The 57,671-nt window shown below is 70.4% G+C and carries 36 protein-coding genes and 2 pseudogenes (1 of these 38 cut by a window edge); 27 read left to right on the top strand and 11 right to left on the bottom strand.

What is annotated here, in order from left to right:
* Positions 1 to 2,900, bottom strand: partial view of a S8 family peptidase gene (locus tag ACLZN2_RS21350; protein WP_416980391.1) — the 5' portion only. The gene continues 772 nt to the left of window position 1, outside the view; 2,900 of the gene's 3,672 nt are visible here — the first part of the coding sequence; the start codon lies at positions 2,898 to 2,900; its stop codon lies off the left edge, out of view.
* Between the two features lie 255 nt (positions 2,901 to 3,155).
* On the opposite strand from ACLZN2_RS21350, the gene ACLZN2_RS21345 reads away from it, so the two are divergent.
* The 5 genes from ACLZN2_RS21345 to ACLZN2_RS21325 all read left to right on the top strand — a co-directional run bounded on the left by ACLZN2_RS21345 (position 3,156) and on the right by ACLZN2_RS21325 (position 11,392).
* Positions 3,156 to 3,881: a response regulator transcription factor gene (locus ACLZN2_RS21345; protein WP_416980389.1), complete on the top strand. Its 726-nt coding sequence runs from the start codon at positions 3,156 to 3,158 to the stop codon at positions 3,879 to 3,881.
* Positions 3,878 to 5,392 carry an ATP-binding protein gene (locus ACLZN2_RS21340; RefSeq protein WP_416980387.1) on the top strand — a complete coding sequence of 505 codons (1,515 nt, stop codon included), beginning with the start codon at positions 3,878 to 3,880 and terminating at the stop codon, positions 5,390 to 5,392. Before ACLZN2_RS21345 ends, ACLZN2_RS21340 begins: the two co-directional genes overlap by 4 nt.
* Before the next feature lie 82 nt (positions 5,393 to 5,474).
* Positions 5,475 to 6,455 (top strand): phosphotransferase enzyme family protein, encoded by a 981-nt coding sequence (locus ACLZN2_RS21335; protein WP_416980385.1) that lies wholly within the window; start codon positions 5,475 to 5,477, stop codon positions 6,453 to 6,455.
* 261 nt (positions 6,456 to 6,716) lie between these two features.
* Positions 6,717 to 7,799 (top strand): lytic polysaccharide monooxygenase auxiliary activity family 9 protein, encoded by a 1,083-nt coding sequence (locus ACLZN2_RS21330; RefSeq protein WP_416980383.1) that lies wholly within the window; start codon positions 6,717 to 6,719, stop codon positions 7,797 to 7,799.
* Positions 7,800 to 8,119: 320 nt separating this feature from the next.
* Positions 8,120 to 11,392 (top strand): GH92 family glycosyl hydrolase, encoded by a 3,273-nt coding sequence (locus ACLZN2_RS21325; RefSeq protein ID WP_416980381.1) that lies wholly within the window; start codon positions 8,120 to 8,122, stop codon positions 11,390 to 11,392.
* On the opposite strand, the gene ACLZN2_RS21320 is transcribed toward ACLZN2_RS21325, so the two are convergent.
* A complete protein-coding gene (locus ACLZN2_RS21320; RefSeq protein ID WP_416980379.1) occupies positions 11,373 to 12,377 on the bottom strand; it encodes an acetylxylan esterase in 1,005 nt (334 codons plus the stop codon). The genes ACLZN2_RS21325 and ACLZN2_RS21320 overlap by 20 nt on opposite strands.
* Positions 12,378 to 12,617: 240 nt before the next feature.
* Between ACLZN2_RS21320 and ACLZN2_RS21315 the strand changes: the two genes are divergently transcribed.
* Genes ACLZN2_RS21315 through ACLZN2_RS21290 form a run of 6 tightly spaced genes read left to right on the top strand, consistent with a single transcriptional unit; the run spans position 12,618 to position 20,356 of the window.
* A complete protein-coding gene (locus ACLZN2_RS21315; protein ID WP_416980377.1) occupies positions 12,618 to 13,604 on the top strand; it encodes an ABC transporter permease in 987 nt (328 codons plus the stop codon).
* Complete coding sequence (locus tag ACLZN2_RS21310) at positions 13,601 to 14,482, top strand: carbohydrate ABC transporter permease (protein WP_416980375.1); 882 nt, start codon at positions 13,601 to 13,603, stop codon at positions 14,480 to 14,482. The genes ACLZN2_RS21315 and ACLZN2_RS21310 overlap by 4 nt, the downstream gene beginning before the upstream one ends.
* A 21-nt stretch (positions 14,483 to 14,503) precedes the next feature.
* The gene (locus ACLZN2_RS21305) at positions 14,504 to 16,159 is read left to right on the top strand and encodes an extracellular solute-binding protein (RefSeq protein ID WP_416980373.1); all 1,656 of its coding nucleotides are present in this window, start codon (positions 14,504 to 14,506) and stop codon (positions 16,157 to 16,159) included.
* Entirely contained in the window at positions 16,156 to 17,676 is a 1,521-nt protein-coding gene (locus tag ACLZN2_RS21300) for a GH39 family glycosyl hydrolase (RefSeq protein WP_416980371.1), read from the top strand. Before ACLZN2_RS21305 ends, ACLZN2_RS21300 begins: the two co-directional genes overlap by 4 nt.
* The gene (locus tag ACLZN2_RS21295) at positions 17,673 to 18,353 is read left to right on the top strand and encodes a hypothetical protein (RefSeq protein ID WP_416980369.1); all 681 of its coding nucleotides are present in this window, start codon (positions 17,673 to 17,675) and stop codon (positions 18,351 to 18,353) included. The genes ACLZN2_RS21300 and ACLZN2_RS21295 overlap by 4 nt, the downstream gene beginning before the upstream one ends.
* Entirely contained in the window at positions 18,350 to 20,356 is a 2,007-nt protein-coding gene (locus ACLZN2_RS21290) for a beta-galactosidase (RefSeq protein ID WP_416980367.1), read from the top strand. Before ACLZN2_RS21295 ends, ACLZN2_RS21290 begins: the two co-directional genes overlap by 4 nt.
* Here the strand turns inward: ACLZN2_RS21290 and ACLZN2_RS21285 are convergent.
* Together ACLZN2_RS21285 and ACLZN2_RS21280 are read right to left on the bottom strand one after the other, a co-directional pair.
* Positions 20,350 to 22,305 (bottom strand): alpha-glucuronidase, encoded by a 1,956-nt coding sequence (locus ACLZN2_RS21285; protein ID WP_416980365.1) that lies wholly within the window; start codon positions 22,303 to 22,305, stop codon positions 20,350 to 20,352. The genes ACLZN2_RS21290 and ACLZN2_RS21285 overlap by 7 nt on opposite strands.
* The gene (locus ACLZN2_RS21280) at positions 22,302 to 26,081 is read right to left on the bottom strand and encodes a GH92 family glycosyl hydrolase (protein ID WP_416980363.1); all 3,780 of its coding nucleotides are present in this window, start codon (positions 26,079 to 26,081) and stop codon (positions 22,302 to 22,304) included. Before ACLZN2_RS21280 ends, ACLZN2_RS21285 begins: the two co-directional genes overlap by 4 nt.
* 353 nt (positions 26,082 to 26,434) lie before the next feature.
* Here ACLZN2_RS21280 and ngcE point away from each other — a divergent pair, with 353 nt between their 5' ends.
* From ngcE to ACLZN2_RS21235, 9 genes are all read left to right on the top strand, one after another.
* Positions 26,435 to 27,898 carry an N-acetylglucosamine/diacetylchitobiose ABC transporter substrate-binding protein gene (gene ngcE, locus ACLZN2_RS21275; RefSeq protein WP_416980361.1) on the top strand — a complete coding sequence of 488 codons (1,464 nt, stop codon included), beginning with the start codon at positions 26,435 to 26,437 and terminating at the stop codon, positions 27,896 to 27,898.
* 27 nt (positions 27,899 to 27,925) lie between these two features.
* Positions 27,926 to 28,852 carry a carbohydrate ABC transporter permease gene (locus ACLZN2_RS21270; RefSeq protein WP_416980359.1) on the top strand — a complete coding sequence of 309 codons (927 nt, stop codon included), beginning with the start codon at positions 27,926 to 27,928 and terminating at the stop codon, positions 28,850 to 28,852.
* 2 nt (positions 28,853 to 28,854) lie between these two features.
* The gene (locus ACLZN2_RS21265) at positions 28,855 to 29,769 is read left to right on the top strand and encodes a carbohydrate ABC transporter permease (RefSeq protein ID WP_416980357.1); all 915 of its coding nucleotides are present in this window, start codon (positions 28,855 to 28,857) and stop codon (positions 29,767 to 29,769) included.
* A gap of 317 nt (positions 29,770 to 30,086) precedes the next feature.
* Entirely contained in the window at positions 30,087 to 31,286 is a 1,200-nt protein-coding gene (locus ACLZN2_RS21260) for an ROK family transcriptional regulator (protein WP_416980355.1), read from the top strand.
* 125 nt (positions 31,287 to 31,411) lie between these two features.
* Complete coding sequence (locus ACLZN2_RS21255; RefSeq protein ID WP_416980353.1) at positions 31,412 to 32,506, top strand: sugar ABC transporter substrate-binding protein; 1,095 nt, start codon at positions 31,412 to 31,414, stop codon at positions 32,504 to 32,506.
* 270 nt (positions 32,507 to 32,776) lie between these two features.
* The gene (locus ACLZN2_RS21250; protein ID WP_416980351.1) at positions 32,777 to 33,568 is read left to right on the top strand and encodes an ATP-binding cassette domain-containing protein; all 792 of its coding nucleotides are present in this window, start codon (positions 32,777 to 32,779) and stop codon (positions 33,566 to 33,568) included.
* Positions 33,565 to 34,938, top strand: coding sequence for a sugar ABC transporter permease (locus tag ACLZN2_RS21245; protein ID WP_416980349.1), 1,374 nt, complete (start codon positions 33,565 to 33,567; stop codon positions 34,936 to 34,938). Before ACLZN2_RS21250 ends, ACLZN2_RS21245 begins: the two co-directional genes overlap by 4 nt.
* A gap of 146 nt (positions 34,939 to 35,084) precedes the next feature.
* Positions 35,085 to 37,013, top strand: a complete 1,929-nt coding sequence (gene dxs / locus ACLZN2_RS21240; RefSeq protein WP_416980347.1) for a 1-deoxy-D-xylulose-5-phosphate synthase — start codon at positions 35,085 to 35,087, stop codon at positions 37,011 to 37,013.
* A 245-nt stretch (positions 37,014 to 37,258) separates the two neighbouring features.
* A complete protein-coding gene (locus tag ACLZN2_RS21235; protein ID WP_416980345.1) occupies positions 37,259 to 38,737 on the top strand; it encodes an amino acid permease in 1,479 nt (492 codons plus the stop codon).
* 194 nt (positions 38,738 to 38,931) lie between these two features.
* On the opposite strand, the gene ACLZN2_RS21230 is transcribed toward ACLZN2_RS21235, so the two are convergent.
* On the bottom strand, positions 38,932 to 39,318 hold the full coding sequence (locus ACLZN2_RS21230) for an NTP pyrophosphohydrolase (RefSeq protein ID WP_416980343.1): 387 nt from the start codon (positions 39,316 to 39,318) through the stop codon (positions 38,932 to 38,934).
* 77 nt (positions 39,319 to 39,395) lie between these two features.
* On the opposite strand from ACLZN2_RS21230, the gene ACLZN2_RS21225 reads away from it, so the two are divergent.
* The gene (locus ACLZN2_RS21225) at positions 39,396 to 40,412 is read left to right on the top strand and encodes a hypothetical protein (RefSeq protein WP_416980341.1); all 1,017 of its coding nucleotides are present in this window, start codon (positions 39,396 to 39,398) and stop codon (positions 40,410 to 40,412) included.
* Between the two features lie 59 nt (positions 40,413 to 40,471).
* Here the strand turns inward: ACLZN2_RS21225 and ACLZN2_RS21220 are convergent, their stop codons facing one another.
* The gene (locus ACLZN2_RS21220; RefSeq protein WP_416980339.1) at positions 40,472 to 41,557 is read right to left on the bottom strand and encodes an LCP family protein; all 1,086 of its coding nucleotides are present in this window, start codon (positions 41,555 to 41,557) and stop codon (positions 40,472 to 40,474) included.
* 273 nt (positions 41,558 to 41,830) lie between these two features.
* Between ACLZN2_RS21220 and ACLZN2_RS21215 the strand changes: the two genes are divergently transcribed.
* The 5 genes from ACLZN2_RS21215 to ACLZN2_RS21195 all read left to right on the top strand — a co-directional run bounded on the left by ACLZN2_RS21215 (position 41,831) and on the right by ACLZN2_RS21195 (position 50,914).
* Positions 41,831 to 42,955, top strand: coding sequence for a hypothetical protein (locus ACLZN2_RS21215; protein WP_416980582.1), 1,125 nt, complete (start codon positions 41,831 to 41,833; stop codon positions 42,953 to 42,955).
* Between the two features lie 268 nt (positions 42,956 to 43,223).
* Positions 43,224 to 45,053: a stealth family protein gene (locus ACLZN2_RS21210; protein WP_416980337.1), complete on the top strand. Its 1,830-nt coding sequence runs from the start codon at positions 43,224 to 43,226 to the stop codon at positions 45,051 to 45,053.
* Positions 45,050 to 46,015 (top strand): hypothetical protein, encoded by a 966-nt coding sequence (locus ACLZN2_RS21205; protein ID WP_416980335.1) that lies wholly within the window; start codon positions 45,050 to 45,052, stop codon positions 46,013 to 46,015. Before ACLZN2_RS21210 ends, ACLZN2_RS21205 begins: the two co-directional genes overlap by 4 nt.
* 8 nt (positions 46,016 to 46,023) lie before the next feature.
* Positions 46,024 to 48,894 carry a stealth conserved region 3 domain-containing protein gene (locus tag ACLZN2_RS21200; RefSeq protein WP_416980333.1) on the top strand — a complete coding sequence of 957 codons (2,871 nt, stop codon included), beginning with the start codon at positions 46,024 to 46,026 and terminating at the stop codon, positions 48,892 to 48,894.
* A gap of 49 nt (positions 48,895 to 48,943) precedes the next feature.
* Positions 48,944 to 50,914 carry a PIG-L family deacetylase gene (locus ACLZN2_RS21195; RefSeq protein ID WP_416980331.1) on the top strand — a complete coding sequence of 657 codons (1,971 nt, stop codon included), beginning with the start codon at positions 48,944 to 48,946 and terminating at the stop codon, positions 50,912 to 50,914.
* A gap of 69 nt (positions 50,915 to 50,983) precedes the next feature.
* Here ACLZN2_RS21195 and ACLZN2_RS21190 read toward each other — a convergent pair whose 3' ends face one another.
* The 3 genes and pseudogenes from ACLZN2_RS21190 to ACLZN2_RS21180 all read right to left on the bottom strand — a co-directional run.
* Positions 50,984 to 53,113: a 3-hydroxyacyl-CoA dehydrogenase NAD-binding domain-containing protein gene (locus tag ACLZN2_RS21190; RefSeq protein ID WP_416980329.1), complete on the bottom strand. Its 2,130-nt coding sequence runs from the start codon at positions 53,111 to 53,113 to the stop codon at positions 50,984 to 50,986.
* The gene (locus ACLZN2_RS21185; RefSeq protein ID WP_416980327.1) at positions 53,110 to 54,327 is read right to left on the bottom strand and encodes a thiolase family protein; all 1,218 of its coding nucleotides are present in this window, start codon (positions 54,325 to 54,327) and stop codon (positions 53,110 to 53,112) included. Before ACLZN2_RS21185 ends, ACLZN2_RS21190 begins: the two co-directional genes overlap by 4 nt.
* 136 nt (positions 54,328 to 54,463) lie before the next feature.
* Positions 54,464 to 54,724, bottom strand: a pseudogene (locus ACLZN2_RS21180) (substrate-binding domain-containing protein); the annotation flags it as partial.
* A 104-nt stretch (positions 54,725 to 54,828) separates the two neighbouring features.
* Here ACLZN2_RS21180 and ACLZN2_RS21175 point away from each other — a divergent pair.
* A pseudogene (locus ACLZN2_RS21175) lies at positions 54,829 to 55,008 on the top strand (carbohydrate ABC transporter permease); the annotation flags it as partial.
* 144 nt (positions 55,009 to 55,152) lie between these two features.
* Here the strand turns inward: ACLZN2_RS21175 and ACLZN2_RS21170 are convergent.
* On the bottom strand, positions 55,153 to 56,502 hold the full coding sequence (locus ACLZN2_RS21170; RefSeq protein WP_416980325.1) for an HRDC domain-containing protein: 1,350 nt from the start codon (positions 56,500 to 56,502) through the stop codon (positions 55,153 to 55,155).
* A 228-nt stretch (positions 56,503 to 56,730) separates the two neighbouring features.
* The gene (locus ACLZN2_RS21165) at positions 56,731 to 57,393 is read right to left on the bottom strand and encodes a response regulator transcription factor (RefSeq protein WP_059202319.1); all 663 of its coding nucleotides are present in this window, start codon (positions 57,391 to 57,393) and stop codon (positions 56,731 to 56,733) included.
* Positions 57,394 to 57,671: the final 278 nt, after the last annotated feature.

The following is a 57,671-nucleotide window of genomic DNA, read 5'->3' as shown; positions in this document are numbered from 1 at the left end:
TACTCGTCGCGCTCCGTGCCGAGCTCGGTCTCCACGCTGGTCTCGATGCCGAAGCGCTGCCAGGGGCGGAACGTGTACACGGTGTCCGCGCCGATCTCGCCGGCCGTGGCCCCGTAGTAACGGGCCCTCTTCTTCACCGTGTTGGACTTGTTCAGGTCGTAGGTCTGCTCGGCGGAGATGGCGCCGCTCTGCGCCGCGAGCAGGTTGTAGACATACGGACTGGTCGGCGTGCCCTTCAGCTTCAGCGTGACCTTCTTGCCGGTCCTCAGCAGCTCGCCGAGCTTGGCGCCCTCCTCGCCGGTGGCGATCATCAGCGGAACCGTGGTCGCGCGGTCGACGGCCTCGATCCAGAAACCGGCCTTCTTGCGGTAGGCGATCAGGTAACCCGCACCGGCCTTGGTCGCGTTGTCCAGGGCGCTCTGGGCCCGCTCCGTGGCGTCGAGCGCGACCACCGCCACCTTGCCCTTGACGTCGAGCCCTGCGAAGTCGGCCTCGGTACCGGCGCCCGCGTCCACCGCCTGCACCTTGTGCTCACCGCTGAACTTCAGCGGGAAGTCCTCGTACGTCTGGGAGTAGTAGAGCGAGGACAGCTCGGTCTTCTCCGGGCTGGTGACACTCGCCGTCAACTCCTTCGCGTACAGCCGGAACTTGGCGTAGAACTCCAGGGATCCCACGGAGACCTGCTTCGTCGGAGCCACATAGATGTGGTCGGTCCAGAAGCCCTGGCTGTAGGTGAGACCCCAGGAGCTGCCCGGCCCCTCGCGGTGCCAGCTGGTGCTGAAGCCCTTGAACTCGGAGTCCTCCTTGGTCTTCGGCTTGATCTCCACCGCCTCACGGGCGTCGAGGACGACCTCGGTGTTCCCGTTCACCTTGATCTCGGGATTGCCGACGACCGAGGTGCCGACGGCGATTCCGCCCCCGTCCCGGTCCGGGATCCAGGTGGAGATCGAGTACGTCCCGGCCGGCACCTGCCACGTCCAGCCGCTGCCGATGTAGCCGTACTCGGTGGGGTAGGCGCCGTTCAGCTCCTGGAGCGAGTAGATCGACGCCCCGGTGGACGGCTTGCCGTCGCGGCCCAGGAGCGAGACCTTCAGGTCGTAGGTCTTCGGCGCCTTCTCGAAGCCGACGGCCGTGGTGATCTGGACGCCGTCGGCGATCGCCGTGATGTGGCCCGAGTACCGGCCCTCGGCCTCCGCCGCCGGGTCGACACCGACCGGGACCGTGGCGGTGCCCCGCGCGGGCACGGTCACCGTGGCGGCCCCCACCGTGACGTCGGCGAGCGACGACGAGATCTTCAACTCCACCGCCTGGTCAGTGGTGTTGGTGTAGGTGATCTCCTTGTCGACGGTCCCGGTGTCACCGTCCTCGAACGTGCCGAAGCTGAGTGTCGGCGTCGCGAAGACGTTCTGCGTGACGGCCCGCACGGCGTCGACCCGCCCGTCGCCCTGCTCGAACACCGAGTTGGTGGCATTGGTCTTCGCCGTGCTGGCCAGGGCTTCCTTGATCTGCTGCCCGGTCCAGTCCGGATGCGCCTGCGCGACCAGCGCCGCCGTGCCCGCGACATGCGGGGTGGCCATCGAAGTACCGCTGGCCGTCGTGTAGTAGTCGTCGACCGGCGTACTGCCGGGCATGGAGGTGCCGACGGCACGCGCCGCGGTGATGTTCACGCCCGGCGCGGTGACCTCCGGCTTGACCGCGGAGTCACCGAGGCGCGGGCCACGGCTGGAGAACGGCGCCAGCTGGTCGGACTTGTCGACCGCGCCCACCGTCAGCGCCGAGTCGGCGATGCCCGGGGTGCCCACGGTCTGCGCGCGCGGGCCCGAGTTGCCCGACGCGATGACGAACAGGCTCCCGGTGGACGCGGACAGCTCGTCGACGGTCTCACTGAGCACGTCCGAGGGGCCGGACGCCGTACCGCCCAGCGACATCGAGACGATCTTCGCACCGGAGTGCGCCGCCCACTCCATGCCCGCGATGATCCACGAGGCCTGGCCGTCACCCGCGTTGTTCAGCACCTTGCCGACCAGCAGCTCCGCGCCCGGCGCCACACCCTTGAGCTTCCCGTCCGAGGCGGCGCCCGAGCCGACGATCGTGGACGCCACATGGGTGCCGTGGCCGAAGCCGTCCTGCACGGTTTCGTCGGGTACGAAGCTCTGCGTCTCACCGATCTTCCCGGCGAGATCCGGATGCCCGTTGTCCACTCCCGTGTCCAGGACCGCGACCTTGACACCCGTGCCGTCGTAGCCCGCCCGCCACACCTCGGGTGCGCCGATCTGCGGCACGCTCGCCTCAAGGGACGCCTTCACCTTGGCGTCCAGCCAGATCTTGTCGATGCCCTCGCCGAGCTGCTTCGCGGCCCTGGAGGTGGCCTCGGTACCGAGGGCCGGGGCGATGTCCGCCCAGAACGCGGTGGACTTCTTCGCGCTCAGTGCCGCGCCGTCGATCCCGGGCAGCGCCAGCGTCCGGCGCGCGCCCTCGGGGATCGTGCTGCCCTTGCTGTAGGTCGCGATCACCGGAGTGGCACCGGTCTTCGCGTCGGCGTACCCCTGCTCGACCAGCTGGGTGACGTTGAACAGGGCCGGGTCGAGACGCCCCGCCTGGATCAGCGGGATGGCGTCCGCGGGCAGGACGCTGATCTCGCCGTCCTTCTCGCTGGACAGGAAGGTGGCGGCCTCGCGGCCCTCGCCACGGCGGACGTCGACGGCCGACCTGCCGTCCGGTCCGGTGGTGAGCGACACGGTGTCGCCGGTGATGAGGGTGACGATCTGCGGTGCGGCGGTGCGCGTGCCCGTGGGCGGTGTGGTGACCGAGGCTCCGAATGCGGCGGCCGCGGGCGGGATCGCCCCCGCGAGCAGTCCGGCGGCCGCGGCCCCGGCCCACAGGGCATGGAGTCTTCGCATGGGTGGACGTCCTCCCCTGAACGTGTCAGACCTCCGCCGGTGGGCGGAAGCCGGAGTTCAGACTGGGCGCCGAGTCACAGCGGGCTCAAGGGAAACCGGTGGCCGAAGCGTGCCAACGCCCCCTTCGGCCACGGCAGTCGGCACACTCCCGCCCGCCCCCGCAGACACCGTCGTACCTGGTGGACGGTCATTTCACACGGCTGCGGCTCAGGCTGAACACAGCGTTCCCCCAGCGAACCGGCACAGGATCAGGACATGGCTGGCATCTCCGGTACCCGCAGCGGACGGGTCCGCGTCCTGATCGTCGACGACGAACCCGCGCTCACCGAAGTGCTGTCCGTGGCCGTCACCGAGGCGGGCTGGCGCCCGTACCCGGTGCCCGACGGGCACAGCGCGCTGCGCGAGGCCCGCCGCTGCGCCCCGCACGCCGTCGTCCTCGACGGCATGCTGCCCGACCTGGACGGCATCCAGGTCCTGCGCCGCCTGCGCTACGAGAACCCCGGGCTGCCCGTCCTCATGCTCACCGCCCGCGACGCCGTCGAACACCGCCTCGACGGACTCGAGAACGGCGCCGACGACTACGTCACCAAGCCCTTCTCCCTCCAGGAGGTCGTGCTGCGGCTGCGCGGACTGCTGCGCCGCTCCGGCGCCGAACGCGTCCGCACCGACGACCCCGTCCGCGTCCTCGGCGATCTGACGGTCGCCGCCGAGTCCAGAGAGGTGCACCGCGGCGGCGCCGCCGTCGCCCTCACCGCCAAGGAGTTCGACCTGCTCAGCCTGCTCATGGAGCACCCCCGCCAGGTGCTGAGCAAGGCCCAGATCCTCGACCGCGTCTGGAGCAGCTCCTTCGACGGCGGCGGCAACCTCGTCGAGGTGTACATCTCCAGCCTCCGCCGCAAGATCGACCGGGGTCGCGCGCCCATGATCCACACCGTGCGCGGGCTGGGGTACGCCATCAGGCCGGTGGAGGACGGGAGATGAACACGCCCCGGTTCGGCGGCCGTTCCCTGCGCACCCGTCTCCTCCTCTTCATCACCGCCGTCCTGGTCGTCGTCTGCGCCGCGATGGCCCTCACCACCGTCCTCGCCCAGCGCGCCTATCTGCTGGGCAACCTCGACGACCGGGTCACCAACGCGGCCGAGCGGAGCCTGGGCGGGGCCTCCCTCCACCCGGACCTCCCGAGCGATCTGACCTTCCTCCACGAGAGCGGTCACCCGGCCGGCATGCTCGCCGCCCGCCTGGCCGCCGACGGCACCGTCCTCGCGGCGGCGACGGTGAGCCAGGACGCCCCGCCGCAGCGCCTCAGCGACGCCCAGACGGCGGCGCTTTCGGGCGTCGGCACCGACGGCTCGCTCCACACCCGGACCGTCCCCGGCCTCGGCACCTACCGCGTCACCGCCCTCGACAACCACGGAGTCCGGGTCCTCACCGGCCTCCCCATGGACGACGTCCAGGACATGATCAGCGGACTGGTCGTCATCGAGGCCGTCGTCGCCGCGGCGGGCCTGACCGCCGCCGGTGTCGTGTGCGCGGCCGTCATACGGCGCCAGCTGCGCCCCCTCGGCCGGGTCGCCGCCACCGCCGTCGAGGTCTCCCACGTGCCCCTGTGCCGGGGCGAGGTCACCGGCCTCACCCGGGTCCCCGACCGCGACACCGACCCCGGCAGCGAGGCCGGCCAGGTCGGCGCCGCCCTCAACCGCATGATCGACCACGTCGAGTCCTCGCTCGCCGAACGCCAGCGCAGCGAGGAACGGGTGCGCCGCAGCGAGGAACGCATGCGCCGCTTCCTCGCCGACGCCAGCCACGAACTGCGCACCCCGCTCGCCTCCATCGCCGGCTACGCGGAACTGATGAACCGCGGCACCGACCGCATCGAACCCGGCCTCGCCTGGCGCCGCGTCACCGCCGAGTCGGCCCGGATGACCGGCCTCGTCGAGGACCTCCTCCTGCTCGCCCGCCTCGACGAGGGCCGCCCGCTGCAGTCCGCCGAGGTCGACCTCGCCGCACTGGTCGCCGAGGCGGTGTGGGACGCGCGGGCCGCGGGCGGCGGCCACGACTGGCAGCTGGAACTCCGCCTGGACGCCTCGCCCCTGGTCCTCGGCGACGAGGCCCGCCTCCACCAGGTCGTGGCCAACCTGCTGGCCAACGCCCGGGTGCACACCCCGGTGGGCACCAGCGTGCTGGCGACCGTGGAGGCCGGGGCCGGCCTCGTCACCGTCCGCGTCCGCGACGACGGCCCCGGTATCCCGCCCGACCTGCTCCCCACCGTCTTCGAACGCTTCACCCGCGCCGACGCCTCCCGCGCCCGTGCCACCGCGGGCTCCGGCTCCGGCCTCGGCCTCGCCATCGTCGCCGCGATCACCGCCGCCCACGGCGGCCGCATCGGCGTCCACAGCGAACCCGGCCGCACCGAGTTCACCGTCGAACTCCCCCTGACCGGCGACCTGGGCGCCGACACTCTGACCTGGAGCTCCCGGGCGTCGCTGCTGTGAGCCACGGCCCGGCGGCCCGCCGAGTCGATCAGTATCCTGGTGCGTCGATCTCGGATACGGCGGCCGGAGAGGTGTCCTACGCATGCGGAACACGGGCGACTTGATCGCGGACCTCTACGGCCTCGGCCCCGGACCCTGGACGACGACCCCCGTCACCCGTGGCGCGCTGGGCCAGATCTGGAAGCTGACCGGGAACGACTCGGCCTGGGCGGTGAAGGAGCTCATCTTCGAGCGTGAGAAACCCGACGTCGAGAGGGAGGCCACCCTGCGGGACACCGCGGCGGGCCTCGGCGTAGCCGCGCCCCGCCTGATGCCCGACGGCACCGGGTCCCACGTCTCGCGGCTCCCCGCCGACCTGGGCGGCTCCTTCGTGAAGCTGTACGACTGGGTCGACGGCACCCCGGCCGACCCCTCCGACCCGGGCCTGCTCGACTGGTGCGGCCGGACCCTCGCCCTGCTGCACCGGGCGGGGAAGGGCACGAGCGAGACCCCCGTCGACTGGTACGAGGAGTGCTACCCGGAGGCCGACTGGGCGGACCTGCACGACAGGGTCCGCCGGGCCGGCCCGCCCTGGGCCGAGGCGCTCAGCCGGTGTGTCGCCGGCGCCCTGCCGGAGCTGACCCGCTACGTCAGCCCGTCCGACCCCGGCGACCTGGTCCTCTCCCACCGCGACCTGCAACCCCAGAACGTCCTGCTCACCGAGGCCGGCCCGGTCCTCCTCGACTGGGACAACGCCGGCCCCGTCGCGGCCCGCCGCGAACTCGCCCACGTCGTGTACGTCTGGTCCGGCGGCAACCACTTCCGCCCCGAGGCGGCCCGCCGACTGGTCCGCTCCTACCGTGCGGCCGAGGGCCCCGCCGTCCTCGAGGACCTGAACTCCTTCTCGATGCTCTTCGCGACAGCCCTGAACTACGTCCACGTCCAGGCGGCGTGCGCGATCGACCCGCACGCGACCCCCGACCAACGCGAGTTCGCGAGCGGCCAGACCGCCACCGCCCTCCACACCCTCCCGTCCCCGTCCGCGGTGACGCGCCTCCTGACGGAACTGAAGCCCGAGTGGTGACCGGCCCCGGGCGTCCCTGAACAGGGCTTGGGCCATGAGCGCCGTACGAGACCGTTTACAAGTCGGCCGTACGGCGCTACCTTCCGCCACAGGTGAGGTGGGAGCGCTCCCATCTCGGGCCCCCGACGGACCGGAACCCGCCGGAGGCACCCGAGGGGCGCTCCCGCCTCGCGTACCCGCATCCGCACCCGCACCCGCACCCGCACCAGGGTTCATTCACCCCCACATGCACGGTCCGTACACGGAAGGACGGACTCCGCCATGTCTGTCATGATCACGACAAGCACCTCCAAGAAACCGGCCGCGTTACGCTCCCGAGCCCTCCTCCTCGTCCTCCTGGCCCTGCTGGCCACCGTCCCCGCCATCGGCCTGATCGTCACGACCGGCGGCCGGGCCGAGGCCCACGGCACCCCCATGAAACCCGGCAGCCGCACCTTCCTGTGCTGGCAGGACGGCCTCACCGACACCGGTGAGATCAAGCCGGTCAACCCGGCCTGCAAGAACGCCCAACTGGTGAGCGGCACCACGCCGTTCTACAACTGGTTCTCCGTGCTGCGCTCCGACGGCGCCGGCCGCACCCGCGGCTTCGTCCCGGACGGCGAGCTGTGCAGCGGCGGCAACACCAACTTCACCGGCTTCAACGCTCCGCGCAGCGACTGGCCGTTGACCCATCTCACCTCGGGCGCGACCGTCGACTTCTCCTACAACGCCTGGGCCGCGCACCCGGGCTGGTTCTACGTGTACGTCACCAAGGACGGCTTCGATCCCACGCAGACCCTCACCTGGGACGACATGGAGGACCAGCCGTTCCTGAGCGTCGACCACCCGCCGCTCAACGGCTCCCCGGGCACGGTCGAGGCCAACTACTCCTGGACCGGCCAGCTCCCGGCGGGCAAGTCGGGCCGGCACATCATCTACATGGTCTGGCAGCGCTCGGACAGCGCGGAGACCTTCTACTCCTGCTCCGACGTCGTCTTCGACGGCGGCAACGGCGAGGTGACCGGCATCCACGAGCCGGGCAACCCGGACGAGCCCGTCCCGGGCACCTGCACCGCCACCCGCCGGACGACGGGCAGCTGGAACGGCGGCTACCAGTCCGAGGTCACCGTCACCAACTCCGGCGACGTCCCCATGCTCGGCTGGATGGTCGACTGGACCCTGCCCACCGGCCAGACGGTGGCCAGCCTCTGGAACGGCAACGCCACCTACAACGGTCAGGCGGTGATGGTGCACAACGCCGACTGGAACGGCTCGCTGAGTCCGGGCCAGAGCACGACCTTCGGCTACGTCGTCACGGGCAACGGAGGTGACACCACGACGACACTTCCCTGCCGGGTCGGCTGACCGCTGACCGCTGACCGGGGGACCTGGGCGGACCCGGTGGACGGTGTTCCACCGGGTCCGTTCGGGGGTTCGTGCCTTCCGGGCTCGTGCCTTCGGGGTTCGTATCTTCCGGGTGGTGCGTGGCTTGGGGCGACGCTCGGTGCGCGACAACGTTATCGAACTTGGTCTGTGCATGACTCTACCGGCAGTGTCGACAACGATGTCAAGCGCGTCGCGAAACCCGCACGCGGTCTTCCGTGGTACCAGTGGCGCACGCTACTGTCCCTGCGGCTTGTGCGACCCGTGGTGCGCGACCCGTCCGAAGGAGGAGGGGCCGCGTCATGCGTTTCCGTCCTACGTCCCTGCTGCTGGCCGCCGTACTCACGGTCGCCGGAGGCACCCCCGCCCTGGCGGCGACCGCCGCCCCACCGGAACTGGTCAAGGACCCGACCGCCTACGTCGACCCGCTCATCGGCACCAGGAACGGCGGCAACGTCTTCCCGGGCGCCGTCACCCCCTTCGGCATGCTCTCCTGGAGCCCGGAGAACACCAGAGGCGACGCCACCCGCACCGCCGCACCCGGCGGCTACCACTACGACGCCACCCGCATCCGCGGCTTCAGCCTCACCCACATGTCCGGCACGGGCTGTGCGGGCGGCAGCGGCGACATCCCGTTCTTCCCGTACGCCGGTGAGGTCACCTCCTCGCCCGCGAGCGACACCAAGGACGCCGTCTACGCCTCCGACTTCGGCCACGCCGACGAGACCGCGGAGCCCGGCCACTACAAGGTCGGCCTGGCCTCCGGAGTCACCGCCGACCTCACGGCGACGGCCCGCACCGGCTCGGCCCGCTTCACCTACCCGGAGGACAAACCGGCCTCCCTCCTCATCCGCACCGCCAACTCCGAGGTGGGCTCCACCGATTCGACGGTCACCATCGACCCGGCGACCCGCACGGTCTCCGGCTCGGTCACCTCCGGCAACTTCTGCGGCTACCTCGACCCGGAAGGCCGGCGCGCCTACTACACCCTCCACTTCACCGCCCGCTTCGACCGCGCCTTCAAGGCCACCGGCACCTGGCAGGACGGCACGCTGAACCCCGGGTCGACCTCGGCGAGCGGCGGCACCGGCGGCTTCTCGGCCGGCGGTCGGCCCGTCGCGGGCAAGGGGGCCGGCGGCTACGTCGAGTTCGAGCCGGGCAGCGGCCCCGTGAACGTCAAAGTCGGTATCTCGTACGTGAGTCAGGCGGGCGCCGCCGCCAATCTCGCCGCGGAGAACCCCGCCCGCCGCTCCTTCGACGCGGTCAAGGACGCCGCCCGCCGGGCCTGGCGCGACCGCCTGGACGCCATCCGGGTCGGCGGCGGCACCGAGGACGAGCGCACCACCTTCTACACCGCGCTGTACCACGCGCTCCTGCACCCGAACATGATCAGCGACGCCGACCGCCGATACTGGGGCGCCGACGGCAAGGTGCACACCGTCGCGCGCGGCCACCGGGCCCAGTACGGCACCTTCTCCGGCTGGGACGTCTACCGCGACCAGGTGCAGCTGCTGACCCTGCTCGACCCCCGGACGGGCTCCGACCTCGCGCAGTCCCTCTACGAACTCGCCCGGCAGAACGGCGGCGTCTGGGATCGCTGGCTGCATGGCGCAAGCGGCACGCACGTCATGAACGGCGACCCCGCACCGGCGGCGCTGGCCGGCATCCGCGCCTTCGGCGGCACGGACTTCGACCTGAAGGGCGCCCTCGCCTCCCTCGTGAAGGCCGCGACCGTGCCCACCGACCTGGACCTGTCGTCCGCCGGAAAGCCGGTGCTCTCCGTCGGCCAACGCCCCTCCCTGGACAAGTACCTGAAGTCGCACTACATGCCGTCCGTCTCCAACGCCTGGGGTGGCGCGGCCGAGACGCTGGAGATGTCCGGCGCCGACTTCGCCCTGTCCCAACTCGCCGCCGCGGCAGGGGAGAAGGAGACCGCGGCCACCTTCGCCGAGCGCTCCCAGTGGTGGCAGAACAACTTCAACATCGCCGCCGACCCCTCCGGCGGGTACATCGCCAACCGCAAGGCCGACGGCAGTTGGGTCACCGGCTTCACCCCGGCCACCGGCAACGGCTTCGTCGAGGGCACGGCCGCCCAGTACACCTGGATGGTGCAGCACAACCCCGCCGGTCTGTTCGCCGCGATGGGCGGCCGGGACCAGGCGCTCGCCCGCCTCGACGCCTTCTTCCACGACGCGGACGGCGGCTGGGCCTTCACCGGCAGCGGCGGCGACAAGTCCGAGCTGGACAACGAGCCGTCGATCAACGTCCCCTACCTGTACGACTACGCGGGCGCCCCGTACAAGACCCAGGAAACCGTCCGCGCGGCGATGAAGCAGCTCTGGTCCACGCAGCCCGGCGGCATCCCCGGCAACGACGACCTCGGCGCGATGTCCGCCTGGTACGTCTTCTCCGCGCTCGGCATGTACCCGCAGGTCCCCTCCCGCGCCGAACTCGCCCTCGCCTCCCCGCTGTTCCCGCGCATCGACATCGACCGGCCGCAGGGCAACGACATCTCCGTCCGCGCGCCGGGGGCCGGCGCCGACACCCCGTACATCCACGCCCTGAAGGTCAACGGCCGTACCAGCGACCGCCCTTGGCTCCCGGCGTCCTTCGTGCGGGACGGCGGCAGGCTCGACTACACGCTCTCCGGCACGCCCGACAAGGCCTGGGGGAGCGACCCGTCCGACGCCCCGCCCTCCTTCCGCGCGGGCGAGCAGCCGTACCAGATCGGCGTCGGCCCCACCGCGGCCACGCTCGCGCCTGGTGGCAGCACCGAGGTCGGCATCCGTGCCCTGTCGCTCGGCGGCGGTACGGGACCCGAGGTGCGGTTCCGGGTGGAGACGCCCGCCGGGATCACGGCCACCCCCGCCGAGGGCACGGTCGTCGACGGCGAGCGGGAGATCACCCTCGGTTCCTCGCAGGACACGGCACAGGGCTTCTACGACGTGAAGGTCACGGTGACCTCGGGCGACACCTCGTACGAGCAGCCCGTCGCCCTGACCGTGGCCGCCCCCGGCACCCTGCTCGCGGCCCGCAACAACACCGGGGTCTCCGACGACGAGGGCGACCACGACGAGGCCGACTACGACGGCGGCGGCTGGAGCTACTCCCGCCAGGCCCTTACGGCCGCCGGTCTCCCGCCGGGCGGGCAGGGGACCGTGGACGGGCTCACCTTCACCTGGCCCAACTCCCCGAGCGCCCGCCCCGACAACGTCTCGACCGCCGGCCAGACCATCGAACTGCCGTCAGCCGCAAGCAAGTTGTCCTTCATCGGCAGCGCGGTCAACGGCAACCAGCGCGCCACGGCCACCGTCACCTACACCGACGGCAGCACCGGCACGATCGATCTCTCCTTCACCGACTGGACCGTCGGCGGGGGCGGCGGCACCGTCCAGTACGGCAATCTGGTCGTCGCCCGGAGCGCGTACCGGAACGTGGCCGGGGCGGACAAGGACCCGGTCGCGACCTATGTGTTCGCCACCCAGCCGTTCACGGCACCGGACGGCAAGGCGATCACCCGCGTGGAACTGCCGGCCAACGCCGATCTCCACGTGTTCACCCTCGCGACCGGCTGACCTCCAACACCGGAGGCAGCCATGCGAGTTGGCGTCGCACCTGCACGGCGTCGCCACCCTCGTGCCCGTTGAACGGGTAGGCGTGGATCTCCTTGCGGGGGTCCACGCCGGCCAGTTCTCCGTACCGGTTGAAGGCGGCGTACGCCCCGCTCGGCGGGCACACCGTGTCGCGCAGCCCAATGCCGAAGTGGGCCGGGGCCTGGGCGCGGCGGGCGAAGGACACGCCCTCCACGTAGGAGAGGGTGCGGTAGGCGGTTTCTTCGGCGCCGCGGTGGACCGCGAGGTAGGCGGCGATCTCGCCGTAGGGGCCCGTGTCGGTGAGGTCCAGGGCGCGGCGGATGCCGCACAGCAGCGGGGCCGTGACCAGGACGGCCGCGAGGTCGGGGACCAGGCCCGCCACCGCGAGCGCGAGGCCGCCGCCCTGGCTGTTGCCGGCGGCCACGATCCGACCGGGGTCCACACCGGGCAGCGCGCGCAGGGCCGTCACCGCCCGGACGGCGTCCGTGATCAGCCGCCGGTAGTGGTAGTCCCGCGGGGCCCGAAGGCCGCGGACGGCCGGGCCGGGGCCGCCGGGCGCCTGGGCATGCGGGTCGGGCGTGTCGCCGCCGTTGCCGTACTGGTCGCCCTGGCCGCGGTTGTCCATCAGTAGATGCGCGTACCCGGCGTTCACCCAGGTCAGCCGCTCGTGGGGGAGACCCCGACCGCGTCCGTAGCCGGCGTACTCGACGACGGCGGGCAGCGGTTCGCGGATCCCGGCCGGGCGGGAGTACCAGGCGCGGACCGGGTCCCCGGCGAAGCCCCGGAAGGTCACGTCCCAGGTCTCGGTCAGCCGTAGGCCGGTCCCGACCGGGTCGGCCGACACCAGCGCGTCGTACTGCGCGGCCTCCTTCAGGGTGTGCTGCCAGAACTCGTCGAAGTCGGCGGGCTCCTCGGGCAGGAACCGGTAGGTCTCCAACTCGCTCGGAGGCAGGTCGAACGCGGGCACGGCGGCACCTCGCAGGAATCGGTCCGGACGGGGAAAGTTGCGGAGTCGTTCGGGGTGCGCTTCGGGGTTCTACCCCGTGTGCGGGCCTTCCAATGCTTGTTCCCATGCCGTTCACCCGCCTCGGGCGTCTCGTGCCGCACCCATTGACAGCGCTTTCTGAGTGCCCCTAAGTTGCCGCGAAGTTACCGGTAAGAGCTCGAAAGTTTCGGTACCGCGTTCCCGTCACGGGAGGCCCGATCCATGAGCACCTCCACCACACCGGCCCCACCGCCCGGCACCCAGGACCCGCCCCGGGCGACCGCCCGCCCCGACCCCCCGCCCAGGCGCAGTGGCTGGCGCAGAGCGCTGCGCAGGCACTGGCGGCTGTATTCGCTGGCCGTGCTGCCGCTGCTGTTCTTCCTGGTCTTCCGCTATCTGCCGATGATCGGCAACGTCATCGCGTTCCGCCGGTTCCAGCCGGGCGGTTCGATCCTGGGCGAGCAGTGGGTGGGGCTGCGCTATGTGCGGATGTTCCTGACCGACCCCACTTTCTGGCAGGTCTTCCGCAACACCCTGTGGCTGGGCGCGCTGACGCTGGTCTTCTGCTTTCCGATCCCGATCGTGCTGGCGCTGCTGCTCAACGAGGTCCGCCGGCGCTCGCTGAAACGGTTCGTGCAGTCGGTGTCGTATCTGCCGCACTTCCTGTCGATCGTGATCGTCGCCGGCATCACCCTGCAGATGCTCGCCGTGGAGGGGCCGGTCAACCATGTCCTCGGCTGGTTCGGCCACGACCCGATCCGGTTCGTCCAGGAGCCCGGCTGGTTTCGCACCATCTACGTCGGCTCGGAGATCTGGCAGACCGCGGGCTGGGGCACGATCCTCTACCTCGCCGCGCTCACCACGATCGACGAGGACCTCTACGAGGCCGCCCGCATCGACGGCGCGAACCGCTGGCAGCAGATCTGGCACGTCACCCTGCCCGGCATCCGCCCCACCATGATCACCCTGCTGATCCTCAACATCGGCACGTTCATGGCGGTCGGCTTCGAGAAGATCCTGCTGCTGTACAACGCGCTGACCTATCCGACGGCCGACGTGGTCTCCACCTACCTCTACCGCGCGGGCGTCGAGTCCAACAGCTTCAGCTACGCCGCCGCGATCGGCCTGTTCGAGGCGGTCATCGGGCTGGTGCTGATCACCTCCGCGAACCAGCTGTCGCGCCGCACGGTGGGGACGAGCCTGTGGTGACGCCGACCCGGCGGGAGAGCCGCTCCTACCGGGTGTTCCGGGGCGTCAACGGCGTGATCCTCACCCTGGTCGTGGTGGTCACCCTGTACCCGTTCGTCAACATCGTCGCCCGGTCCTTCAGCGGGGAGCGCCAGATCCGCGCCGGTGAAGTGACCCTGTGGCCCAAGGGGTTCAACCTCACCACGTACGACATCGTCTTCCACGACTCGACTTTCTGGCGCAACTACGGCAACACCGTGCTCTACACGGTCGTGTCGACCGTCGTCGCCATGGTTCTGACGACCTGTTACGCCTACGTCCTGTCGAAGAAGCACCTCAAGGGGCGGGGCGTCCTGGTCGGCGTGGCCGTCTTCACCATGTTCTTCAGCGGCGGTCTGATCCCGAACTACGTCCTGGTCACCAGTCTGGGCCTGAAGAACTCCGTGTGGGCGATCGCCCTGCCCAACGCGATCAGCGTCTTCAACCTGCTGGTGATGAAAGCCTTCTTCGAGGGACTGCCCACCGAACTGGAGGAGGCCGCCGAGATCGACGGGCTCACCACGTACGGCATCCTGCTGCGGATCGTGCTGCCGCTGTCCAAGGCGGTCATCGCGACGATGGTGCTCTTCTACTCGGTGTCCTTCTGGAACTCCTGGTTCTCGGCCTATCTCTACATGGACCGGACCGAGTTGATGCCGGTCACCGTCTATCTGCGCAACATGATCGCGGGCGCCACCGGCGGCGGCAACGCGGGCGCGGCCACCGATCAGCTCAGCCAGGTCGGGGCGAACATCCAGGCGGTCACGATCGTCCTCACCTCGCTGCCCATCCTGTGCGTGTACCCGTTCGTCCAGCGCTACTTCGTCTCCGGCGTGATGCTCGGCGCCGTCAAGGGCTGAGCGCCCAACCAGGGAGTATCCGTGAAGAACGCAGATCAGCTGTCACGCCGTCAGATCCTGGCGGCCGCCGGGTTCATCGGCCTCGCCACGCTCACCGGCTGCGGCAGCGGCGACGACGGAGGGGACTCCAAGGACCTCTCCAAGAAGCGGGACGGCGCGATGAAGCAGTACCGCGTCGGTGAGCAGTTCAAGGCGGCGAAACCGCTGTCGTTCGAGGTGCTGCACAACAACAACCCGGGCTACCCGCTGAAGAACGACTGGCTGTTCTGGAAGGAACTCACCCGGCGCACCGGCGTCACCCTGAAGCCGCTCGCGGTCCCGCTGGCCGACTACGAGAAGAAGCGCAGCGTCCTCATCGGCGCGGGCGACGCCCCGTTCCTGATCCCCAAGACGTACCACCCCTCCGAGGTCGCCTTCGTGTCGTCGGGCGCGATCCTCCCCGTCAGCGAGTACACGCACCTCATGCCCAACTACCAGGACAAGGTCAAGCGGTGGAAGCTGGAGCCGGAACTCGACTCCATCCGCCAGTCCGACGGCAAGTACTACCTCCTGCCCGGACTCCACGAGAAGGCCAAGTCGGGCTACTCGCTGTCGCTGCGCACCGACGTCCTGGACAAGCTCGGCCTGGCGCTGCCCACCACCCTGGACGAGGTGTACGAGGTCCTCGGGGCGATCCGGGCCGAGTACCCCGACCGCTATCCGCTCTCCGACCGCTGGAGCATCAACACCCCTTATCCGGCAGCCGCGTTGATGAGCTACCTGGGCCAGGCGCACGGGGTCAGGGCGGGCTGGACGTACGACAACATCAGCTGGGACGCGAAGAAGGACGCGTTCGTCTTCACCGGCGCCTCGGACGGCTACCGCCAGCTGGTCGAGTACCTGGGAAAGCTGGTCTCCGAGAAGCTCATCGACCCCGAGAGCTTCACCCAGACCGACGACGAGGCGGTGCAGAAGCTGCTCGGTGAGAAGTCCTTCGCGATCAGCGCCAATCCGCAGGAGCTGGTCCAGAACTACCGCTACAACCTGGAGAAGCAGGTCAAGGGCGCGAAGATCGAGATGGTGCCGGTGCCGCTCGGCCCGGCCGGCCCGGTGGTGATCAGCGGGGCCCGGCTGGAGAACGGTGTCATGATCTCCAGCAAGGCGCTGAAGAGCGACACGTTCGTCGCGATGATGCAGTTCGTGGACTGGCTCTGGTACTCCGACGAGGGCCAGCGCTTCGCCAAGTGGGGCGTCCAGGGCGCGACCTACACCTACTCCGGCGACTCGTACCGACTGGAGCCGGGCATCAGCCTGATGGGCTCCGACCCGGACGCCCCGAAGGACCTCCAGAAGGACTACGGCTTCTTCAACGGCGTCTTCACCTACGGCGGCAACTGGGCACTGGTCTCCTCCTCCTTCGGCCCCGACGAGAAGAAGTTCCAGGACGCCATGGCGCAGCGCGAAGAACTCCCCATCGGCCCCGCCCATCCACTGCAGTCCGTGGAACAGGAACAGGCCACCCTCTGGGACACCCCGCTGCGTGACCACGTCGTCCAGAACACCCTCAAGTTCGCCCTCGGCAAGCGCCCGCTGTCCGAATGGGACGCCTATGTCGCCGAGTTGAAGGCCAAGAACATGGACCGGCTCGTCGACCTGCACAACAAGGCGCGCGACCGCTTCAGGAAGGAGAACGGGTGATCCGCGTCCCCGCCGAGCCGGTGGGCCGGCTCTCCGACGCCTGGCGGGCCTGTGTGGGCACGGGCCGTCTCGAACTCGCCCTGCGCCGCGACTACCAGGACTCCCTCGCCCTCCTCCAGCGTGACATCGGGTTCCGGCACATCCGTGGCCACGGCCTGCTCAGCGACGGCATGGGCGTGTACCGCCCCTACGAGCACGGGTGCTTCCGCCTCGTCCATCACTCCTTCACCTACGTCGACCAGGTGCTCGACGCGTATCTCGCGCTCGGCATCCGCCCGTTTCTCGAACTCGGCTTCATGCCCGAGGAGTTGGCGTCCGGCGACCAGACTGTCTTCTGGTGGCGGGGCAATGTCACACCGCCCCGCTCGCACCGGGAGTGGGCCGACCTGGTCCGCGCGACCCTGCGTCACCTCGTGGACCGCTACGGCCTCGACGAGGTCCGCACCTGGCCGATCGAGGTGTGGAACGAGCCCAACCTGGCCGACTTCTGGCAGGGCGCCGACGAACAGGCGTACCACCGGCTGTACGAGGTGACCGCGCACACCGTGAAGGAGGTGGACGCCGGGCTCCAGGTCGGCGGCCCCGCGATCTCCCCGGGCGCCGACGACTGGCTGGACCGGTTCGCCGAGTTCGCCGCGCACCGCGAGGTGCCGGTCGACTTCGTCTCCAAGCACGCCTACACCTCCGGCCCCGCCCAGCACGTGCCGTTCGGCGTCCACCAGACCCTGGCCCCGGCGACCGACCTCCTCGACCAGTTCGCCACGCCCCGGGACCGCCTCAAGGGCACCGGGCTGGCCGGACTCCCCGTGCACATCACGGAGTTCAACTCCTCCTACCGCCCCGACAACCCCGTCCACGACACGGCCTTCCACGCCGCCTACCTGGCGCCCGTGCTGGCCCGGGGCGGCGACCTCGTCGACTCGTTCTCGTACTGGACGTTCAGCGACATGTTCGAGGAGGCCGGCATCCCCACCGCCCTCTTCCACGGCGGCTTCGGCCTGCTCACCCACCGGCAGGTCCGCAAACCCGTCTACCACCTGTACGCGTTCATGGCCCGGATGGGCCCTGATCTCCTGGCCCGGGGCGACGACCATCTCGTCACCCGGCACCCCGACGGCCGGGTCACCGTCCTCGCCTGGGCGCCGGTCGACCCGACCGGTGAGACGCCGGGCCCCGAACGGCACAGCCTGCGGCTGTCTCTGCCGGTGCTGGTGCCGGCCGGCGGTGGCGAGGTATTCGTTCGCCGGTCGACCGTGGACGATGAGCGGGGTAACGCATACACGGCCTGGCGGCACATGGGCAGCCCGCGCTCGCCGCAGCGCGAGCAGCTGGACGTCCTGCACGAGGCGGCCGAGCCCGCCCGCACCCATGGGCGCCTCCCCGTTCGCGACGGCCGCACCGACCTGGACCTCACCCTGGCCCGCCACGAGATCACCCTCGTCGAACTGACCCCGGTCACCGACGAGACCCCACCCTGGTGGGACGAGAGGCGGCTGCTGGGCCGGGAGCCGTCATGAGCAGCACGGCGACCGACTTCGGCACCGGTGTCCTCTCCCGTGCCGCCGCGCTGGTCCACACGCTCCTCACCGTCGAGGCCCTCTTCCTCGCCGCGACCGCCCCCGGCCTCGTCGGCCTGCTCCTCCTCGGCCCCGACCCCGCCAACCTGCCCCTCGCCGCCCTCTGCCTGCTGCCGCTCGGCCCGGCCGCCTCCGCCGCTCTGTACGCCCTGCACCACCGCAGCCGTGACCTCACCGATCTGCACCCGGCCCGCGTCTACGCCCGGGGCTGGCGCCTCAACGCCGTGCCCGCCCTGAAACTCTGGGTGCCGCTGCTGGCCTGGCTCACGGTCATCGCCTTCACCCTCACCCACTTCGCCGCGACCGGTCTGCCCGGCTGGTGGGCCGTGCTGCTCTGGCTGACCGGCGTGGGCGCGCTCCTGTGGGGCACCCACGCCCTCGTCCTGACATCGCTGTTCACCTTCCGCGCCCGCGACATCGCCCGGCTCGCCGCCCGCTTCCTCCTCCGGCACGGACGTGCCACCCTCACCGCCGGCTCACTGCTCGTCCTGACCGCCACCGGAACCGCCCTGTTCACCGAGGCGCTGCCCGCCCTGCTGGCCGCCCCGCTGCTGCTGTCCCTGCTGCACTGCAGCCGCACGGTGATCGCCGAGACCCAGGAGGACCACACGGTATGACCCGCAGAATCCCCTACGGCGGCGACTACAACCCCGAGCAGTGGCCCGAGGAGGTCTGGGACGAGGACCACCGTCTCTTCACCCGGGCCGGCATCGACACCCTCACCGTCGGTGTCTTCACCTGGTCCCTCACCCAACCCGCCGAGGACTTCTACGACTTCACGGTCCTCGACGGCATCCTCGACCGCGCCGCCGCCGAGGGCCGCCAGGTCTGCCTCGCCACCGGCACCGCCGCCCTCCCGCCCTGGCTGGCCAAGAGGTACCCCGAGGTCAACCGCACCGACTTCGAGGGCCGTCGGCACCGCTACGGCCAACGGCACAACTTCTGCCCCAGCTCACCCGCGTACAGCAGACTGGCCATCGCGCTGGCGGGCCGTCTGGCCGAACGGTACGCCGAGCACCCGGCGTTGCTGGCCTGGCACATCAACAACGAGTACGGCGGCGCCTGTTACTGCGACCTGTGCGCGGAGGCCTTCCGCGGCTGGCTGCGTGAGCGGCACGGCACCCTGGACGCCCTCAACGACGCCTGGTGGACCACCTTCTGGTCGCACCGCTACACCGACTGGGACCAGATCGAGCCGCCCAGTGCCCTCACCGAGCACTGGCGGGGCCCCGACCACACCGCCTTCCAGGGCATCACCCTCGACTACCAGCGCTTCATGACCGACGCTCTCCTCGGCTGCTTCACCGCGGAGAAGGAGGCGATCCGCGCCCACGACCCGGACACCCCCGTCACCACCAACTTCATGGGCGCCTACCGCCCGCTGGACTACCACCGGTGGGCGCCCCACCTCGACTTCGCCTCCTGGGACAACTACCCGCCGCCGGCCGCCCCGCCCACCCGCGCGGCCCTCGCCCACGACCTCATGCGCGGCCTCAAGGACGGCGCTCCCTTCTGGCTGATGGAACAGACCCCGTCCACCACCGCCTGCCGTGACGTCAACCCCTTGCGCCGACCGGGGGAGTTGCGCCTGGCCACCTTCCAGGCGATCGCCCACGGCGCCGACGCGGCACTCTACTTCCAGCTGCGCGCCTCACGCGGGGCCTGCGAGAAGTACCACGGCGCGGTCATCGGCCACGCGGGCCGCGACGACACCCGCGTCTTCCAGGAAGTCGCCGCACTGGGAAGGGAGTTGGAGTCGCTCGGCACCGCCACCCTGGGCGCCCGCACCCCCGCCCGCACCGCCCTCCTCTTCGACTGGGACAGCTGGTGGGCCCTGGAGATCTCCGACGGCCCCTCCCGCCTGGTCCGCTACCTGGACGTCGTGCACTCCTACTACCGGGCCGCCCGCGAGGCCGGCGCCGACGTGGACGTCGTCCCCGTCACCGCCGACCTCACCCCCTACGACGTCGTCCTCGCCCCGGTTCTGCACCTGGTCAAGGGCGACCTGGCCGAGCGGCTGGAGGCCCTGGCCCGACGCGGCGGCACCGTCCTCGCCACCTTCCTCACCGCCCGCTCCGACGCACACGACCGCGCCTTCCTCACCGACGTCCCCGGCCCCCTGGCCCCGCTCATGGGCATCCGTGTCGACGAATGGGACGCGCGCCCCGAGGACTTCGTCCAGCCCGTGGACCTGGACGGCTCGCTCTGCGAGGCCCGGCTGGTCTTCGAACTGGTCCGGCTGCGCGGCGCCGAGGCCGTCGGCATCTACCGCGCGGACTTCTACGAGGGCACCCCGGCGGTGACCCGGCACGCCTTCGGCGCGGGCGAGGGCTGGTACGTGGCCACGGCCCTCGACCAGCCCGGCGTCGACCGGGTGGTCCGCGGTGTCCTCGCCCGGCACGGTCTCCTCGGACCGTATACCGCATACAGTGGCCTGGAGACCGCGTACCGTACGGCGCCGGACGGCACCCGCCTGCTGTTCCTCCTCAACCACACCACCCGCCCGGTCCGCCCGACCGCCCACGCCACCGCCACCGACCTCCTCACCGGAAAACCGGTGGCCCAGGGCGAGCCGCTGCCCCTCGACCCGCTCGGCGTGGCGGTCCTGCGCCTTCAGTAGATGACCCGCCCGTGCGCGTCCGGCACCCCGGACTTGCGCAGGAAGTAGCTGTTGATCTGGTCCCGCCACTCCCGCGCACCACGCACCTGCTCCTCGAACAGCTCCGCCACCCGCCCGTGCCACGCCGGTTCCACCAGGTCGGCGAGGCCCGCCCACACCCGGCGGGCCTCCTCGGCCTCCTCGACACCTTCGAAGTGGGTGTCGTAGATGTGCTGGATCACCGTCTTCCCGCTCCCGAGCACATGCCCGTACGGCACATGGTGGAAGAACAGCAGCAGCTCGTCCGGACAGGTCGCGGCGGACTCGTACACCTCGGCCCACGGCCCCGCGTACTGCGCCGCGTACCCCGTCCCGGTCGCCGCGCTGCGGTCGACGCCGACGCCGTCGCGGTCGGCGAAGTGGTACGTGCCCCACGGGCTGTACTCGTAGCCGTCGACGCCCGGCCCGTAGTGGTGCCCGGGCTGCACCATGAACCCCACCCCCAGCGGGGCCGTGTACTTCTCGTACGTCCGCCAGGAGCCGTCCAGCACCGCGCGCAGCCCGCCGACCAGCCGCTCGGGCGCGGAGGGGAAGGTCAGGCCGATCCACTCGCCCAGGACGCGGTACGGATCGGCGTCCGGCCGCCAGGCCAGCCTGCCGAAGGTGTAGAGGTTCGCCTGGGCCAGGGGATGGCCGGTCCAGAACGGGTCGTCGCCCACATTGGACACGGCGACGAGATCACCCGCCAACTCACCCACACAGGGCCCGACCTCGCCTTCCGGCCGGAACCCCAGCACCTCGCTCCACATCGGCCCGAGCCAGCACACGTGCCGCTGCTGCCCGGTGTACTCCTGCGTGGCCTGCAGCTCCACCGCCAACCGTGTGCGCGGCAGCGCCCCGAGCACCGGCGACACCGGCTCGCGCACCTGGAAGTCCATCGGCCCGTGCTTGACCTGCAGCACGGCGTTGGCGGCGAACTCCCCGTCCAGCGGGGCGAAATGGTCGAACGCCGCCCGCGCCCGGTCCGTCGTACGGTCCCGCCAGTCCTGCCGGTGGTCGTAGACGAAGGCCCGCCAGTGCACCGTGCCGCCGTACGGGGCGAGCGCCCCGGCCAGCAGGTTCGCGCCGTCCGCGTGACTGCGCCCGTACGTGAACGGCCCCGGCTGCCCCTCCGAGTCCGCCTTCACCACGAACCCGCCGAAGTCCCAGATCGCCTCGTACACCCCGCGCACGGCCTGCGCCCACCACTCCCGCACCGCCTCCTGAAGTGGATCGGCGGTGGACAGACCGCCGAGCACGACCGGCGCGGCGAAGGTCACCGACAGATGCGTCCGGATGCCGTACGGCCGCAACTCCTCGGCGATAGCGGCGACTTCACCGATCCGGTCGGTCAGCAGCCGTGCCTCGACGGCATGCACGTTGACGTTGTTGACGCACACGGCGTTGATCCCGCAGGCGGCGAGCAGCCTGGCGTACGCCCGGACGCGCGCGAAGTCCTTCCGCGCCCGCCCGTCCCGCCAGAACAGCGAACCGCCCGCGTATCCGCGCTCCACCTGGCCCATGACCGGGTGCACGGCCACGTTGTCCCAGTGGTCGAGCATGCGCAGGGCCGTCGCGGGACGGTGGACCTCGCCGGGGAAGGCACCCGTGAACGCCTTCTCGCCGAGCCGTACGACGTGGAACAGGCCGTACAGCAGCCCGCGCCCTCCGGAGGCCGTGACCGTGGTCGTACCGCCGGCGCGTGCGACCGTGAACTCCTCGTCGCCGCACGCGGCTTCACTGTCGGTCAGCTCCAACAGGAGGTCGCACGGGCCGTCCTGGGCGACCTCCCCGCCGAACCGCACGCAGGCGTCGGACACTTCACGGCGCACGGTGTCGACCAGGGGACCGGAGCCCCTGATCAGGACGCGCCGGGCCCCCAGCGGCCGAAAGGCCTCCGGGGGCAACCAGCCGGGATCGATCCCGTTCAAGAGAGCAACTCCACCTCGGACAACTGGACTTCGCCGTCGAAGACCACGCGGTACCTCGCGTACCTACCCGGCGACTCCACACTGAACGCCCGCGTCTGCAGGTCCCAGGCGAAGGTCTGCCCGCTGCGCCGGTCCAGGGTCTTCCACGTCGTTCCGTCCGAAGAGCCCTCCAGCCGCCAGCCCGTGGGGGCCTTCGCCCGCTCGGAGGAGGTCAGCGTGTACTGGACGGCCTTCGTGGCGCCCCCGGTCGGCAGCTCGACGGCGTCGGACACCGTCGCGGCCGTCTCGGACGTGTTGTCGAACAGGGCACCGGAGCCGGTGAGCACATCCGTGCGGGGCGCCGGCACCTTGTCGTCGCCGGTGATCGACACGGGTGCCGCGTTCTTGCCGCTGCCCCAGGCCGAGGGGCGCGGGCCCATGTCGAACTCCAGGGTCCCGCCCTTGGCGAGGAGCGCGTGCGGGAGCGAAGTCGACGTCCAGGTACGGCCGTTGACCTTCAGACCCTGCACGTACACGTTCCGCGCGCTGTTCTTCGGGGCCTTCACGACCAGGTCCCTGCCGTTCTCCAGGTGCACGGTCGCCTTCTTGAACAGCGGGGAGCCGACGGCGTACTCGCCGCTGCCCATCACCAGCGGGTAGAAGCCGAGCGCGGAGAACAGGTACCAGGCCGACTGCTCGCCGTTGTCCTCGTCGCCGTGGTAGCCCTGCCCGATCGTGCTGCCGGTGTACAGCCGCGACAGCACCTCGCGGACCTTCGCCTGCGCCTTCCAGGGCTGCCCGGCCGCGTCGTACATGTAGATCGCGTGGTGGGCGACCTGGTTGGAGTGCCCGTACATGCCCATCCGGACGTCCCGCGCCTCCGTCATCTCGTGGATGACCCCGCCGTAGGAGCCCACGAACTCGGGGGAGGCGGTCTCGGGGGTCGAGAAGTACGCGTCGAGCTTCTGTGCCAGGCCGGCCCGGCCGCCGTACAGGTTGGCCAGGCCCCGGCTGTCCTGCGGGGCGGTGAAGGCGTAGCCCCAGCCGTTGGTCTCGGTGTAGTCGTAGCCCCACACGCGCGGGTCGTACTGCGACGACTCGACGCGCCAGGAGCCGTCCTCGTTCCGGCCCTGGAAGAAGCCCGCCTCGGTGTCGAACAGGTTCACGTATTCCTGGGCCCGGTTGAGGAAGTACGCCGACTCCTCCGCGTACCGCTTGTCGCCGGTCTTCTTGTACAGGGTCTGGCCCATGCGGGCGATGCCGTAGTCGTTGAGGTAGCCCTCCAGCGCCCAGGACAGGCCCTCGTGGGTGGCTGTGCTGGTGTAGCCGAGGAAGGGGGACGTCGTCATGCCCTTGCGGCCCACGCCCGAGGACGGCGGTACGACGGTCGCGTTCTTCAGGGCCGCCTCGTAGGCCGCCTTCGCGTCGAAGTTCACGCCCTTGACGTAGGCGTCGGCGAAGGCCACGTCCGAGGAGGTGCCGGTCATCAGATCGGCGTACCCGGGCGAGGACCAGCGCGAGGTCCAGCCGCCGTCCTTGTACTGCTGCACGAAACCGTCGGTCAGTTCGCCTGCCTGAGTGGGTGTCAGGAAGGCGTACGCCGGCCATGTCGTCCGATAGGTGTCCCAGAAGCCGTTGTTGACGTACACCTTGCCGTCCACGATCTTCGCGCCGGTGTGCGTCGGGGTGTCCTGGTTCTCCATCCGAGAGAACGGGGAGGCGTACTTGTACGTCGAACCGACTTTCTCAAAGCCCGAGTTGGGGTACAGGTAGAGCCGGTAGAGGCTGGAGTAGAGGGTCGTCAGCTGGTCCGCGGTGGCCCCCTCGACCTCGACCTTGCCGAGGAGCGCGTCCCACTGCTGCCGGGCCTGCCGCTTCACGGTGTCGAAGCCGGTGCCCTCCGGGATCTCCTGGCGCAGGTTGTCCTTCGCCTGGTCCAGACTGATCAGCGAGGTCGCGAGGCGCAGGGTGACCGTACGGTCGGCGCCCGCGTCGAACCGCAGATACCCCTTCACCCCGCTGGACGCCCCGTCCGTCACCGGCGCGTCGAACTCGCCGTACACGAACAGCCGGGTCGCGCCCGTCGACAGCCCGGACTTCACGTCCGAGTAGCCGGTGACGACACCCGCGTCCTTGTCGAGCGTCAGCCCCGCCTCGTCGGTGACGTTGTCGAGGAGAACGCTCGCGTCGTCCCCGGGGAAGGTGAAGCGCAGGGCCGCCGCATGGTCGGTCGGCGTCAGCTCCGCCTTCAGACCGTTCTCGAAACGGACCCCGTAGTAGTACGGCCGCGCGGTCTCGTTCTCGTGGCGGAACGCCAGCGCCCGTGCCGCCCGCCCGGTGTCCGGGGTGCCCGTCGCGGCCGACGGCATCACCTGGAACGTCTGCCGGTCGCCCATCCACGGACTCGGCTCATGACTGGCGCTGAACGCCTGGATCGTGGGCAGATTGTCCGCGTTGTTCCCGCGGGCGTAGTCGTACAGCCAGCTCAGCGAGCCCGCGTTCGTCACCGGGGTCCAGAAGTTGAACCCGTGCGGCACGGCCGTCGCCGGGAAGTTGTTGCCCCGCGAGAAACTCCCGCTGGAGTTCGTCCCGCGTGTGGTCACCGCGTAGTCCGACAGATGCGCCTTCGCCGGCTCGGGCGTCACCGTGCGCAGCGCGATGTCGTCCACCCAGCCCCGGAACTGCTCCGGGCCGCTCGGAGAGTCGTATGCCACCAGGATCCGGTCGACCGTCTTCCCGGCCGCCACCGACCCGACCGCCGACCGCACGTCGTTCCACTGGTTGACGTACAGCACCTTCGCCGCGCCCTGCCCGCGTGGCGACAGCGCGTTGCCGTACTGGTCGATCGCGCCCAGCCCGCTCAGATACGTCCCGTCCGTGAAGGCCAGGTCCACCGAGACGTTCGTCGCCGCGTAGTCCAGGTCGCCGCGGACCATCTGGGGGAAGATCCGGTACGCCAGGCCGGTCCGCGCGCCGATCCGCACGTTCACGTCGAAGACCTTGTTGTACGAGTACGCCCGCCCGTCGCCCGTGTGCCGTCCGGCGTAGCGCAGCGAGTGCGCCCCGGTGAACCCGGCCCGCGCCTTCGCCGTCGGTGAGCTGGTCGGGCCGTCGTCGACGACGGTGAGCATGTCCGGCGGCACCGGCTCCCCGCTCCCGTCCCCGCCCGTGCCGAACCGGACGTCGGCCAGCTGGAGGATGTTGGTCCCGTGGTTCTTCGTGAAGTCCAGCCGGAAGTGCCGGTACTCGGCCGTGGCCGCGAAGGTGTACGTCTTCGTCTGGAAGCGCTGGGAAAACGATTCCCCGGTACGGCTGTCGAGCGTCGTCCAGGTGGTGCCGTCCGTCGAGCCCTTCAGGGTCCAGTCGGCCGGGTCGCGCTGGGCGTAGTCGTTGGCGGAGGTCAGCGCGTAGGTGCCGACCGCTTCCGGAGCGGCCAGGTCGAACTCGACCCAGCCGGTGGAGGCGAAGGCCAGCCACTTGCTGTCGGGGTCGCGGTCGACGAGGTTCTCCTTCGCCTCGAAGGAGGCGGCGTTCTCCGCGCTCGCCCGCAGGTCCGTGACCCGGTCGGTCACATCACCGGGAAGTCTGCCGGTGTCGTAGCCGCCGTCGACCCCCGAGGTGCGCTCGGGAGTGCTGACCCAGTCGGGTGCCGGCTGCCCCGACTCGAACGACGAGGCGAACTCCCGGGCGGGAGCCTTGGCGGCGGCCGGCAGGGCGACCGCCACACCCGGAGCACCGACCGTCATGACGAGGGCCGCCGTGATCGCGACCGCGCGTAAACGTCCGAACCACTGCATGCGTGAGCATCCTCCCCGCCCGGACCAGGGCCTTGGACAACGTTGTCCTCTGTGGTGCGCAGCCATCAGTAGGGGGCCAAGTGGGGGGTGATGTCAAGGATGTTGATTGCGCCGGACGGGTCACATGTCGTGGAATTTTCCGGCAAGACGGCCGCGGACGGTCCATATTTCCGGGAGGTCTCAACTCGGAAAAGACCCATGGCCAGGCTGCGTTCGATCTTGCTCCGTCGAAGGGGAGTGGACTATACCTGTCGGCGATTCACGCGACCCGCAACGACTCTGCTCGACCTGACCGCGGTGCCGGCAAGGATCCGGTTCACCGCCTGAGTCCTGGAGAAGGCGAGGACTTGAGCATGGGATCCAGCTTCGCGAACAACGGTGCCGTGAACGGCGAATCGGCGGGCGTCGGCCGCCGCGATCTGATCAGGCGGTCCGCCGCACTCGGTCTGGTCTCCGTCCCCGCGATCGGCTTTCTGTCCGCGTGCGCCAGCAGCGGCGCCGGTGACGAGGACAAGGCAGAGGCCGGAAAGAAGACGGCGAAGAACCCCCTCGCCGTCAACGAGACCGCGCAGATGGAATTCGTCCTCTTCGACGGCGGTTTCGGCAAGGAATACGCCGAGGACGCCGTGAAGATCTACGAGCAGAACTTCCCGAAGGCGAAGTTGAAGTTCTCGGCCACGCAGAAGATCCAGTCCACGCTCCAGCCCCGCTTCAACCAGGGCACCCCGCCCGACCTCATCGACAACTCCGGCGCCGAGCAGATGGACATGGGCGTCCTGGTCGGCAAGAAGCAGCTCGCCGACCTCACCCCGCTGCTGGACGCCCCGTCGTACGACGATCCCGCCAAGAAGGTCCGCGACACCCTGCGCCCGGGCATCGTCGAGATGGGCCAGTTCGACGGCGACCCGGTCTGGATCATGTACTACGCGTACACCGTCTACGGCGTCTGGTACTCACAGAAGGCCCTGGACTCGCTGGACGCCGCCTATCCCGAGACCTGGGACGAGATGCTCGCGGTCTGCGAGAAGGCCAGGAAGAAGGGCATGGCCGGCTGGACGTACGCGGGCAAATACCCGTACTACATCCCCTTCTCGCTCTACCCGATGATCGGCAAGGTCGGCGGCCGTGAAGTCCTCGACGCCATCGACAACCTGGAACCCAACGCCTGGAAACACCCCGCTGTCAAGGCCTGTTTCGAGGCGTACTACGAGCTCTACAAGAAGGGCTACATCCTCAAGGGCACCCCGGGCCTGGACCACATCCAGTCGCAGACCGCCTGGGCCGAGGGCAAGGCCCTGTTCATCCCCAACGGCTCCTGGGTGGAGAACGAGTCGGCCAAGGTCATCCCGGCCGACTTCGACCTGGCCGTCTCCGCGCCCACCGGCATCGACTCCTCCGACAAGATGCCCTTCGGGACCATCTGGGCCTCCGGCGGCGAGCCCTTCGTCGTCCCCGCCAAGGCCAAGAACGGATCCGGCGGCATGGAACAACTGCGCATCATGCTCAGCGAGGCGTCCTCCAGGAACTTCACCGCCAAGGTCAAGTCGCTCACCGCGTACAACGGCGGCACCGACGGCATCACCCTCACCCCCGGCCTGAAGTCCGGTGTCGTCGCGCTGGAGAAGGCGGGCGACAACGTGCTGAACCCGCGCATGCAGGACTGGTACGTCCAGTTGCAGAAGGAGCAGATCGGCGTCGGCGGTCTCGGCGAGATGATGGCCGGACGGCTCACTCCTGTTGAGGCCATCAACAAGATCCAGGGGTATGCCGACGCGGCCGCCAAGGACACCAGCATCAAGCACTACAAGCACCAGTAACGCGTTCCCGACGGCACCGGAGTGGCGATGCAGCACGGCAAGTACCGGTTCATCGTGGGGTTCCTGACGGTTCCCCTCGGACTGTACGCGCTCTTCGTGATCTGGCCGTTCATCCAGTCCATCTACTACTCGTTCACGGACTGGACCGGTCTGAGTCCCGAATTCAAGACGGTCGGCCTCGACAATTACCGCAGGATGCTGGACGACCAGATCTTCTGGAAGTCGCTCTGGCACAGCCTGCTGTTCGCACTCCTGGTACCGCTCGTGACGATCGGCTTCGCGCTGTTCCTGTCCTTCATGATCAATGTCGGTGGGCGGAGAAGAAAAGGGGGCCCCGCCGTCTCCGGTGTCCGGGGCTCCTCCTTCTACAAGATCGTGTATTTCTTCCCGCAGGTGCTGTCCATCGCGATCGTCGCGCTGCTGTTCGCCTTCGCGTACAACCCGGACAGCGGAGCGATCAATTCGTTCCTGCGGGGCATCGGGCTGGATGGCGTCCAGCCGCTCTGGCTCGGCGACCCCGATCTCGCGCTGTGGTGCGTGATGGCGGTCCTCGTCTGGTCCACGGTCGGCTTCTTCGTCGTCCTGTTCTCGGCGGGCATGGCCTCCGTCCCCGCCGACCTGTACGAGGCCGCCCTCCTCGACGGCGCGAACCGGGCCGACACGTTCTTCCGGGTGACCCTGCCGCTGCTCTGGGACACCGTGCAGTCGGGCTGGGTCTACCTGGGCATCCTCGCCCTCGGCGCCGAGTCGTTCGCGGTCGTGCAGATCATGACGACTGGTCCCGGCGGCCCCGACTACTCGACCACCGTCATGGTCCTGTACGTGTACCAGAAGGCGTTCCGTGACGGTCAGGCCGCCTACGCCACCACCATCGGCGTCGCCCTGCTCGTCGTGACGCTGGCCTTCGCCGCCGTCGTGATGCGGCTCGGGCGGCGCGAGCGGCTGGAGTACTGACGTTGAAGACGACCGAACCCCCCGCTCCCGTCCCGGCGTCCGTCACCAAGACGGACCGTCCGGCCGGCCGGACGGACACGGCACCGAAGTCCGAAGGCCGGGTCCTGAACGTCTTCTCACATGGCGTGCTCGTCCTGTGGGCCGTGATGGTCGTGCTGCCGCTGCTGTGGGCGGTGATGACGTCCTTCAAGGACGACCGGTCCATCTTCTCCTCGCCCTGGGCGCTCCCCGACGCACTCCACTTCGACAACTGGTCGCGGGCCTGGACCGAGGCCAACATGAGCGACTACTTCCTCAACACCGCGCTGGTGGTGGGAGGTTCGCTGATCGGCACCCTGGTCCTCGGCTCCATGGCGGCCTATGTCCTCGCCCGCTTCGACTTCCCCGGCAACCGGTTCATCTACTACCTGTTCATCGGGGGCATGAGCTTCCCCATCATGCTGGCGCTGGTCCCGCTGTTCTACGTGGTGAACAACATGGGGCTGCTCAACACCCTGCACGGCCTGATCCTCGTCTACATCGCGTACTCGCTGCCGTTCACGGTGTTCTTCCTGACGGCGTTCTTCCGCACCCTGCCCACCTCGGTGGCGGAGGCCGCCTTCGTCGACGGTGCCTCGCACACCCGGATCTTCTTCCAGATCATGCTGCCGATGGCGAAACCCGGCCTGATCAGCGTGGGCATCTTCAACTTCCTCGGGCAGTGGAACCAGTACATGCTGCCCACGGTCCTCAACACCGACCCCGACAAGCGGGTCCTCACCCAGGGCCTGGTCCAACTGGCCGTCAGCCAGGGCTACAAGGGGGACTGGTCCGGCCTCTTCGCCGGCCTGGTCATGGCCATGCTCCCGGTGCTCGCGGCGTACGTCGTCTTCCAGCGGCAGGTCGTCGCGGGGTTGACAGCGGGGGCCCTGAAGTAAACCTGGCGCCTTCACTCGGCGTACACAGTTCTCGGGGGCGGCGGGTGTCCGCGTACGTCGCTTTCGCGATCTTTGTATCCCTTTACGGCCCCGTCCTCCGATGATCTTCACACCCGGAATGCCACTTTCCGCAACGCCCCGCAGTTACCCCCGCACACCCCGCAATCCTCCGTCGGGTGAGCGGGGGGCCGCTTGTTCGAGCGGGTGGAAACTGTTCAACCTCTTGACGGGAGTGGACCCGAACGGCTCAGCTTAGAGTTCACTAGTTGGACATAGACGGGGCCTCATTGAAGCGGTCCCGCGCGCAGGAGGTCGTCGTGGAGACTCCGGGGTCGCAGTCGTCGCTGCACCGGGCCAACCTGGAGCGGGTGGTACGCGCGGTGCGTCTGGCCGGGTCGCTCACGCAGGCGGAGATCGCCCGGACGACGGGACTGTCCGCCGCGACCGTCTCGAACATCGTGCGCGAGCTCAAGGACGGCGGAACCGTCGAGGTCACGCCCACCTCCGCCGGCGGGCGCAGGGCGCGCAGCGTCTCCCTCAGCGGCGACGCCGGCATTGTCATAGGGGTGGATTTCGGCCACACCCATCTGCGGGTCGCACTCGGCAACCTCGCCCATCAGGTCCTCGCCGAGGAGTCCGAGCCGCTGGACGTGGACGCCTCCTCGGCGCAGGGCTTCGACCGGGCGGAACAGCTGGTCATGCGGCTGGTCGAGGCCACCGGGGTGGACCGCTCGAAGATCGCGGGAGTGGGGCTCGGCGTCCCCGGCCCGATCGACCTGGAGTCCGGCACGCTCGGCTCGTCGGCGATCCTGCCCGGCTGGATCGGGACCAGACCCGCCGAGGAGCTCAGAGGCCGCCTCGGGGTGCCCGTGCACGTGGACAACGACGCCAACCTCGGCGCCCTCGGAGAGCTGGTCTGGGGCAGCGGCCGGGGCGTACGTGATCTTGCTTACATCAAGGTCGCGAGCGGTGTCGGCGCCGGTCTGGTGATCGACGGGAAGATCTATCGCGGGCCCGGCGGCACCGCAGGGGAAATCGGACATATTACACTCGATGAATCCGGCCCGGTCTGCCGCTGCGGAAACCGGGGCTGCCTGGAGACCTTCACGGCCGCGCGCTATGTGCTGCCGCTGCTCCAGTCCAGTCATGGCACGGACCTCACGATGGAAGGTGTCGTGCGGCTGGCCAGGGACGGAGATCCGGGCTGCCGTCGGGTGATCGCCGACGTCGGCCGCCACATCGGCAGTGGAGTCGCCAATCTCTGCAACCTGCTGAACCCGAGCCGGGTGGTCCTGGGCGGTGATCTCGCCGAGGCCGGTGAGCTGGTGCTCGGTCCGATCCGGGAGTCCGTCGGCCGCTATGCGATCCCCAGTGCGGCGCGTCAACTCTCCGTTCTCCCGGGGGCACTTGGCGGCCGTGCGGAGGTACTCGGAGCGCTCGCTCTCGCGCTCAGCGAGATGGGCGATTCGACCCTTTTGGACGGTACCCTCTCGGCCGCGACACCTGCCTTCACTTAGAGAACGAATGACGCCGTTGCCATCTCGTTAAGTATTTACTTCTTGACGTCGAACTTGCGGCCGAGTTGACTTCGAGCCAACCTCGGCCGCAGCGTTGCGGCCCTGTCAGGGAGGCACACCCCAAAATGAACGCAACGATGCGTAGAGTCGTGATCGGCGCCACCGCCGTCTCCATGGCACTGTCGATTGCCGCGTGCGGCAAGGCGGGCGACGACAAGGACAGCGACTCCGGCAGCTCGGACAGCAAGTCCATCGGCCTGCTGCTGCCCGACAGTGTCACGGCGCGCTACGAGAAGTTCGACAAGCCGCTCTTCGAGGCCAAGGTCAAGGAGCTGTGCTCGGACTGCGACGTCCAGTACGCGAACGCCGCGGCCGACCCGGCCAAGCAGGCCCAGCAGATGAGCAGCATGGTGACCAAGGGTGTGAAGGTCATCGTGATCTCCGCCCAGGACTCCGCCGCCATCAAGTCCTCCATCCAGTCCGCGGTGGACAAGGGCGTCAAGGTCGTCGCGTACGACCGCCTCGCCCAGGGCCCGGTCTCGGCCTACGTCTCCTTCGACAACGAGAAGGTCGGCGAGCTCCAGGGCCAGGCCCTGCTCGACGCCCTCGGCTCCAAGGCGACCACCAAGTCCAAGGTCGTCATGATCAACGGTGACGACGCCGACCCGAACGCCGCCCAGTTCAAGGCCGGCGCCCACAAGATCCTCGACGGCAAGGTCGACATCGCCTACGAGCAGTCGGGTCTGTGGAAGGACACCGTCGCCGCCCAGAAGATGTCCGCGGCCATCACCCAGCTCGGTGCCAAGAACATCGCGGGCGTCTACGCCGCCAACGACGGCATGGCCGGTGGCATCGCCAACACCCTCAAGGGTGCGAAGATCGGTGACATCCCGCTGACCGGCCAGGACGCCGAGCTCGCCGCCATCCAGCGGATCGTCGCCGGCACCCAGTCCGCCACGGTCTACAAGGCCTACAAGCCGGAGGCCGACACCGCCGCCGAGCTCGCGGTCAACCTGCTGGAGGGCAAGGACATCAAGTCCCTGGCCGACACCACCGTGACCAGCGGCTCCGGCGACAAGGTCCAGGCCAAGCTGCTGACCCCGGTGTCCGTCACCGTGGACAACATCAAGGACACGGTCGTCAAGGACGGTCTGTGGTCGGTCGCGGAGATCTGCACCGCCGAGTACGCCGCCGCCTGCAAGACGGCCGGCCTGCAGTAATCACGCGCACCCCGCGTGACCCGGCCCGAGTCCCGCCGAGGGACTCGGGCCCAGACCGCCGAGCGGTCCCGCGAGACCCCGCCGACGCCTGCCCCACCTTCACACCCCGCTGCCGGGGCGGGCGTCGGACGGAACCGTTGCCAAGCGCAGCGGATTCGCGCATGTTCATCTTGTAAACCTCGTGCGTCCCGCGGCCTCGCGCCGCGTCCCGCACGTCACTCCGCGCACAATCCCAAGCGCGGCATCCCCGCCGGTCAGGCGGCGAAGGAGATGGTTCACGTGTCCGCTACGCCCGTGCTGGCGTTGCGCGGAGTCTCCAAGCGATTCGGTGCGGTGCAGGCACTCACCGACGTCGATCTGGAGGTCCACGCCGGAGAAGTGGTCGCCCTCGTGGGCGACAACGGCGCAGGTAAGTCGACCCTGGTCAAGACGATCGCCGGTGTCCACCCCATCGATGAGGGCGTCATCGAGTGGGAGGGCAAGCCGGTCAGCATCAACAAGCCGCACGACGCCCAGGGACTCGGTGTCGCGACGGTCTACCAGGACCTCGCGCTCTGCGACAACCTCGACGTGGTCGGCAACCTCTACCTCGGACGTGAGCTGCTCCACCGCGGCGTCATCGACGAGGTGACGATGGAGAAGAACTCCCGCGAGCTGCTGTCCACGCTCTCCATCCGCATCCCGAGCGTGCGCATCCCGATCGCGAGCCTCTCCGGCGGTCAGCGCCAGGTCGTCGCCATCGCCCGCGCCCTGATCGGCGAGCCCAAGCTGGTCATTCTCGACGAGCCCACCGCCGCCCTCGGCGTGGAGCAGACCGCCCAGGTCCTCGACCTGGTCGAGCGGCTGCGCGAGCGCAACCTCGCCGTCATCCTCATCAGCCACAACATGGCCGACGTCAAGGCGGTCGCGGACACCGTCGCCGTCCTGCGCCTGGGCAAGAACAACGGCTCCTTCCCGGTGAAGGACACCAGCCACGAAGAGATCATCGCCGCGATCACGGGTGCCACGGACAACGCCGTGACCCGTCGCGCGGGGCGGCGCACCGCGGAGGCGGCACAGTGAGCGACACCGAGAAGACCGTGAAGAGCGACTCCCCGGAGCCCGAGAAGGGCCCCACGGCCACCAAGGTCGACAAGACCGAGGGCGTCGTCGAGACGCAGGAGACCGTCGCGCCCGCCGACGACCCCACGGCCGCGCCGGTCGCCGTCGTCGACCCGCGGCTGCTGGTCCGTGAAGAGGGCCTCAAGGGCTACCTCACCGAGTTCAAGCGCAAGGTCAAGGGCGGCGAGCTCGGCTCGCTGCCGGTCGTCATCGGACTGATCGTCATCTGGACGATCTTCCAGACGCAGAACGACCGCTTCCTGAGCGCCGACAACCTCTCGAACATCAGCTACTTCCTGTCGGCCACCGGCATGCTCGCCATCGGCCTGGTGTTCGTCCTGCTGCTCGGCGAGATCGACCTGTCGGTCGGCTCGGTCAGCGGTCTGGCCTCCACCCTGTTCGCCGTGCTGGCGGTGAACCACGGAATGAGCCCCTGGTTGGCGCTGCTGCTGGCGGTGCTCACCGGTATCGCCATCGGTTCGCTGCAGGGCTGGTTCTTCGCCAGGGTCGGCGTGCCCGCGTTCGTCGTCACCCTGGCCGGCTTCCTCGGCTGGAACGGCCTGATGCTGTGGCTGCTGGGCGACAGCGGCACGATCAACATCCCGTCCGAGTCGGGTCCGGTCCACCTGCTCGGCCAGAGCTCCTTCTTCATGGACCAGGCCATCATCGGCGCCTACCTGCTGGCCGGCCTCGCCGTCGTGCTGTCCCTCGTCGGCAACTTCAACGAGCAGCGCCGCCGCAAGGCCGCGGGTGTGCCGTTCCGGGCGACCAGCGAGATCCTGGTGCGCGTGGGTGCCCTCGCCGTGGCGTCCTTCGTCTCCGCCGCCGTCCTGAACGACGCGGCCGGTGTCTCCAACGCCCTGGTGATCTTCCTCGCGGCGCTGGTGATCGTCGACTTCGTGCTGCGCCGCACCACGTACGGCCGTCAGGTGTTCGCGGTCGGTGGCGGCATCGAGGCCGCGCGCCGTGCCGGTATCAACGTGCCGATGGTCCGGATCACCGTGTTCGCCATCTCCGGCGGCTTCGCGGCGATCGGCGGTATGTTCTTCGCCGGCCAGACCGCGAGCGCGACGCTCTCCGCGGGTGGCGGCAACACGCTGATGCTCGCGATCGCCGCCGCGGTCATCGGTGGTACGTCGCTCTTCGGTGGGCGCGGCACCGTGTGGTCCGCGCTGCTGGGCATGCTGGTCATCCAGTCCATCCAGACCGGTCTGGACCTGCTGAACATGAACACGTCGATCCAGTACATGATCACCGGTGGTGTTCTGCTCGGCGCGGTTGTCATCGACTCTGTTTCGCGTAAGAGCCAGAAGGCGGCGGGACGGGGTTAAGAAACAGCCCCGCGCCCCTGAGGCAACTCACTGTGCCCGGCACTGCGACAGTGCCGGGCATAGGCGTGTCATAGGGCGGGGTGCGGAATATTAGACTCGTCGAGCCCGGCAACAGCTCGAACAGCTTTTACTGCAAGGAGGCACGGGTGCCGCTGCTGACCCGCATCAGGGGACCGCGTGATCTGGACCGGCTCAGCCTGGAGGAGCTGGACCAGCTGGCAGGGGAGATCCGGAGCTTCCTCGTCGAGGCCGTGTCCAAGACGGGCGGCCACCTCGGGCCCAACCTCGGTGTGGTCGAGCTCACCATCGCCCTGCACCGGGTCTTCGAGTCCCCCAGGGACAAGATCCTGTGGGACACCGGCCACCAGTCCTACGTGCACAAGCTGCTCACCGGCCGGCAGGACTTCTCCCGGCTGAAGATGAAGGGCGGCCTGTCCGGCTACCCCTCGCAGGCCGAGTCCGAGCACGACGTCATCGAGAACAGCCACGCCTCCACGGTCCTCGGCTGGGCCGACGGCATCGCCAAGGGCAACGAGATCCTCGACCGCGACAGCCACGTCGTGGCGGTCATCGGCGACGGCGCGCTGACCGGCGGTATGGCCTGGGAGGCGCTCAACAACATCGCCGAGGCCAAGGACCGCCCGCTGGTCATCGTCGTCAACGACAACGAGCGCTCGTACGCGCCGACCATCGGCGGCCTCGCCAACCACCTCGCGACACTCCGTACGACCGACGGCTACGAGCGCTTCCTCGCCCGCACCAAGGAGATCCTCGACCGCACCCCCGTCGTCGGCAAGCCCCTCTTCGACACCCTGCACGGCGCCAAGAAGGGCCTGAAGGACTTCATCGCCCCCCAGGGCATGTTCGAGGACCTCGGCCTGAAGTACGTCGGCCCGATCGACGGCCACGACATCGAGGCCCTGGAGTCGGCGCTGGCGCGGGCGAAACGCTTCGGTGGGCCCGTCATCGTGCACTGCCTCACCGAGAAGGGCCGCGGCTACCAGCCCGCCCTCCAGGACGAGGCCGACCGCTTCCACGCCGTCGGCAGGATCCACCCCGACACCGGACTGCCGATCTCCACCTCCGGCGCCGACTGGACCTCCGTGTTCGGCGAGGAGATGGTCAGGCTCGGCGAGGAGCGCGAGGACATCGTCGCCATCACGGCCGCGATGCTCCAGCCCGTCGGCCTCGACCGGTTCGCCAAGCGGTTCCCCGAGCGGGTCTACGACGTCGGCATCGCCGAGCAGCACGGCGCCGTCTCCGCCGCGGGCCTCGCCCACGCCGGAGTGCACCCCGTCTTCGCCGTCTACGCCACCTTCCTCAACCGTGCCTTCGACCAGGTCCTCATGGACGTCGCCCTCCACCGGTGCGGTGTGACGTTCGTCCTGGACCGGGCGGGTGTGACCGGCACCGACGGCGCCTCCCACAACGGCATGTGGGACATGTCGATCCTCCAGGTCGTCCCCGGCCTCAGGCTCGCCGCCCCGCGTGACGCCGACCAGGTCCGCGCCCAGCTCCGCGAGGCCGTCGCCGTCGACGACGCGCCGACCGTCGTACGGTTCTCCAAGGGCGCCGTCGGCCCCGCCGTACCCGCCCTGGGCCGCGTCGGCGGCATGGACGTGCTGCGCGAGCCCGGCACCGACACGCCCGACGTGCTGCTCGTCTCCGTGGGCGCCCTAGCGCCGATGTGCCTGGAGATCGCCACCCTGCTCGACAAGCAGGGCATCTCCACCACCGTCGTCGACCCGCGCTGGGTCAAGCCCGTCGACGAGGCCATGGCCCCGCTCGCCGAGCGGCACCGGGTGGTCGTCACCGTCGAGGACAACAGCCGCGTCGGCGGCGTCGGCTCGGCGATCGCCCAGGCCCTGCGCGACGCGGGCGTCGACGTCCCGCTGCGCGACTTCGGCATCCCGCCCCGCTTCCTCGACCACGCCTCCCGCGCCGAGGTCATGGCCGAGATCGGGCTGACCGCCCCCGACATCGCCCGCCAGGTCACCGGACTCGTCGCCAAGCTCGACGGCAAGTACGGCACCACGGCCGACGAGGTGGACTCCGTGGAGCCCGCCCGCGACTGACGCCCCCCGAGGGCAACCCGACACGCCCGGATGGGCCGGTTCGACCACTGCGAAGAGTGGCGAAACCGGCCCATTCGCGTTAACCCGCCCGCGCCGGGGCATACGATCTAGGGCCTGTCCGGCGGATCATTGTCGGAGGAAGCCGCGGTGCCGTATCGACCCCGCGTCTCCGACAGGATCCGCCGGGCAGGCCCTAAGGCCCCCTCTCGATCATGTCGAGGACGACACAGCGTGGGAGGTACCCCGTGAGCAGCACCCTCTTCCGGACGAAGAGAGTCGAGCAGTCCATCCTCGACACCGAGGAACCGGAGCACGCGCTCAAGAAAACCCTGTCCGCGCTCGACCTGACCGTCTTCGGCGTCGGCGTCATCATCGGCACCGGCATCTTCGTCCTGACCGGCACGGTCGCCAAGAACAACGCCGGGCCCGCCGTCGCCCTCGCCTTCATCGCGGCCGGGGTCGCCTGCGCGCTCGCCGCGCTCTGCTACGCTGAGTTCGCCTCCACCGTCCCGGTGGCGGGCTCGGCGTACACGTTCTCGTACGCCTCCCTCGGTGAACTGCCCGCCTGGATCATCGGCTGGGACCTGGTCCTGGAGTTCGCGCTCGGTACGGCGGTGGTGGCCGTCGGCTGGTCCGGGTACATCGCCTCGCTGCTCGACAACGCGGGCTGGCATCTGCCGGAGGGGCTCAGCGGACGGGAGGGGGCCGACGGCTTCGGCTTCGACATCCTCGCCGCCGCCCTCGTCCTGCTGCTCACGCTCATCCTCGTGATCGGCACCAAGCTCTCCGCGCGGCTGACCTCGATCGTCGTCGCCATCAAGGTGACCGTCGTGCTGACCGTGATCATCGCGGGCGCCTTCTTCATCTCCGGCGAGAACTACGACCCGTTCATCCCCAAGGCCCAGACCGTGGAGGCGGGCAACAACCTCCAGGCGCCGCTCATCCAGCTGATGTTCGGCTGGGCCCCGTCCAACTTCGGCGTGATGGGCATCTTCACCGCCGCCTCCGTCGTGTTCTTCGCGTTCATCGGCTTCGACGTCGTCGCGACGGCGGCCGAGGAGACCAGGCACCCGCAGCGCGACATGCCCCGCGGCATCCTCGGCTCCCTCATCATCTGCACGATCCTGTACGTCGCCGTCTCGATCGTCGTCACCGGGATGGAGCACTACACCAAGCTGTCCGTGAGCGCCCCGCTCGCCGACGCGTTCAAGCACACCGGGCACCCCTGGTTCGCGGGCTTCATCAGCTTCGGCGCCGCCGTCGGCCTGACCACCGTGTGCATGATCCTGCTCCTCGGCCAGACCCGGGTGTTCTTCGCGATGAGCCGCGACGGACTGCTGCCGCGCTTCTTCTCCCACGTCCACCCGCGCTTCAAGACCCCGCACCGGCCGACCATCCTGCTCGGTGTGCTCATCGCGATCCTGGCCGGCTTCACCAGCCTCAGCGAGCTCGCCGAACTGGTGAACATCGGCACGCTGTTCGCGTTCGTCGTCGTCGCGATCGGCGTGATCATCCTGCGCCGCACCCGCCCCGACCTGCCCCGCGCCTTCCGCACCCCCTGGGTACCGGTCATCCCGATCCTGTCGGTGTGCGCCTCGCTGTGGCTGATGCTCAACCTGCCCGCCGAGACCTGGCTCCGCTTCGGCATCTGGATGGTCGCCGGCTTCTTCGTCTACTTCCTGTACGGCCGCTCGCACAGCCGGCTCGGACGCGAGGTTCGCTAGCCGCTCCGTTGAGGATGCCGCGCGGCGCCGTCGTGGCTGGTCGCGCAGTTCCCCGCGCCCCTTCAGGGCGCTGCCGAACCGTCGCGCCCGCGCGGCGGAGCCGCATGTCAGTACAGCCCCGCGCCCCTTTGGGGCGCTGCCGAACTGTCGCGTCTGCGCGGCGGAGCCGCATGTCAGTACAGCCCCGCGCCCCTTCAGGGCGCTTGTACCGAGCGTGGGCCCGTGACCTCGGCGCCGAGTTCGGTCACGCGGCGGCGGAGTTCGCGGTCGGCGGTGACGACCAGGCGGGGGCGGTCTTCGGACTGGGCGACCAGGGTGACGATGTGGTCGTCCCCGCTGCCGGGCGCCGACTCGACCCGTACCCCGGCCACCGGCTCCACCCCGCGTGCCGCGCCCTCGACGACGAGCACGATCTCCACGGGCCCGGAGTGCCCCGGCAGCCCGTCCGCGGCCAGCCGGTCCCGCAGTCGCTCCGCGGCGCCCCGCCGGTCCCGCCACCAGCCGTCGGGCACCGAACCGACCACGTTCGCGCCGTCGACGATCACGAGGAGTGCGGGCCTGTCGTCCCAGGGGGCGTCCATGGGATCAGCGTCCCACGGACGCCACCACCCCGGGCCCGCCGGGCGAGGCAGGGAAGCCGCCGACATAAGGTGAACGGGTGAACGGCGACTGGCTCATACGCGGCCGCGACGGGCGGCTCAGTGTCTACCTGACGTCGGACGACGCCGTCCTGTGCCGCACGGAGAGCGCACCGGGCGGACCCTGGGACGGTCCGCGCCGGGTCGGCGGCGACCAGAAGGTGCACCCGGTGCTCGCGGTCGGCCAGGGCGTCGACGGCTACGCGCATCTGGTGTCCTGGCGGCCCACCGTGAAGGCCGAGGCGGGCCTGGTGCACTCCGTCCACTTCCGGCCGCTGCTCGCCCCGTTGGACTGGGCGCCCGTCGGCCACCCGGACCGGAGGGGTGCCCGCACCGGGCCGCCCGCCGTCGCGGTGGACACCCAGGGGCGCGCCCATGTCTTCGTCCGCGACAAGGCCACCGGCCTGCGCATGGTCGCCCAGAAGGAGAAGGGCGGCTGGGAGGCCTGGCAGGACCTCAAGGGCAAGGGCGTCGAGGGCCCTCCCGTCGCGGTGACGGGGGAGTCGGGCCGTGTCGAGGTGTACGCGGCCGTGTCCGGCGGGATCCTGCACTGGCGTCAGGAGCAGGCGGGTGGCCCGCCTCTGTTGGAGGAGGCCCTGGAGGCCTCCGTCCGCCCCGGCACCCTGCGGGCGCTCGCGACCTCGGCCGAGCACACCACTCTCTTCTACACGGACGACTCCGGCGATCTGTGGGCCTGGCGACCCGGCACCAAACCGGCCCCCGTGCTCGTCGCCGCCGGAACCGGTCCGGTCGCCGCGATCCGCTGTGAACTCGACGGCCACGACTGCACGTTGCTCGCCCAGCGCTCCACGAGCGGCCGGGTCGCCTTCGCCGCCTACCCCACCGAACAGGAGTCGGCCGGCGCCTGGTGGACCGAGTCGGGCCCCCGACTGGCCCCCGATGCCGAGGTGGCGCTGGCCGTGGACCACGAGGACCGCGTGGTCGCCGCCACCCTCTCCCCGTCGACCGGCCGTCTGCTGCTCAGCCGCCGCAAGGACGAGCCGGTCCTGGCGCTGACGGCATGGCAGGAGGTCTGACCCGCCGTCACTGACCCGCCCGTCGCTGACGCCCCGTCACTCCCGAAGGGCGCCGGCGATCAGGAACTCCCCCCGGTCGCCGGTGACTTCTTCGCCGACTCCGGGATCTCGGAGTCGGAGCGGACCGCCTTCCACAGGGTGGAGGCCTGCGGCTCGGCGGCGATGACGCGGTTCGGGTCGATCTTGTCGTACGCCACCGGGAGCATGATCGTCTCCATGGTGGACGGGTCGACGCCGTTGAGGCTGCGGCCGAACTCCGCGAGCTTGGTGAGCGAGGCGAGGCCGGAGTCGGTGGTGAGGGCCGCGGTGAGTTCGTCGGCGATCTCGAACGACTTGGCGGGGCTGCCCAGCAGGTCCTGCTTCTTGATCTCGCTCAGCAGCGCGATCATGAACTGCTGCTGCAGACCGATCCGCCCCAGGTCGCTGCCGTCGCCGATGCCGTGCCGGGTGCGGACGAACTGCAGGGACTGGGTGCCGTCCAGCCGATGGGTGCCCGCGGTCAGGTCGAGGCCGCTGGAGGTGTCGTGGATGTCCTGGTCGACGGTGACCGTCACGCCGCCGATCGCGTCCACCAGCCCCTTGAAGCCGGCGAAGTCGATCTCGACGTAGTGGTCCATGCGGACCCCGGACAGCTGCTCCACCGTCTTGACCACACAGGCCGGACCGACCTGCGAGTAGACGGAGTTGAACATCACGCGCTTCGCGGACGCCACCGTCGAGCCGTCGGACTTGGCGCACTCGGGCCGGGTCACCAGGGTGTCGCGCGGGATGCTGATCGCGACGGCCTCGGTGCGGCCCTCCGGTATGTGCATCACCAGCGCGGTGTCGGAGCGGGCGCCCGAGACCTTGCCGGTGTTCAGCGCGGCGTTCGCCCCGGCGCGCGAGTCGGAACCCAGGATCAGGATGTTCTGCCCGGACGTCGGCAGCTTCTCCGGCCGGTCGTCACCGATCGCCTCGTCGATGTCGACACCCTTGATGTTGCCGTCGAGGTCCCGGTAGAGCCAGTACGCGGTGCCGGCGCCCGCGACGAGGAGGAGGACCAGCGTGAGCAGGATCCACCGACCGGTCCGGCGCCGGCGGCGGGGTGCGCCGCCCCCCGGGGAACTGGGCGACGTGCTCGTGCTCTCGACGGTCGGTGTCGTCATACGGGTCGGTGTCCTCGTCTTTCTCGGATCCGGGCAGGCGTGCACCCGGGCGTTCGGAGAGACCGGCGAGCCCCGTCGGCCGTTGTACGACAGTGATCCACATCACGCGAAGACCCGGCGGGCCGGGTCGCTGCGAGGTCCGTCCCCTCCGCCGGCTCCTCCTGCTCCTCCGGCCCGTGGCCCGTAGGAGTGTAGAACCCATGCATATGATGTGAGAATTCCAGCCACCCGACATCGCGGGTAGGCCACGTCGTCGAGGAGTCCGTGATGCTGATGCGGGGTCGGTCCGCGCGCGCCGCGAGCCGGCGCGGGTCCGCCGTGCCGGTGGCGGCCGCGGCCTCCGTCCCGCCGTCGGCGGTGACCGGCACGGCCACGGGTACCTGGCTCACGCGAGGAAAGGACGGCAGGCTCACCGCGTACGCGCCTGCCGCCGGAGGGCTCCTGCGCTGGACCGAGACCCGGCCCGGCGGTCCCGGCTGGTCGGGGCCGGACGTGGTCGAGGTCGCCGGCCTCACCCATCTCGCCGTGGTCCAGGGGGCGGACACCTACGTCCACTTCCTGGGCCGACGGGAGCGTCGGCGTGTGAACGGGGCCGTCGAGGTGGACGTCGTCCACGCGATCCAGTACCAGAGCGGACGGCCCGTCACCGAGTGGCGTTCCCTGGGCAATCCGCACCGCGAACCGGACAAGGCGCGGCGGTTCGGCGCTCCGTCGGGCGCCGTGGCGTCCGACGGGACCGTGTACGTCTTCGCGCCCAACGCGGGCGGCGGCCTGATGATGCGCCGCGAGGGCAAGGGCGGCCGCTGGGAGCCCTGGGCCGACCTGCGGGGTGCGGACGTGCGGGACGGGCTCACCGCGGCGGCGACGTCGGACGGCCGTATCGAGGTGTTCGCCCCGGCCGAGGGTGCCGCCCTGCACTGGTTCCAGTCCGGGCCCGCCGCCCTGCCGCAGCGCTCGCACGACGTACGGCCCGCCCCCCGGGCCGGATCCGTCGCCGCGCTGGAGACGGCTCCCGGCCGGCTCACGTACTTCTGGACCGACGCGGCCGGGACCGGGCTGGTCTGTCACCGGCCCGGCGGCTGGTCCGTCCCGCTGGGCGGCACCCCCGGAGAGGGGGCCAACGCCGTCCTGCGCACCGCGCTCGACGGCTACGACTGCACGGTGATCGCCCACCGCGGTGCCTCGGGCACCGTCCAGGTCGGGGTCTGCGCGACGGAGGCCGAGTCCTCCGGCCTGTGGTGGACGGACACCGGCCTGGCCTGTGCGGGTGACCCGGCGCTGGCCCACGACGGCAGGGCGCGGGTGGTGGTCGCGGCCTTCGACCCCGGCGGGACGCTGCGCGTCGCCCGGCAGACTCCCGAACCGGGGCTGGTCCTCGGGGACTGGGCGCCCGTGTGAGGCGACGGCGGCCGTTCCGGCGGTAGTTGGAAGATGTGGGATTCCTGACAGCGGTTCCACGGAAACCGATTACGTGTGGACAGCACGCGAAACAGATGTAAGCATCCTGATTGATCAGTAAAGCTCCGGTAATCCGTCGATGTACCTCAGGTGAACGGGGAGTGGCTGGTCCCGGTGACCATCGCGCAAGGGGGCGCGATGGCCGGTGAGGGTGGGGAGGCGCCGGCGTGACGAGCCGGACCCGGACTTGGACGGTGCGGAAGTACAGGTGAGCGTCAACAATCCCGAGGCGAGCGCGCTCGTGTCGACATATAGATCTTTGGTGCCGCTGGGGGCTCGGCGCCGGATCGTGCGACGAGTCCCCCACCCCGTGCGTTCCTCGGTGAAGCGTTCGCTGGCCTCCGCCGACGCCGTCCGTTCCGCCGTGGTCGTACGGGCCCTCGGCGGACAGCGCAGGGGCGGCCGGCACGGCGGCGACCTGGTCCGGGTCGTCCGGGTGGCCGGGAAACACCTCCGTGCCGTGGAGGTCCCCGGCGCCACCGAGTGGGCCGCTCGGGCACGCAACCTGCACATCCTCGTCTCCGTTCTCGAGGAGGCGGGCATCGACTATTTCTGTGTGCGGGGCCACGGTTCGCTCAACCCGTGTGTCGCCGTCCCCGCGCGGCAGCGGGCCGAGCTGGAGTCGCTGCTGCGGATCGTCTGCGAGGAGGGCGCCGGGTACGCCGGGCCCGTCTCCGCCGGACCGATGCGGCCCGGCGCCGCCGTCGCCACCTGGCGCGCGCTGCGCGGCCAGCGCGTGGTGCGGGTGGCGTGGAACGTCTGCGACCCCACCGGAAGCCTGGTCTTCGGCCGGGAGTCCGGCTGCGACATCGAGTTCTGGGTGGAGCGGGACGGTCAGCTGGTCGCGCCGCGGCCCAACCGGGTGATGACGGAGGTGCCGGTGGACGCGGGCCGCTGCTGGGTCGAGCAAAATCGTTTCAGTGTCGTGCCTGCCGTGTACTCGACCGGCCATGCCCGCACCCTGCCGGAGTTCGTCGCCGCCCTGCCCGAGGACCACCTCTTCCCGGTCGACGTCGTCTACACCTGGGTGGACGACTCCGACCCGGTCTGGCGGGCGCACCGGGACGCGCTGCGCGGCCGGCTCACCTCCGCCCCCGGCGACGCGCTGCACGAGCAGGCCGCCAACGACGCCCGCTACACCAGCCGCGACGAACTGAGGTACTCGCTGCGCTCGATCCACCAGTACGCCCCGTGGGTGCGCAACATCTTCCTCGTCACCGCGGGCCAGGTCCCGCACTGGCTCAACACGGACTTTCCCGGCATCCGGGTGGTGGACCACCGCGAGATCTTCTCCGACCCCTATGCGCTGCCCACGTTCAACTCGCACGCCATCGAGAGCCAGTTGCACCACATCCGGGAACTCTCGGAGCACTTCCTCTACCTGAACGACGACGTTTTCCTCGGCCGCCCGGTCCAGCCCGGCCACTTCTTCCACCCCAACGGACTGACCAAGTTCTTCCAGTCCAAGGCACTGATCCCGTCCGGCCGGGCCGGTACCGACGACCTGCCGGTCAACGCGGCGGGAAAGAACAGCCGCGGCCTGATCGCCCAGCAGTTCGGCACCGTCATCTCGCAGAAGATGAAGCACACCCCGCACGCCCTGCGGCGCAGCGTCCTCGCCGAGATCGAGCAGGTCTACGCCAAGGCCCACCGGGTGACCCAGCACTCCCGCTTCCGCTCGCCCAGCGACGTGCCCATCGCCTCCTCGCTGCACCACTACTACGCCTACCACTCGGCCCGCGCCACGATCGGCGACATCCGCTACGTGTACGTCGACCTCGCCGACGACCTCGCCCAGCGGCGGCTCGACAACCTGCTGGCACGCCGCAACTTCGACACCTTCTGCATGAACGACACGGTCACGGCGGCCGACCCCCAGGCCCAGAGCCGGATGGTGCAGAACTTCCTGGAGGCCTACTTCCCCGTGCTCAGCCCCTTCGAGAAGGACTCCGGCATCCTGCCGCCGGCCCCGCACCCCTCCCGGCGGCACGCCCGCCCGGTCGAGCGCGCGAACGAACCGGGGCAGCCCGGCCGATGACCTCCCGACCCCGCACCCCCGCACCGGACCACGGCAAAGCGGCCGGGCCGCGCCGCCCCCTGCGCGCCCGGGCCGCCGCCCTGCGCGAACGGCTCATGCTCGGGCTGTTCGTCCCCCTGCGCCGCAAGCGCACCGCCCAGCTGCGCTACGCCGCCATCCTCGACGGACAGACCGTGAACCTGCACGCCCAGCTGCCGCCGTCCGCCGGACTGCCCGACCGGGCCGAGATCGTGCTGCGCCGGGGCCGCCGCCGCCACCCCGCCGAGGCCCGGGTCCACACCGGCCCCGACGGCGAGGCCCTGGTCGACGCCGCGATCCTGCTGGGCGCGGAAGTCGGCGGCGTCCCCGTCGGCACCGGCCGCTGGCGGCTGCGGCTGCGCGTGCACTCCGGACGCCGCTCGCGCACGCTGTCCCTGCTGCTGCTTCAGCCGCCGAAGCCGTACGAGGGACCCACCAAACCCATGGCGGCCTCCCCGGTGACGGGGGAGCGCCACCGGCTCGGCCGTTCCCTGCGCGGCAGCGCCCGCGTGGTCAGCACCGGCGCCCGGCCCGCCGTGGAGGTGACCAAGGTGCACCTGGGCCACGCCGGGGTCACCGTCGACTTCCGGGTCCTGGGCACCCGGGCCGAGGAGCCCTGGGCCGAGTTCGTCGCCTCCGGGCGCCGCATCGAGCAGCCCGTCACCCCGCTCGGCCCCGGCACCTACCGCGTCGACGTGCCCCTCGGACAGATGCCGCCGCGCGGTACCCGCCCCGACCACTGGGACGTCGTCCTGGCCGACCGCACCGGACGCCCGATGCGTCTCGGCCGCCGGCTGCACGACGTACGCAACCCGCTGCGCGTCTTCGCGATGCGCGCCATGGCCATCACCCCGCACGGCCACCCGCCCCTGATCGTCCAACCGCGCTACACCCCCGCAGGAAACCTCCGTATCACCTGCACGCGCATGCCCGAGGCAGGCTGACCACAGATATGAAGATCACGTTCCTGCTGACCACGGCCGACGCCGTCGGCGGTACCGAACGCGCGGTGTACAACCAGGCCTCGGAACTCGCCGCCCGGCACGACGTACGGGTACTCAGCGTCTTCAAGAGCAAGCGCGAGCAGTTCTTCACCCCGCACGAACGGGTCCGCGTCGACTACCTCGTCGACCTCACCGCCCCCGCTCCGCGGCCGCTGCGTCCCACCGCCGTCGACGACGCGGTGTGGGCGGGGCTGGCCGCACAGCCCAGCCAGATCGTCGAGCGCGACTGGGAGCCGGCCTTCAACCGGCTCTCCGACCTCGAACTCGAACTGGCCCTCCAGGACACCGACACCGACGTCCTGGTCACCACCACCCCCGCCCTGATGGCCCTGGCCGTCCAACTGGCCCCGGCCCACGTCATCACCGTGCACCAGGAGCACCGGGTCTCCGAACTGCGCGGCACCAGCGGTGAGCCGCTGCGCCGTTTCGCCGCCCGGCTGGACTGCCTCGCCGTGCTCAGCGAACGCACCCGGGACTGGTTCGCCGAGACCCTCGGGGACGCGGCGCCCCGCCTCGAGGTCGTGCCCAACGCCCTGCCCGGCGGCTTCCGTCCGCGCTCCACCCTGCAGACCCGCACGGTGGTCATCGCCGGCCGGCTCGTCGCCGAGAAGCAGATCGACCACGCCGTGACCGCCTGGGCGACGGTCGCCCGGTACCACCCGGACTGGCAGCTGCGGATCTTCGGCGACGGGCCGCTCAGCGGCGCCCTGCGCCGGCAGATCGACATGCTCGGACTGCACGACTGCGTCCAGCTCAACGGCAACTCCCGGCATCTGGCCGAGGAGTGGGCCAAGGCCAGCATCGCCACCCTCACCTCCCGCAACGAGGCCTTCGGACTCGTCCTCGCCGAGGCCCATGCGGCCGGTGTCCCCGTGGTCTCCTACGACTCGCCCAACGGCCCGCGCGAGGTCGTCATCGACGGTGAGACGGGCATCCTCGTCCCGCCCGGCGACACCGACGCCCTCGCCTCGGCGCTGCTGCTGCTCATCCAGGACGCCGAACTGCGCACGCGGATGGGCGCCGCGGCACTGGCCTCCGTGAACCGCTTCTCGCCCACCGTGGTCACCGCCGGCTGGGAGCGGATCTTCCACGAACTCGCCGCCGAACGCGACAGCGGGCGGCGCGCCGTCGCCAAGGCCGAACGCCAGGCCGTGCACGCCTACTTCGGCGGCGCGGACGGCATCGTGCCCGCCGCCACACCCGCCCCCGCCACCACCGTGCGCAGCTCCGACCAGCGCTCCCTGGAGCAACGTCTGCTGCAGCGGCGCGACGTCGTCAGCGACGGCGGCCAGCTCTGCCGGCTCCTCGACTGGGAGTCCCCCTGGGACGTCGTCCAGCAGAACCTGGCGCTGGTGGCGGGCGCGCTCGAAGGGGCCGACATCCCCTATCTCGTCGTACGCGACCATCTCGTACGGCACTCCGTCGCCGTGCACGCCGTGTACCGGGAGGCGGTCTTCAAGGCCCTCGCCGAGCGCTACCAGCAGGACGCCGTGTACGCCGCGGTGCTCAACGAGAGCCAGAAGACGGTCGCCACCGTCCTCGCCGGACTTCTCGCCCCCTACGCCGACACCCCCTCCTCGGGCGTCCGCGTCTACCAGAACGTGGTCGCCCCCTCACGCCTGCTGCGCCTGGGCGCCGTGTACGGCTGCACGATCGCCTTCTGGGACGAGGACCCCGAGGACGCCACCCACCTCCAGGCCCCCGCCCGCACCCTGATCGGCGACCGGGTGCCGGGCGCGGCCATGCGCCGGTCCTCCCTCACCCTGGCCGGCCGCCCCTACCCCACCATCGGCGCCTTCACCGAGCGGCTCCACGGCGACGTCGACTTCCCCGTCGACGCCGTCTACACCTGGGTCGACGGCTCCGACCTGGCCTGGCTGGAGCGCAAGAACGCCGTCCTGGCCGCGATGGGCATGGACACCGAGGACGCTGCGACCAGCGCCGCACGCTTCCGCGACCGGGACGAACTGCGTTACTCCCTGCGCTCCATCGACATGTACGCCCCCTGGATCCGGAACATCTACCTCGTCACCGACCGGCAGGTCCCGCACTGGCTGGACACCTCCCACCCGCGGGTCCGCGTGGTCGACCACACCGAGATCTTCGGCGACCGGGGCGCGCTGCCGACGTACAACTCGCACGCCATCGAGAGCCGGCTGCACCACATCGAGGGCCTCGCCGAGCACTTCCTGTACTTCAACGACGACGTGTTCGTGGGCCGGACCGTGCGGCCCGACCTGTTCTTCCTCGGCAACGGCCAGGCCAGGCACTTCATGTCGCCGACCTCCGTGCCGATGGCGCCGCCCACCGCCGCGGACGAGTTCAACATCAGCGCCGCGAAGAACAACCGGGCCCTGATCCGGCAGGACTTCGGACAGACGCTGGTGCACTCCTTCCTGCACGCCCCGCACCCGCTGCGGCGCAGCGTCCTGGCCGACATCGAACAGCGGTACCAGCAGGCCGTGTCGGTCACCGCCGCCAACCGACTGCGCAGCCACAGCGACATCTCCGTCGCCTCCTCGCTGCACCACTACGTCGGCTACCACACCCTGCGCAGCGTGCCCGGCAGCATCTCCTGCGGATTCGTCAACGTGGGCCTGAGCGACCACGCGGCCCGGCTGAACCGGATCCTCACCGTGCGCCCGCACGACGTGTTCTGCCTGAACGACTACCACGACGGAGACGTCCCCGAGGACGAACAGGACGCCATCCTCGCCGCGTTCCTGCCCAGTTACTTCCCGGTCCCCAGCCAGTACGAGACCGGATCGACGCGCAACCAGCGCGCACACGCGGGCTATCTGCCGGGATGGCCACTGTGACCCCGCACCGGCAATCCGATCCCCTTCTGCGCTCGGGAGGAGCGACAGCATGACCAGCACCGCGTCCGTACTGCAGGTCGTGGCCCACCCGGACGACGACCTGTACTTCATGAACCCGGCCGTCTTCCAGGGCCTGAAAACCGGCACCCGCACCACCACCGTGTACCTCACCAGCGGCGACGCGAGCGGGCGGAACCCCCGCCCCTGGCAGCGGGAACCGGCCGCCGAGGACCGGGCGGCCTACGGCAAGGCACGCCAGAACGGCATCAAGGCCGCCTACGCCGCCATGCTGCTCGGCGACCGCACCGCCGCCTGGAAGCCGGCCACCCTGTCCACGGCGGGTGGCGCCGTCGCCGAGGCCTATTCTCTCGCCGACGCGCCCTGGGTGACGCTGGTCTTCCTCAACATCCGCCAGCACGGCACCCCGGAGGGCCCGGCGCGCAGCCTGCACGTGCTGTGGCACGAGGAGGCCGAGCGGGTGCCCACCCTCGTCGTCAGCGGCGGCCTGGTGCACGAGCCCCACGCCTACACCCGCTCGGGCCTGGTCGACACACTGGTCCAGCTCATGGACCTGGTCCGGCCCACCCTGGTGCGCACCATGGACCCCGACCCGGACCGGCTGGTCCACGACGAGAAGTTCCCGCAGCGGCACGACTTCGGCGACCTCTCCGACCACTGCGACCACACCGCGGCCGCCCTGTTCACCTGGCTCGCCCTCGACCGCTACCAGGGCCCCGGCGAGAACCGCACCTTCGCCGTGGAGTCCTACCGCGGCTACGCCAACGAGCGCTGGCCGCACAACCTGGGCCCCCAGGCGGTCTCCCTCAAGGAGTTCTTCCTCAACGTCTACGGCGCGGCCGACGGATACGACAGCGGCGACCCGGCCGGCAGCGGCGACTACGCGGTCGCCCTGAACGCCCGCTCCACCGGCTGGGTGCAGAGCACCGCGCCGCGCCATCCGTCCGGCGCGAACTGGCTGCTGGCGGACCGGCGGGGCCGGCTCGCGGCGTTCGCCGTCGTCAACCAGCAGGCGGCGGTGTGGCTGGAGGCCCGGCCCGGCACCGACCAGTGGCGCGGCCCCTTCTTCCTCGGCGGCGGCCCCCTCGCCCCCGCCCTCGCCGTCGGCCTCACCCCGGACGGACGCTGGCAGGTGTTCGCCGAGCGGCTGTCGCATCTCGCCGCCGACGGCGCCCACACGCGCGAGATCGTCCTGCTCGAACAGGCCGAGCCCGACGGGGTGTTCCCGGGCTGGGTCACCCTCGGCAACCCCTCCGCGGGGGACCCGCGGCGCGACCGTCACCTCGGCACGCCTGTCGTCACCCGGGACGGCAGGGGCCGACTGCACCTGTTCGTGCGCAACGCGGGCCAGGGCCTGCACAGCAGGATCCAGGAGACCGACGGCTCCTGGGGGGAGTGGACCGACCTGCGCGGACACGACCTTCAGGAGGGACTGGCCGCGCTCACCGCGCCGGGCGGGCACGTGGAGGTGTTCGCCGCCAGCCGGGAGGGCGTCTTCCACTGGGCGCAGGGCTCCCTCGACGCACCGCTCAGCAGGGCGCCCCGGTTCCGGCTCACCGTGCCCGCCGGGCCCGCCGCGGCCGTCGTCCAGCCGACCGGCCAGGTCATGACGGTCTACCGGCAGCCCGGCACCGGCCGACTGCTCATGGCCCAGGAGGACGCTCCCGGCGGCCGCTGGGCCCAGCCCGCGGCGTCGATCGGGGGCCGCGGCGGCTACGGTGCCGTCGCGCTGGCCGCCTCGCCGTCGCCCGAGACGGGCACGCTGGTCGTCACCCGCGGCGACCTCGGCGGCGTGGCCTACCGCTTCCTGCCCGGCGACGAGCCCTGGCAGGAACTGCCCACGACCGAGCTGGGCGGCACGATCGCCGGTGCACCGGCAGCCGCCTTCGACGCCCTGGGCCGCGCCGTGATCGCGGTCCTCGGCGCCGACGGCCGTCTCGCGGTGGCCCGCCAACTCACCCCGGGAGCACCGGAGTTCGGTCCCTGGGCGGTCACGGGCTGACCCGATGGGCGCACAGGGAGGAGGGCCCCCCGCCGTCCGGCGGAGGCCCTCTTCACCCACGTACGGCGGTTACGCCGGAACCGACGCCACGCCCGGGGCGAGGAACCGCTTGCCGTTCACGCGCTCGGAGACGCCCTCGCGGTCCAGGTACGGCGTGATGCCGCCCAGGTGGAAGGGCCAGCCCGCGCCCGTGATCAGGCAGAGGTCGATGTCCTGGGCCTCGGCGACGACACCCTCGTCGAGCATGAGCCCGATCTCCTGCGCCACCGCGTCCAGCACCCGCGCCCGCACCTGCTCCTCGGTGAGGACCGAGTCGCCCTGCTTCAGCAGCGCGGCGACCTCGGGGTCCAGCTCCGGCTTGCCGCTGTCGTAGACGTAGAAGCCGCGCTTGCCGGCCTCGACGACCGCCTTGAGGTTCGGGGAGACCGTGAAGCGGTCCGGGAACGCCCGGTTGAGCGTCTCCGAGACGTGCAGACCGATCGCCGGGCCGACCAGCTCGAGCAGGACCAGCGGGGACATCGGCAGGCCGAGCGGCTCCACGCCCTTCTCCGCGACCTCGACAGGGGTGCCCTCGTCGATGACGTTCTGCACCTCGCCCATGAAGCGGGTCAGGATGCGGTTCACGACGAACGCCGGGGCGTCCTTCGTCAGCACGGCCGTCTTCTTCAGCTTCTTGGCGACGGCGAACGCCGTGGCCAGGGAGGCGTCGTCGGTCTGCTCACCGCGGACGATCTCCAGGAGCGGCAGGACCGCGACCGGGTTGAAGAAGTGGAAGCCCACGACCCGCTCGGGGTGCTGGAGCTTCGACGCCATCTCCGACACGGAGAGGGAGGAGGTGTTGGTGGCGAGGATCGCGTGCGCCGGGGCGACCGCCTCGACCTCCGCGAACACCTGCTGCTTGACACCGATCTCCTCGAACACGGCTTCGATGACGAAGTCCGCGTCCGCGAAGCCCTCGGCCTTGTCCAGGACACCGCTGACCAGGGCCTTGAGGCGGTTGGCCTTGTCCTGGTTGATCCGGCCCTTGCCGAGCAGCTTCTCGATCTCGGCGTGGACGTAGCCCACACCCTTGTCGACGCGCTCCTGGTCGATGTCCGTCAGGACGACGGGCACCTCGAGGCGGCGCAGGAAGAGCAGCGCGAGCTGGCTGGCCATCAGGCCCGCGCCCACGACTCCGACCTTGGTGACCGGGCGGGCCAGGTTCTTGTCCGGGGCGCCCGCGGGACGCTTGCCGCGCTTCTGCACCAGGTTGAACGCGTAGATGCCGGCGCGCAGTTCACCGCCCATGATCAGGTCGGCGAGCGCGGTGTCCTCGGCGTCGTAGCCCTGCTGCAGGTCGCCGTTCTTCGCGGCGGCGATGATGTCGAGGGCGCGGTAGGCGGCCGGGGCCGCGCCGTGCACCTTGGAGTCGGCGACGAACCGGCCGCGCGCGACGGCCTGGTCCCAGGCCTCACCGCGGTCGACGACCGGGCGCTCGACCGAGATCTCGCCCTTGAGGACGTTCGCCGTCCAGATCAGCGACTGCTCCAGGAAGTCCGCGCCCTCGAAGAGCGCGTCGGCGATCCCGAGGTCGAAGACCTGCTGCCCCTTGAGCTGCTTGTTCTGGTTGAGGCTGTTCTCGACGATCACCGAGACGGCGTTGTCGGCGCCGATCAGGTTCGGCAGCAGCGTGCAGCCGCCCCAGCCGGGCACCAGCCCGAGGAAGACCTCGGGGAGCGAGAACGCCGGCAGCGACTTGGACACGGTGCGGTAGGTGCAGTGCAGACCGACCTCGACACCGCCGCCCATCGCCGCGCCGTTGTAGTACGCGAAGGTCGGGACCGCGAGGCCCGCGAGGCGCTTGAAGACCTCGTGGCCGCCCTTGCCGATGGCGAGCGCGTGGTCGTACTCCTTGAGGAGCTCGACGCCCTTGAGGTCCGCGCCGACGGCGAAGATGAACGGCTTGCCGGTGACGCCGGCACCGACGATCTCGCCGGCCGCGGCCTCCCGCTCCACCTGGTCGATCGCGGCGTCGAGCTGCGCGAGCGAGGCGGGGCCGAAGGTGGTCGGCTTGGTGTGGTCGAAGCCGTTGTCGAGGGTGATCAGGGCGAAGCGCCCGGCACCGAACGGGAGGTCGAGGTGGCGTACGTGCGCGCTCGTGACGACCTCGTCCGGGAACAGCTCGGCCGCACCCTTCAGCAGCTCAGCGGTGGTGCTCACTTGTCCCCCTCGAAGTGCGGGTTCTCCCAGATGACCGTCGCGCCCATGCCGAAGCCGACGCACATGGTGGTCAGGCCGTAGCGGACGTGCGGCTGCTCCTCGAACTGGCGGGCCAGCTGCGTCATCAGACGGACGCCGGAGGAGGCCAGCGGGTGGCCGAAGGCGATGGCGCCGCCGTACTGGTTGACGCGCTCGTCGTCGTCGGCGATGCCGTAGTGGTCGAGGAAGGCCAGCACCTGGACGGCGAAGGCCTCGTTGATCTCGAACAGACCGATGTCGGAGATGGACAGCCCCGCCTGCGCGAGGGCCTTCTCCGTGGCCGGGATCGGGCCGTAGCCCATGACCTCCGGCTCGACGCCCGCGAAGGAGTACGCCACGAGGCGCATCTTGACCGGCAGGTTGTTCTCGCGGGCGAAGTCCTCGGACGCGATCAGCGAGGCGGTCGCGCCGTCGTTCAGACCGGCCGCGTTACCGGCGGTGACCCGGCCGTGGACCCGGAACGGGGTCTTCAGGCCGGAGAGGTTCTCCAGGGTCGTGCCCGGACGCATCGGCTCGTCGGCGGTGACCAGGCCCCAGCCCGTCTCACCGGCCTCCGGGTTCGTGCGGCGCACCGAGACCGGCACGAGGTCGGCCTGGATCTTGCCGTTGGCGTACGCCTTGGCGGCCTTCTCCTGGGAACGCACCGCGTACTCGTCCGCGCGCAGCTTGGTGATCTGCGGGTAGCGGTCGTGCAGGTTCTCCGCGGTCATGCCCATGAACAGGGCGGACTCGTCGACCAGCTTCTCGCTGACGAACCGCGGGTTCGGGTCCACGCCCTCGCCCATCGGGTGGCGGCCCATGTGCTCGACACCACCGGCGATCGCGATGTCGTACGCGCCGAAGGCGACCGAGCCCGCGACCGTGGTGACGGCGGTCAGCGCGCCGGCGCACATCCGGTCGATGGAGTAGCCGGGCACGGAGGTCGGCAGGCCCGCGAGGATCCCGGCCGTGCGGCCGATGGTCAGGCCCTGGTCGCCGATCTGCGTGGTCGCGGCGATGGCGACCTCGTCGATCTTCTTGGGGTCGAGACCGGGGTTGCGGCGCAGCAGCTCCCGGATCGCCTTCACGACGAGGTCGTCGGCCCGGGTCTCGTGGTAGATGCCCTTCGGGCCCGCCTTGCCGAACGGGGTACGGACGCCGTCGACGAAGACGACGTCCCTGACGGTACGAGGCACGATGGCTCTCCTCCAGGGTGCGGGATGGCACTGCTGCGACACGCATGCGCTGAGCGCGCGCTCAGAACCCATGCTACTTATCGGTAACGTAGCTGCACAGTCCCGGAGGTCCAAGCGGCGAAGGTCACACCGAAGGTCACACCTTCGGAGGTGCCGTCGACCCCCGGGGCGTCAGCACCGGAGTGGGCATGGGATGCGACCCCGGACCCCGGCCCGTGATCGCCCCGAACAGCGTACGGGCCGCCTCCGCGCCGAATCCGTGCACGTCATGGCTCATCGCGGACAGCGTCGGATGGGTCAGCCGGCACAGCTGCGAGTCGTCCCGGGCCAGCAGGGAGACATCGCGCGGGACGCGCAGGCCCATCTCGGCCGCCACCGCGAGCCCGGCCACCGCCATCCCCGTTCTTCGCAGGGAATCCCGGCCTTCAGGCCGGGCGGGAACGTCAAGCCCACCACCGAAAGGTAGGACGGAATCTCCCGGCCTCAGCTGGGAGAGCACTTATGCCCTCACAAGATCTTGGCGTGATCTCGACGTCCCTGTTGCGCTTCAAGGGCCCCTTCGGCGCCCACTGGGAAACGATCTCAGCAGGAGCGGTCCTGGTCATCGCGCCGACCCTGATCGTCTTCCTGACCCTGCAGAGATACATCTACAACGGCTTCATGAAAGGGGCGACGAGGTGAGCTGCTTCTAGGAGCGACGAGGTGAGCTGCATTTAGGGGCGCGGGGCTGTGTCGATGTGCGGCTCCGCCGCGGGGGCGCGATCAACCACGACGAACCCTTAGCCGCCGCACGACCGAAAGGCCCCACGGCGGCTGGGCGCACACTCAAACAGACAGTGCCCTCACCAACACAGGTGTCACCTGCTCCACCTGCCAGGCCCGGGCGCCGAGCCCAACAAGCACACCGGCAACCGACTCCCCGTCAAGAGGGACGGGCGGCTCCCAGCACACCCGCCGCACGCTGTCCGGAGCGATCAGATTCTCCTGAGGCATGTTCAACCGCTCGGCCAACGCGGAAACAGCCGCCCGCGCCGCCGAAAGCCGCGCAGCGGCGGCGGGGTCCTTGTCGGCCCACGCCCGCGGCGGCGGGGGCCCGGCGACCGGCTGCCCCGGCTGCGGCAGCTGGGACTCGCCGAGCGCCTTCGCCCGGTCGACGGCGGCCTGCCACTGCTCCAGCTGCCGCCGCCCCATCCGGTGCCCGAAGCCGTTCAGCGCGGCGAGCGCGTGGACGTTGGCGGGCAGGGCGAGGGAGGCCTCCACGATCGCCGCGTCGGAGAGCACCTTGCCCGGCGAGACGTCCCGCCGCTGGGCGATCCGGTCGCGGGTCTGCCACAGCTCCCGCACCACCCCGAGCTGCCGCCGCCGGCGCACCTTGTGCATGCCGGACGTACGGCGCCAGGGGTCCTTGCGGGGCTCGGGCGGGGGAGCGGAGGCGATCGCGTCGAACTCCTGGTGGGCCCACTCCAGCTTGCCCTGGCGGTCCAGCTCCTTCTCCAGCGCGTCACGCAGGTCGACGAGGAGCTCGACGTCCAGGGCGGCGTAGCGCAGCCAGGGCTCGGGGAGCGGGCGGGTCGACCAGTCGACGGCGGAGTGGCCCTTCTCGAGGACGAAGCCGAGGACGCTCTCGACCATCGCGCCGAGGCCGACCCGCGGGAACCCGGCGAGCCGCCCGGCCAGCTCGGTGTCGAACAGCCGGGTGGGCACGAGACCTATCTCGCGCAGACACGGCAGGTCCTGGGTGGCGGCGTGCAGCACCCATTCGACGTCGGAGAGGGCCTCGCCGAGCCCCGACAGGTCCGGACAGGCGACGGGGTCGATCAGCGCGCTGCCGGCGCCCTCGCGGCGCAGCTGCACCAGATAGGCGCGCTGTCCGTAGCGGTAGCCGGAGGCGCGCTCGGCGTCCACGGCGACGGGGCCGGTGCCGGCGGCGAAGGCGGCGATGGTCGCGGCGAGGGAGGCCTCGTCGGCGATCACGGGCGGGATGCCCTCGCGCGGTTCGAGAAGAGGGGTCGGCTCAGGAGTGGGCTGAGCGGTCGACTCCTTTGTCGACGAAGGTGTCGGCTGAGGTGTCGGCGCCCCGGAAACAGGAGGAGCAGTAGATCCGCCGTCGTCCGGAGGGGCGCCTCCGGTGGTTCGCAGTGAACTGGCTGCTGCGGTTTCTTGGGCGTCGGTCACCTGTCAAGGGTATCCGTGAGTGGACGGGACCCGCCGACGGAACGTTCCGCCGACGGGCGCCTCAGGGTCGTAAACCGGTCAGGGCCGCGATGAGGCCGGAAAGGGGCCCGGAAGTGGCCGGCAAGGGTGGGGAAGGGCGGGGAAGGGCGGGGAAGGGCGGGCAAGGGGTCGTAAGGGACGGGGTGAGGGGCCGGAAGAGCCGGAAGGGACGGGGGAGCCGGAAGGAACTCAGTGGATGATGCCGGTCCGCAGGGCCACCGCGACCATCCCGGCGCGGTCGCCCGTGCCGAGCTTGCGGGCGATGCGGGCGAGGTGGCTCTTGACGGTCAGCGCGGACAGTCCCATGGAGACGCCGATCGCCTTGTTCGACTGGCCTTCGGCGACGAGTCGCAGCACCTCGACCTCGCGGCCGGAGAGCTCGCGGTAGCCGCCCGGGTGGCTCGGGGCACCCGGGGGGCGGCGGTGGAGGCGGGCGGCCGCCGATCCGATGGGGGCGGCACCGGGCCGGGTGGGGAGCCCGACGTTGGTGCGGGTGCCGGTGACGACATAGCCCTTGACGCCGCCCGCGAGGGCGTTGCGCACGGCGCCGATGTCGTCGGCGGCGGACAGGGCGAGCCCGTTGGGCCAGCCCGCCGCACGGGTCTCCGACAGCAGGGTGAGGCCGGAGCCGTCGGGGAGGTGGACGTCGGCGACGCAGATGTCTCGGGGGTTGCCGACGCGGGGACGAGCCTCCGCGATGGACGAGGCCTCGATGACATCGCGTACACCGAGCGCCCAGAGATGGCGGGTGACGGTGGAACGCACGCGCGGGTCGGCCACGACCACCATGGCGGTGGGCTTGTTCGGGCGGTAGGCGACCAGGCTTGCGGGCTGCTCGAGGAGAACGGACACCAGGCCTCCTGGGTGGGGGACGGAGCCGGTTCGGGGGCTTGTGGGGAGAGAGGCGCCGGGACGAACCGTGCTTTCAAGGTCACAGTCGTCTTCGGCAGCGCACCCTGGGTCCTTTAGAAAATGATCACGATCTAGTGAGTAACAATACGTGCAATTCGGACACGCGATCGATCATCCGAAGATCGAATCGGTTTGGGTGAGTGCGGTCCGGGATCGAAAGTGGCCGTATCGACAAAGAGATGGTCAATCGGGACGGCCAAATGGGTCGGGGGCCGGTT

Source organism: Streptomyces sp. T028, from assembly GCF_048159505.1.
Taxonomy (GTDB): Bacteria; Actinomycetota; Actinomycetes; order Streptomycetales; family Streptomycetaceae; genus Streptomyces.
This window is presented reverse-complemented; position numbering and strand designations above follow the sequence as displayed.

What these genes read in the sequence shown, in the direction of transcription:
- ngcE (WP_416980361.1), top strand. Translation starts at nt 26,435, where the DNA reads ATGGGATCCAGCTTCGCGAACAACGGTGCCGTGAACGGCGAATCGGCG.
- ACLZN2_RS21340 (WP_416980387.1), top strand. Translation starts at nt 3,878, where the DNA reads ATGAACACGCCCCGGTTCGGCGGCCGTTCCCTGCGCACCCGTCTCCTC.
- ACLZN2_RS21290 (WP_416980367.1), top strand. Translation starts at nt 18,350, where the DNA reads ATGACCCGCAGAATCCCCTACGGCGGCGACTACAACCCCGAGCAGTGG.
- ACLZN2_RS21195 (WP_416980331.1), top strand. Translation starts at nt 48,944, where the DNA reads ATGACCAGCACCGCGTCCGTACTGCAGGTCGTGGCCCACCCGGACGAC.
- ACLZN2_RS21315 (WP_416980377.1), top strand. Translation starts at nt 12,618, where the DNA reads ATGAGCACCTCCACCACACCGGCCCCACCGCCCGGCACCCAGGACCCG.
- ACLZN2_RS21250 (WP_416980351.1), top strand. Translation starts at nt 32,777, where the DNA reads ATGGTTCACGTGTCCGCTACGCCCGTGCTGGCGTTGCGCGGAGTCTCC.
- ACLZN2_RS21325 (WP_416980381.1), top strand. Translation starts at nt 8,120, where the DNA reads ATGCGTTTCCGTCCTACGTCCCTGCTGCTGGCCGCCGTACTCACGGTC.
- ACLZN2_RS21270 (WP_416980359.1), top strand. Translation starts at nt 27,926, where the DNA reads ATGCAGCACGGCAAGTACCGGTTCATCGTGGGGTTCCTGACGGTTCCC.
- ACLZN2_RS21335 (WP_416980385.1), top strand. Translation starts at nt 5,475, where the DNA reads ATGCGGAACACGGGCGACTTGATCGCGGACCTCTACGGCCTCGGCCCC.
- ACLZN2_RS21280 (WP_416980363.1), bottom strand. Translation starts at nt 26,081, where the DNA reads ATGCAGTGGTTCGGACGTTTACGCGCGGTCGCGATCACGGCGGCCCTC.
- ACLZN2_RS21200 (WP_416980333.1), top strand. Translation starts at nt 46,024, where the DNA reads ATGAAGATCACGTTCCTGCTGACCACGGCCGACGCCGTCGGCGGTACC.
- ACLZN2_RS21205 (WP_416980335.1), top strand. Translation starts at nt 45,050, where the DNA reads ATGACCTCCCGACCCCGCACCCCCGCACCGGACCACGGCAAAGCGGCC.
- ACLZN2_RS21255 (WP_416980353.1), top strand. Translation starts at nt 31,412, where the DNA reads ATGAACGCAACGATGCGTAGAGTCGTGATCGGCGCCACCGCCGTCTCC.
- ACLZN2_RS21345 (WP_416980389.1), top strand. Translation starts at nt 3,156, where the DNA reads ATGGCTGGCATCTCCGGTACCCGCAGCGGACGGGTCCGCGTCCTGATC.
- ACLZN2_RS21295 (WP_416980369.1), top strand. Translation starts at nt 17,673, where the DNA reads ATGAGCAGCACGGCGACCGACTTCGGCACCGGTGTCCTCTCCCGTGCC.
- ACLZN2_RS21215 (WP_416980582.1), top strand. Translation starts at nt 41,831, where the DNA reads ATGCGGGGTCGGTCCGCGCGCGCCGCGAGCCGGCGCGGGTCCGCCGTG.
- ACLZN2_RS21230 (WP_416980343.1), bottom strand. Translation starts at nt 39,318, where the DNA reads ATGGACGCCCCCTGGGACGACAGGCCCGCACTCCTCGTGATCGTCGAC.
- ACLZN2_RS21220 (WP_416980339.1), bottom strand. Translation starts at nt 41,557, where the DNA reads ATGACGACACCGACCGTCGAGAGCACGAGCACGTCGCCCAGTTCCCCG.
- ACLZN2_RS21330 (WP_416980383.1), top strand. Translation starts at nt 6,717, where the DNA reads ATGTCTGTCATGATCACGACAAGCACCTCCAAGAAACCGGCCGCGTTA.